This window comes from Nonomuraea harbinensis (assembly GCF_019396385.1).
In the GTDB taxonomy this organism is placed as follows: Bacteria; Actinomycetota; Actinomycetes; order Streptosporangiales; family Streptosporangiaceae; genus Nonomuraea; species Nonomuraea ferruginea.
Genome location: NZ_JAHKRN010000014.1, coordinates 56,642 through 112,964 on the forward strand (window position 1 = coordinate 56,642; position 56,323 = coordinate 112,964).

Consider the following 56,323-nt stretch of genomic DNA (forward strand, 5'->3'; position numbering starts at 1 on the left):
GATCTGACCGATGCCAGTTTGTCCAATACCGATGCACTTGACCCTTCTTGTCTCAATCAGATGGTGGCGCGCATCCTCGCGGCGGACGCCGATCCCGCGGAGCCCCTCTTCGGAGGCGACCCTCCCCGGCCTGGGGATGAGTCACTGTGAGACGCGGAAGACGGCGGGCGCGCCTCGCGGGCGAGGCGATCACCTGGATGTGCGCGCCATGCCGATGGGGTCCTCTATCGTTGCTGCAGTGTCCCTCCTCGCAAGGCGCTGACCATGGCCGCGAATAGCATCACGGCATTTAGCGAACTATGTCCGTTTCCTGGCATGCGTCCTTACCGGCCGGCCGAAGAGTTGCTGTTCACGGGGCGCGACCAGGAGTCGGCGCGCGTCTCCGAACTGTGGCGCACCAGAAACTTGACAATTCTGTACGGACCAGCAGGTATAGGAAAAACTTCACTTCTTCATGGTGGAGTTATGCCCTATTTGTGGAGACTCGGGGCGAATGTCCTGCCGGTGGGTCGAGTTTCGGGTGGGCCGATTTTCCCGGAGGCCGCGGTCCCGTCGCCCAACTCGCTGGTGCGCACCCTGCTTCGCACCTGGGTGCCCGAAACCTCCCTGCCACCGACCGGAATCCGGCGCATCCTGCGCCTCGCCGAACGCGGGCCGAAGCCCCTGCTCGTCGCCGTCGACCAGATCGAGGACATGTACCTCGGCGACCACGACGACGAGCGGCGCGAGCTCCTCGCCGCGCTGGCCGCCGCCCGCAACGTCCACCTGCTGCTGTGCGTCCGCGACGACCGGCTCGACGCGCTGCTCGACGAGGCCGGCGACGGCTTCCCCGACGTCGCCCTGTTCGGGCTCGGCGGGCTGACGCCCAGGGCGGCGGCCGAGGCGATCGGGCAGCCCGTGCGGGAGGCCACCGGCCGCGCCGTGCCCCCCGCCGTGGCCGAGGCTCTGGTGGAAGAGCTTCTGACCGTACGGATCGTCGACGACTCCGGGACCCAGCGCGCACGGGAGCGCGCCCCGGCCGTCAATCCGCTGCATCTGCAGGCCGTGTGCCGGTGGATGTGGCGGACCTGGCCGGAAGGTGAGAGTTCGCTGTCCGGCGACTGGCCGGTCAGCGTGGACGAGGCACTCCGGGACGCGCTGTGGACGGCCATCGGCGAGGTGGCGGCGGCCTTCGAGCGCGACCCGGTCCGCCTGTGCTCCTGGGCCGCCACGCGCTTCGTGGCGCCCAACGGCGAGGCGCAGGTCCAGCCGCAGGGCCCGGCCGAGACGGCCGGGCTGCCGAACGCGGTGCTCAGGGCGCTGAGCGGCCGCGGCGTCCTGCGGGTGCTGCGGGCCGGCGACGGGCCGGCCTACCAGGTGGCCGACCGGCGCCTGCTCGAACCCCTCGGGCAACTGGCCCATCGGGCCGGCTCGCTCACCCCTCCGGTCACCCGGCCCGCCGACCGGCTGCGGGCCGCCGCCGACGCCCTGGCGGACGGCGACCCGGCCAGGGCCGAGCGGCAGGCACGCCTGGCCGCCTCCGCGGCGGCCCATGACATCCGCGTGCAGATCGACGCGCACACCGTCCTGGGCAACATCGCCTTCGCCCGCCGCGACCTGGAGCAGGCCCAGGAGGCCTACCGGCGGGTGCTCGTCCTGCTGGAGACCCAGCAGGACGAGGCGGCCGTGGGGGTGATGCTCGCGGCCATCGGCCGGCTCTCGCTCGCGCGCGGCGACGTCGCGGCGGCTCAGGGGCTGCTGCGTGCCGCCGCCGGGCGGCTGCCGGCGGACCCGTTCATCAGGATCGAGCTGGCGCGGGCGCTGGCGGAGGCCGGCCAGCGGGCCGCGGCCGTCGCCATCCTGCGCTCGGTGATGACCGCGGCGGAGGACGACGAGGCGCGCATCCTGCACGGCCGCCTCATGGCCGAGATGAGCGGCCGCCCGGCCTGAAGCGGCGTCAGGCGACGCGGGGTCAGGCGAGGCGGGGCGAGGCCGCGAGGCCGCGTCAGGCGAGGCGACGGTCAGGAGAGGCGGCGTCAGGAGAGGCGGCGGATCAGCCTGCCGTCCGCCTCGCGCCGCCAGCCGGACGGCAGCCGTGCTCCGTCGGACGCCAGGGCGCCGGTGAGGTCCAGCCCGACGAGCTTCACCACGGTCAGGTCCACCCCGTCCAGCCGGGCGCCGGCGAGCCGGGCTCCCGAGAGGTTGGCGTCGGTGAGCCGGCACCCGGTCAGGTCCGCCCGGCACAGGGAGGCGTCGCTGGCGACGGCGTCACTGAGCACGGCCCCCGACATGACGGCCCCGTCGGCGCGGGCCCCGGGCAGCGCCGCCCGCGCCAGCACGGCGCCCGTCAGATCGGCGTCCTCCATGACCGCGCCGCTGAGGTCGGCCCCAGAGAGATCGGCGCCGGTCAGGTCGGCTCCCGACAGATCCGCGGCCGCCAGGCACGCCCCACGGGCGACGGCCTGCGCGCAACGGGCCCGGCGCAGGCGAGCGCCGCCCAGGTCGGCGTCCACGAGCTCGGCGTGCGGCAGCCCGGCGTCGGTGAGGTCGGCCGTACGCAGCGACGCGCGCGCCAGCTTCGCCCCGTCGAGGCGCGCTCCGCCGAGCCGGGCCCCGCCCAGGTCGGCTCCGGCCAGGTCCGCGCCCGCCAGGTCGGCTCGCCGGAGGTCGGCTCCGGTGAGGGTGACGCCGGTCAGATCGGCCCCCGCCAGGTTCGCGTCCGCGAGGTCCAGACGGTCGAGCCGCGCGCCGGACAGCTTCACAGGCCCCCTGTCGGCGTCGGCCTTCCTGCGCACCAGCACCGTCACCGCCGCCTGCAGATCCTGGGGCGGCTCGCCGGAACACGCCTGTGAGGCGCGCCGGACGAAGGCCGCCAGCGCCTCCATGACGGCCGGGTGGTCACGGGCGGAGTCCTGGGCGATGCGCTCCAGTGAGTGGATGCCACCGAGGCGGATGTCGACGGCGTCGCTGCCGAGCTGGTCGATCGCGCGCATGAACCGATCGGTCATCTGCGCGCTCTCGCTCTGTTCGAGCGTCCGCCTGGTGGTCTCCGTCTGCTCCCTGGCCTGGAGGGTGGCCAGCTCCAGGGTGCGCCGGTTGAGCTCGCTCTGCTGCCGGGCCAGGGTGAAGTTGCGCGCGGTGTAGACGAAGCCGCCGACGGCCAGGAGGCCGAGCACGACCTGGATGATCCGGCCCCTGGCCGCGTCTCTGGCCAGGCGTAACTCCTTGGCCCGGTCCGCCTCCGCGACACCCTGCACGTCATGCTCGGCGATCATGTCGGTGAGCGGCCAGAGCAGGAACACCGACACGGCGATGACGGCCGAGCACCCGAGCACGATCGCGATGCCACCCCATACGGCGCGCTTGCGATTGTCCACGATCTGTACGGTAGATGCTCGCCCCCGCGCAGCGCGGGAACAGGACGCCGCGGGTTCAGCCCAGGCGGGCCAGTTCCTCCGCGGTCAGCTCCAGCGTCGCGGCGGCGGCGGAGTCGCGGATGGACTCCGGACGGCTCGCGCCGGGGATCGGGATGACGACCGGGCTGCGGGCCAGTTCCCAGGCGAGGCAGACCCGCTGCGGGGAGACGCCGCGTGCCTCTCCGATCTCCGCGAAGGCGTCGCGCAGCTCGCCGGTGCGGCCGATGCCGCCGAGCGGCGACCAGGGCAGGAAGGCGAGGCCGAGCTCGGCGCACACGTCGATCTCCGGCTCGCTGGAGCGGAAGCGCGGCGAGTACTGGTTCTGCACGCTCACCAGGCGGTCGCCCAGGATGGCGTGGGCGAGCCTGATCTGCTCCGGGTTCGCGTTCGAGATCCCGGCCAGCTCGATCTTGCCGGCGTCGTGCAGGTCCTTCAGCGCGCCGATCGTGTCCTCGTACGGGACCTTCGGGTCGGGCCGGTGGTGCTGGTAGAGCCCGATGCTCTCCACGCCCAGGGCCTTCAGCGACCGGTCGCAGGCCCGCTTGAGGTACTCGGGGCGGCCGTCGACGTCCCAGCCGCCGCCGGGCGTGCGCACGTGGCCGCCCTTGGTCGCCACCAGCACGTCGCCGGCGTCGCCGGACCACAGCGACAGGGCGCGGGCGACCAGCCGCTCGTTGTGGCCGGGATCGTCGTGCGAGGGCGTGTAGGCGTCGGCCGTGTCGATCAGCGTCAGCCCGGCGTCCAGCGCGGCGAGCAGCGTGCGGACCGACTGGTCCTCGTCGGGCATGTGCCCGGCCACCGACATGGGCATCGCGCCGAGCCCGATGGCGCTCACCCGGCGGTTTCCGATGGTACGTGTCTGCATGGGACCAGCTTGTCGCCTGGAGCGCGCTCCAGGTCAACCGGGGGGTGGCCCCGGGTGGTGGCCTTCCGTGCGCGGGTGCGTACGGTACAGACATGTGCAAGCCGAGCCATGGCGAGACAGACCGGTCATGACCTTTCCCTCCTTCACCTCCACCGAGACCGAGCCGCGCGCCCGTGGCGCGGAGCTCGGCGCCCGCCTGCGCGGCGCCGTCGCCGCCAACCTCGCCGGCTACAATGCCCTGTTCGCCGCCGCCGGAGCCACCGACGAGCAGGTGCGCGCCTGGGGCGAGCGGGCGCTGGAGCGCGCCGCCGGCTGGGCGCCCCACCTGGCCGACGAGATCGGCGGCATCGCGGCCGGCGCGGGGCTGGAGCCGTGGCAGGTCGCCGTGGTCAACGCCCGCACCGAGATCCTGGCCGCGCTCGACGTGGCCGGCCGGGGGGAGTGCTCGACCTCGGTCGTGCTGCCCGGCGGCGGCCTGCCCCCGCGCACGGTGCAGACCTGGGACTGGCTCGGCCACCTGCGCGACGCGCCCGTGCTGTGGGCGTACGAGGCCCGCCCCGGGCACGGCGTGCGCACGTTCACCGAGGCGGGGGCGCTGGCCAAGATCGGGGTGAACACGGCGGGCCTGGGCGTCCACTTCAACATCCTGCGCCACGGCGCAGACGGGGCCGATCCCGGCGTGCCCGTCCACCTGATCGCCCGCCGCATCCTGGACGAGGCCGCCACCGTCGAGGAGGCCGCCGACCTCGCCCGCTCCGCCACGGTCTCGGCCTCGACCGTCATCACGGCCGTGACCGCGGGCAGGGCGGGGGCGATCGAGATCTCCCCGGCGGGCGTGGCCGTGGTGCCGCCCGGCCCCGGCGGGGTGCTGCTGCACTGCAACCACTTCCTCGACCCCGCGCTGGCGGAGGGGGAACGGCTCGGCGCCGAGGAGCCCGGCACGTACGCCCGTCTGCGTCATCTGCGCGACCACGCCGCGGAGCTGGGCGGGGAGGACGTCACCGGGCGGGCGCTGGCCATGCTGAGCCACGCGCCCGGCGGGGCGCCCGTGTGCGCCCACCCGGACCCGGCGCTGCCGCTCGGCGAGCGGTGGGAGACGCTCGCGACCATCGGGCTGGACGTGACCGCCGGGCGGCTGCTGGTGCACCAGGGCGGGCCCTGCCAGGTCACCGGGACGACCTGGCAGGTCTTCTGACGGTTGTCAGGCGAACGCGGCGATCCCGGTGAGGGCCTTGCCCAGCACCAGCGTGTGGATCTCCGAGGTGCCCTCGTAGGTCAGCACCGACTCCAGGTTCACCGAGTGCCTGATCACCGGGTACTCCAGGGTGACGCCGCTGGCGCCGAGCAGCGTGCGGCACTTCCTGGCGATGTCGATGGCCTCGCGGACGTTGTTCAGCTTGCCGGCGCTCACCTGCTCGGGGGTGAGCGTGCCGGCCTCCTTCAGCCGCCCGAGATGCACCGCGAGGAGCAGGCCCTTGCCCAGCTCCAGCGCCATGTCGGCGAGCTTCTCCTGGGTGAGCTGGAACGACGAGAGGGGCCTGGCGAACACCTCGCGCTCGGCCGCGTACGCGATCGCCGTCTCCAGGCAGTCGAGCGCCGCGCCCATCGAGCCGAAGATGATCCCGAACCGCGCCTCGTTCAGGCAGCCGAGCGGCCCGCGCAGCCCTCTGGCCTCGGGGAGCATCGCGTCGGCGGGCAGCCGGACGCCGTCGAGCACCAGCTCGCTGGTCACGCTGGCGCGCAGCGAGATCTTGTGCTTGACGTCGTTGACCGTGAAGCCGGGCGTGCCCGCCGGGACCAGGAAGCCGCGGATGCCGTCGTCCGTCTGGGCCCAGACGACCGCCACGTCGGCGACCGATCCGTTGGTGATCCACAGCTTGGTGCCGTTCAGCACCCAGTCGCCGCCGTCGCGCTTGGCGTTGGTGCGCATCCGCGCCGGGTCGGAGCCGAAGTCCGGCTCGGTGAGGCCGAAGCAGCCGATGAGCTCGCCGGCCGCCATGCCGGGCAGCCACCGCTGCCTCTGCTCCTCGCTGCCGTACTTCCAGATCGCGTACATGGCCAGCGAGCCCTGCACCGACACCAGGCTGCGCAACCCGGAGTCGGCTCCTTCCAGCTCCAGACAGGCCAGCCCGTACGAGACCGCGCCCATGCCCGCGCAGCCGTAGCCGTCGAGGTGCATGCCGAGGAGGCCGGTCCCGCCGAGCGTGCGGGCCAGCTCCCTGACGGGCAGCTCCCCGGCCTCGAACCAGTCCGCGACGTGCGGCCGGATCTCCCGGTCGCACACGCGCCTGACCGTGTTCCTGATCTCGCGCTCCTCCTCGGTCAGCAGCGTGTCGAGGGCGAACAGGGCGGTGGGGGAGATCATCCTTCGAGTCCTCCGTATTTTGGATCCAATATTGAAAATCCAATATGCCACAGTTAGGGTGCTTTGCCTATGGACGTTCTGAATCTCATCGGCGGCCGCTGGGTCGAAGGGGACGGCGCGGAGTTCGCCTCCGCCAACCCCGCCAGGCCCGCCGAAGTGGTGGCACGCGGGCGGTTCGCCTCGCCCGCCGAGGTGGAGCGGGCAGTGGCCGCCGCCCGCGAGGCCGCGCCCGGCTGGGCCGCCACCCCGCACCACGCCCGCGCCGCCGTGCTCACCGCCGCCGCCGGCCTCATCGACGACAGCGCCGACGCGTGGGGCGCCGAGCTGGCCCGCGAGGAGGGCAAGACGCTCCCCGAGGCCGTCGCCGAGGTACGGGGCGCGGCCCGCATCCTGCGCTACTACGCGGGCGAGGCCGACCGGGAGAGCGGCGAGGTCTACGCCTCCCCACGGCCGGGCGAGAACGTGCTCGTCGTCCGCAAGCCGATCGGCGTCGCCGGGATGATCACCCCGTTCAACTTCCCGATCGCCATCCCGGCCTGGAAGATCGCCCCCGCGCTCAGCTACGGCAACACCGTCGTGTGGAAGCCGTCCTCGCTGGTGCCGCTGCTGGCCTACCGGCTGGCGCGGGCGCTGACCGACGCCGGGCTGCCCGGCGGCGTGCTCAACCTCGTCCACGGCGAGGGCGACGCCGGCTCGGCCATCGTGGACCACCCCGGCGTGGACGCGGTGTCGTTCACCGGCTCCACCGCGGTCGGCCGCGCCGTCATCGCCCGCTGCGGCGAGCTGGGCAAGCCCGTGCAGACCGAGATGGGCCCCCTGGTCAGCTCGGCCGCCCGCGACCGGGTGACGGCCGGCGTGGCGCGCGCCGTGGCCGAGGGCGCCGAGCCGCTGGCCGGCGGCGAGCCGCTGGACCGCGACGGCTGGTTCACGCCGCCGACCGTGCTCGGCCTGCCGGGCACCGGGGTCGACTTCTGGCGCACCGAGCTGTTCGGGCCGGTCGTCGGCGCGGTGCGGGCGTCCGGCGCCGAGGAGGCGCTCGCGCTGGCCGATCTCAGCGACCACGGCCTGTCGGCCGCCGTCTTCACCAGGGACCTCGGCGTCGCGCTGTCGGCCGTCGACCGGCTGGAGGTCGGCGTCCTGCACGTCAACTCCGAGTCGGCGGGCACCTTCCCGCACGTGCCGTTCGGCGGGGCCAAGCAGAGCGGCTTCGGGCCCAAGGAGCAGGGCCGGGCGGCCAGGGAGTTCTACACCCGGACGGTGACGGTCTACCTGGGAGCGCCGGCGTGACCGCGCTGGACGGGCTGCTCGTCGCCGACTTCAGCCGGGTGCTGGCCGGGCCGTACGCCACCATGCTGCTCGCCGACCTCGGGGCCGAGGTAGTCAAGGTGGAACGGCCCGGCGCGGGCGACGACACCCGCCACTGGGGCCCGCCCTACGCCCCCGGCGGCGAGGCCACGTACTATCTCGCGGTCAACCGCAACAAGCGGTCGATCGCGCTCGACCTGCGCGACGAGGCGGACCTGGAGGTCGCGCGGGCGCTGGCCGCCCGCGCCGACGTGGTCGTGGACAACTTCAAGCCGGGCACCATGGAGCGGCTCGGCCTCGGCCACGAGACGCTGCGGGCGCTCAACCCCGGCCTGGTCTCCTGCTCGGTCACCGGGTTCGGGTCGGGCGAAGGGGCCGCGCTGCCCGGCTACGACCTGATCGCGCAGGCCGTCGGCGGGCTGATGAGCGTCACCGGCGAGCCCGGCGGCGAGGGCACGAAGGCGGGCGTGGCCGTGGTCGACGTGATCACCGGCCTGCACGCCGCGCTCGGCATCCTCGCGGCCCTGCGCCACCGCGACCGCACCGGCGAGGGCCAGCACGTCGAGGTCTCGCTGCTGTCCTCCGTGCTGTCGGCACTGGCCAACCACTCCTCCGCGTACGCCGCCGCCGGGGTCGTGCCGCGGGCCATGGGCAACCGGCATCCGAGCGTCGTCCCGTACGAGGTGTTCCAGGCCGCCGACCGGCCGATCGTCATCGCGGCCGGGAACGACCGGCAGTTCGTGGCGCTCTGTGAGGTGCTGGAGCGGCCCGACCTCGCCGGGGACGCCGGATACGCGACCAACGCCGGCCGGGTCGCCGCCCGCGACCGGCTCGTGGACGAGCTGAACAAGGCGCTCGCGGCGCGCACCGCCGACGAGTGGTTCGAGCTGCTGACCGCCGCCGGGGTGCCGTGCGGGCCGATCAACGACCTGGCCGCCGCGTTCGCCCTCGCCGGCGAACTCGGCCTGGAGCCCAAGGTGGAGATCGACGGCGTGGGCCAGGTCGCCAACCCCATCCGCCTCGGCGCCACCCCGCCCGCCTACCGCCTGCCGCCCCCGGCGCTCGGACAGGACGGGGATTGGGTTCGTGGGATATTGGGGGGATGAGTGCGGATGAGGCGCGGCGCAGGCCGCCGACGGCCCAGCAGTTCGTGCTGGGCGAGCTGCGCCGTGCCATCACCACCGGCCGCCTGCGCCCCGGCGCCCCGATCAGGCAGGACGCGCTGGCCGAGGAGCTCCAGGTCAGCCGCGTCCCGCTGCGCGAGGCGCTGAAGACGCTCCAGGGCGAGGGCCTGGTCCGTTACGAGGCCCACCGGGGCTACTCGGTCGAGACGCTCTCGCTCGACGACCTGCGCGAGGTCTACCGCATCCGCGAGCTGCTGGAGGAGGAGGCCGTGCGCCGCGCGGTGGCCCGGCTCGCCGACGCCGACCTCGACCGGCTGCGGGCCGCGCAGGACGACGTCGAGCGGGCCGCCGACGCGGGCGACGTGCTCGCCATGGCCACCGCCAACCGGCTCTTCCACATGACGCTGTTCGACTGCGCGGGCATGCCCCGGCTGTCCCGCCTGATCAGGACGTTGTGGGACACCACCGACGCCTACCGGTCGATGTACTACGGCGGCCCGGCCAACCGCGAGCGGGTCGTCAAGGAGCACCGCGCCACCCTCGACGCGCTCCGCCGCCGCGACGCCGACGAGGCCGTGGCCACCCTGACGGTCCACCGCGCGCACGCGGTCGCCGAGCTGGAGTCCCTGCTGTCCTGACCTGCGAAGGGACGCGCGCGCACCGTTCTTCGCTTACTGTGCATCTCGGACAGCTCGACACGGAGGATGACGTCGGTCAATGAGCACGCAGGCGCAGGAGCAACTCGGCCCGTACCGGGTGATCGAGAAGATCGGCGAGGGCGGCATGGGCGTCGTGCACCTCGGCCTCGACGGGGCGGGCCACAAGGTCGCGATCAAGGTGCTGCACCCGCACGTGGCCGCCGATCTCAAGGCCCGCGACCGGCTCTTCCGCGAGGTCGACGCGATGCGGCGGGTGCGCAGCCGGTACGTCGCCGAGGTGGTCGGGGCGGAGCTCACGAGCGGGCAGCCGTTCGTGGTGACCCGGTTCGTCCCCGGCCGCACGCTGGAGGAGACCGTGCTGACCCAGGGGCCGCTGGAGGCCCGCGAGGTCATCAGGCTCGCCCTCGGGCTGTGCCGGGCGCTGGTCGACATCCACGCGGCCGGCGTGATCCACCGCGACCTCAAACCGTCCAACGTCATGCTGTCCGGCGGCGAGCCGCTGGTCATCGACTTCGGCATCGCGCACCTGGTGGACGCGGTCCGGCTGACGCGGACGGGCATGTTCGTCGGCACGCCCGGCTACCTAGCCCCGGAGATCATCCGGGGCACGCAGATCACCCAGGCGGCCGACGTGCACGCGCTGGCCTCGACGGTGTTCTTCGCCGCCACGGGGCTGCCGCCGTTCGGGACGGGGACGTTCGAGGCGGTCTGCTACAACACGATGGAAGGGCGGGCGCAGCTCGACCAAGCCCCGGCCTGGCTGCGCGGCTGGCTGAGCCGGGCGCTGGAGATCGACCCGGTGGCCCGGCCCCGCGCGGGAGAGCTGCTGCGGATGGCCGAGGCGCTCGATCCGGCGGGCGGCGCGGACCGCACCCGAGTCATGGACCCCGCCTCCGCGTCGGGTCACTCCTCTGCGGCCTCCGCGGTCCCCGCCTCCACTGCCAGGCTCGCCTCTTCGTCGGGCCCCGCCTCCTCGTCCGGTCCTGCCTCCTCGTCTGGTCCTGGCTCCTCGTCCGGTCCTGCCTCTTCGTCTGGGCCCCTCTCCTCGTCCGGCCCCGCCGCCCGGGCGGGCATCGGTCCGTACGGGAAGACCGTGTCCGACCTGCTGCCGCCTGTCGAGTACGCGGCGAGCGCGCCGGAGGAGGGCGGCCCGCGGAAATGGCCGCGTCTCCGGTCTGCGGAGCGCCGCCCGTCCTCGCCGCCGCCCCCGTCTCAGCCGTTCGAGCTCCGGAAATTCCTGGCCGGCAGCGACTTCGTCGGCGTGCTCATCCTCGTGACGCTGGTGTCGATGACCGTCATCATGCCGGTCGCCGTGGGCCTGGCGATGGCGGCGCTCGCGCTGGCGCTGCGCGCCGGCGACCACTTCCTCGACGAGCACCGGCAGCCGCTGGTCAGGGCCGCGCTCGTGGCGCTCGGCCACACGCTCCTGGCGCTGGCGTTCGGCATGGCCGCCGCGGTGTTCCTGCACTGGGCCGGCCCGCTGAGCGCCGGCCACGTGGACTCCCTGGCCGCGGGCGCGTTCACGCTGGGCCTGTTCGTGCTGCCGGGCGCGGGCGCGGTGCGGCGGGCCGCCTCGCGGATCCTCGCCCGACTGCTGCCCGGTCACCGCGCGACCGTGATGTCGGCGGCCGTGATGGGACCGATCGCGCTGATCTCGCTGATCGCCCTCGTGATCCCGGGGTAGCGACCGCTGACCGGCCAGGTCAATGTGAGTCAAGCGCACATTTCTGTACACCCTCCGCTTTCCATATGCGTCTATATCCCGTTCAGTCCTGCTGTTCACGGGAGACGCATCGATGCACATCCGTTCCCTGGCCGGGGCCGTCACCGCCGTGGCCGCGATCCTGTCCGTGGGCGTCGCCGCACCGGCGACCGCCGCCGACCGGCCGTCAGGCCTGCCCAAGGGCGCCATCGCCACGAAGGTGGTCAAGATCGTCGACGGGGACACGATCGACGTCATGCGCAAGGGGAAGAAGATCCGGGTCCGGCTCCTGGAGGTCGACACCCCCGAACGGGGCCAGTGCTGGTTCCAGACGGCGACCGACCGGACCGCCGCGCTGCTGCCGCTCGGAAAGACCGCCTACCTCGTACGGGACAAGGACCCGAAGGACCGGTACGGCCGCTGGCTCTACTACGTGTGGAACGCCAAGGGCGTGCACGTCAACCGCAACCTGGTCCGCTACGGCTACGGCCGGGCGGTGCTGTACAAGCCGAACGACCGCTACATCAAGATCATGCGCACCGAGCAGCGCAAGGCCCAGAAGCAGCGGCTGCGCATCTGGTCGGGCAAGTGCGACAAGGGCGCCGCGCCCACGTCCACGCCGGCCCCGAAGGCCACCAAGACCCCGAAGCCGACGAAGACCCCGAAGCCCGGCACCGACCCGCGCTTCCGCACCTGCGGCGACGCGAACGCCGCCGGCTACGGCCCGTACCAGCGGGGCCGCGACCCCGAGTACGCCTGGTACCAGGACCGCGACGGCGACGGCCTCGTCTGCGAGCGCTGACCCGCGCGGGCGAGCCGACCCGGGGCCACCGGGTTCTGTCGGAGACGATCTCTACGGTGTGCGGCATGACGACACACCTCCCCGGCGACGGGGCGTGGCCCCGCGTGCGCAGGGCCATCACCACTGGCGACCCCGCCCTGGTCGCGGACGCCGTGCTGTCCCTCGACGAGGCCGGGCGCCGCGAGGTGGCCGACGGGCTGCCCGGCCACATCGGCGTCGCCAGGAAGGCGGTGACCGAACGCGACCGGCGCCGGGGCGTGTGGACCGACGGCGAGGAATGGATCGAGCCCATGCGGGTCGCCGGCGCGGGCGTGCTCGGCGGTGCGGCGGCTGTCGCGACCTGGCTCTACCGCCGCGACTTCACCCGCTGGCGGCGCCCGCTCGACTCGGGGCCGCTGCTGCGGGTGATCGCCGCGCGGCCGCCGCGCTGGCAGGCCGATCTCGCCGCGCGGCTGGCTCTGCGGCTGCGCGGGAGCCGCGCCCAGGCTCGCGACGACAGCGTGCCGCTGGCCCTGGAGCTGCTGCGCCGCTCCGGCGCCGTGCCGCCCGACCACGACCCCCTCACGGTCGCCTGGGTGTCCCAGCCGCCGGACCTGGAGCACGACCCGCTGGCCGGCCACCTGGTGCCCCGGTTGTTCGAGGCCGAGGGCGTGGGCCGGGCGCTGCGGGAGGACAACGTCGACCCGCCCTCCTGGGATTCCAGCCGCCGCACCTGGCTCGGCGCGCTGCGCGACGCGGTCGCGGCCGGCCGGCTCGACCCTGAACCGCTGGTCGACGGCTGCTTGAGCCGGTTCCTGCGCGGCGGTGACGCCACCGACCTGCGGTTCTTCGCCCGTCTGCACGAGATGTTGGCCCCTGAGCCGAGCGAGCGGCGCGTCCCCGACTACCTGCGGCTGCTGCCCGCCTCGCCGGGCGCGGTGGCGGAGCTGGCGCTGCGGCAGCTCCGCGGCGCCGGCGGGCTGCGCGGTGCGGATCTCGGCGAGGCGGTGGCGGCGCTGCTGTTCCGCCCCGAGGGCAAGTTCGTGCGCGCCGGGCTGACCCTGCTCGACCGGGCCGCCCGAGACGCGGCCGGCGACCTCGACGACCTCGCCCCCGCGCTCGCCTCGGCGTTCCTGTGCGAGTCGTACGAGGTGCGCGAGCGGGCGGTGCGCCTGGCCGTCAAGCACGCGGCGCGGTTCACGCCCGCCGGGGCCGAGACCGTGCGCGAGGCCGCGAGCGTGCTGCCCGCTGAGCTGGCGGCGCGGCTGCCGGAGGCGTACGGCGCGGTGGCGGCCGAGCCGGAGCCGGCCGACGACTTCGAGCCCGTGCCGCTGCCGCCGTTCGAGCCGCCGGCCCGTGAGCCGTTCCCGCCGCCGCTCGGCGACCTGACCGCCGCCTACGACAAGGTCGGCGACGGCATCGTCTTCGAACGGTGGCTCGACGGCTTCGTCCGCGACCCGTCCAAGCGGCCCCGCCCCGGCCGGGGCTGGATCTACGAGCGGCCCCACTGGTGCCACTTGGCCGAGTGGACCGAGGCGCTGCTGCGCGAGGCCGCCGACCCCGGGGCGGAACCCCCGGTGCGCCCTCGCGCCGGCCACGCCGCCGAGTGCGACACGGAGGCCGGCTTCGACCGGTTGCCGGCCCCGGGTCACGTCTCGGCACCCCACTACGCCATGCTGATGCGCTGCGCCGAGATCCACGCGGCGCTGAAGGCCGGCGCGTTGCCGCCGTATCTGCTGGCCACCCCCACCCTGACCTCCGGCCACCTCGACCCCGCCGAGCTGGTGGCGCGTGTCGAGGGGTACGAACGGGCCGGTGCCGAGGCCCTTCCCGCCGACCTGGGGCAGGCGCTCCTGCGGCTGCCGCGCGAGGTGGACCCGGAGGTGATCGACCGCGCCGGGAAGCTCACCTCGGAAGCGGGCGCGACGCTGGCGCGCCGGCTGGCCGCCCGCCCGGAGCCGGAGCTGCGCGTGGACTGGTCCCACGCCAACGGTGACTACACGCACGACCGGCAGCGGGGTGAGCACAGCCCGCGGCTGCGCCCGCGCATCCGGGTCGAGCCGACCGGGCTGGCGCTGGTCGACACGCTGCTGTCCGATCCGCGCCCCTGGACGTTCGAGGACCACGGCCGCTACATGGAGTCCTGGCGGCTGACGCTGCCCTCGGACCGGGAGGCGGTGGCCATGCACCTTCTGCCGCACCTGCTCAACGTCTGGGAGCGGCCCGGCTACTTCCACCGCTACGTGGCCGCGCTGTTCTCCCAGGACGGGCCGGTGGGCGAGGCGACCGCGCTGCTGATCGCCGCCCAGGTGGCCGAGCGTGGCCGGGACCTGCTGCTGAGCGCCGCCGCCGCCGGGCTTCTGCCCGCCGTGGAGTGCGGCCGGCAGCTCGGGCTGTGCCTGCGCAGGGACGTGGCCAGAATGAGCGACGTGCGCGCGATCCTGGAGGAGTGCGCCGAACGGGGTGCCCACCGGGAGGTGTGGCAGATCATGACCGGGCTGCTGGCGGTCTATCTGCCGGGGCCGGACGAGCGGCCGCACGCCTCACACACCCAGGCGCTCTCGTTCGCGATCGACGCCGCCCGCCGGGCGGGGGCGCGCGGCCCGCTCCCCGCCGCCGAGGAGGCGGCGGCGCGCAAGGGGGCGAGCCGCTTCGTACGGACCGCCCGCGCCCTGCACGCCCAACTCGGCGGATGATCGGCTCAGCCCCGGGCCTGGGCCGGGGGAGGCGAGGTGATCTGATCGGCTCAGCTCTGGGCCTGGGCCAGGGGGAGGCGTAGCACCAGGCGGGCGCCGCCGGGGTGGTCGGCGACGTAGAGGTCGCCGCCGTAGGCCTGGGCGATCTCGCGGCCGATCGCCAGGCCGAAGCCGGACCCGCGCGGGTCCTTCGCGCGCGCGTCGGCGCGGCGGTACATGCGGTGGAACACCTTCTCGCGATCCGCCGGCGGGATGCCGGGACCGTCGTCGATGACCTCCAGGAAGGCGGACGGCGGGTCGGCGGTCACGACGATCTCGATCTTGCTCGTGGTGTGCCGCTCGGCGTTGGCGACCAGGTTGGACAGGACTCTGGCCAGCCGGACCCGCGAGGCCCGGACCACCACGCCCGGGTCGAGCCGGGTGATCACCTCGCCGCTCGGCGGGTGCTCCTCCAGCTCCTGCACGACCAGCCGGCCCAGGTCGACGCGGTCGGTCGCGGGCGGCGTCGCCGTGTAGAGGCGGGCCAGGGCCAGCAGGTCGCCGACGATGGCGTCGAGCCGCTCGACGTCCCGGTGCAGCTTGCGCAGGGTCGGGTGCATGCCGGCGTCCGACTCGGTGAGCGCGACCTCCAGCTCGGTCATCAGCCCGGTGATCGGGTTGCGCAGGTCGTGGGTGGCGTCGAATAGGAACCGCTGCTGGTGCTCGATGGCCTCGTGCAGCGCCGACACGGTCTGCTGCTCCTGCCGGTACGCCTGTTTCAGCCGGGAGCTGAGCTCTACCAGGTCGCGGGCGCGGCGGTGGATGTGCGGCTCCTGCTCGTCGCCGTCGTGGCGGGCGTCCGGCGCGTCCCCGAGCAGGGGCGTGATGTCCTCCGCCCAGCACATGATCCAGCTCAGCCGCCTGCCCCGGTCGAACACCGGCACGTGCACCAGGTTCCAGTGGTGCTCCTCCAGCTCGCCGCGCCGCTCGGCCTCGACGTCGTGCCGGACCAGGGGGATGACGTCCATCTCTCCCGTGCTCGTCACCTGCTCCAGCGAGGTGCGCAGGGCTTCCACGAACCCCGGAGGGCTGGCGAACGCGGTCAGGATGGACCGCCCGAGGACCTCCTCCCGGGTGCGGCGGGTCGCCCTCAGGCAGGCGTCGTTGACGGCCACGATGACCAGATCCGGCGTCACCACCGTGCACGGCGTCGGAATCGCGTCGAACACCGCCGCGTAGTCGAGCTTGGCCCCCATCGCACATCCCCCTCGCCCCCTCCTACCCCGAAAAGGCCGTTGAGGTGCGAAAACGGGGCAACCATCACCAGCGGACCGGCACCCGCTCCAGCCCGCCGACGATCAGGCCCTCGCGGCGCTCCAGCTCCCCGGGCGGCACGGCCAGCGCCAGCGACGGCAGCCGCTCCAGCAGCACCTTGAGCACGGTCTGCAGCTCGACGCGGGCCAGCGCCTGGCCCAGGCAGGAGTGCGGGCCGACGCCGAAGGTGACGTGCGCGTTCGGCGCGCGGTCCAGCCGCAGCTCGCCGGCCCGCTCGAAGTGCCGCTCGTCGCGGTTGGCCGCGGCCAGGCTGCATACCACGGTGGTGCCCTTCGGCAGGGTCTCGCCCGCGACCTCGACCTCGTCGCTGAGGTAGCGCGGCATCCCGAAGCCAGGGTTGGCGTCGAAGCGCAGGACCTCCTCCACGGCCGGCGGGATCAGCGACGGGTCGGCCAGCAGCGCCTCCCAGCGGGAGCGGTCGGCCAGCAGCATCGACGCCATCTTGCCGATCATGTTGGCGGTGGTCTCGTGCCCGGCGACCAGCAGACCCTTGGCCGTGCTCAGCATGAGCCGCTCGGTCAGGCGGCCGTCCAGCCCTTCGACCATCGCGAGCAGCTCGCTGATCAGGTCGTCGCCCGGCCCGGCCCGCTTGGCCTCGACGAGGGCGACGAGATAGGCGTCGAACTCGGCCTGGGCGGCGTCGATCTCGGCGGCGCCGTACCGGGTCATGCTGAGCAGGGTGTCGGACCAGTACGAGAACCGGTCGCGGTCGGTGTCGGGCACGCCGAGCAGGTCGCAGATCGCCCAGACCGGCAGCGGGAACCCGACGCCCGAGACGAGGTCGGCCGGCTGCCCCCGCGCGGCCATCTCCTCGACCAGGTGCCCGGCCATGGCCTCGATCCTGGGCCGCATCGCGGTCACCCGCCTGGCGGTGAACGCCCGGCCGACGAGCTGCCGCCAGGCCCGGTGCTCGTCACCGGTCATGGAGCGGCCGAGCGAGCCGAACACGCCGCCGGACTCCTGGGCGGTGGCCCGGGCGGCGTCGGGGGCGTCGAGCTGCCGGGTGAAGCGCGGGTCGGACAGGACCTGCCTGACGTCGTCGTACCGGGTCAGCAGCAGCGCCCGGTCACCGCTCGCCAGCCTGATGGGCGCCACCGGGCAGCTCCGCCGCAGCTCGGCCCACTCCGGCGGCGGCTCCAGCGCGGTGGGATTGCGGAACGGGTAGGCGGGTGGCTCATTCACGTCGATCTCCCCCGGACGACGACTCACCACCCAGGGTCTACCCCGAACACGGGTCAGCCGACGCCCAGCAGGGCGTGGTGCGGCCGTCCGAGTCGGTGAGGGGAGCCGTGCCGGCGACCGCACTCTACAGATCACTGTGCCAACGTCAATAGTTTGTAGCCCTTTCTAGCCCTCCTCGACCTCGATCGCGGCCCCCGGGCACACGGCCGCGGCCTCGCGCACCGCGGCGTGCCGCTCCTCGCCCGGCTCGGAGTCCAGCAGGACGACGATGCCGTCCTCGTCACGCTGGTCGAACACCTCCGGCGCGAGCAGCACGCACTGACCGGCGCCGCAGCAGCTGTCCTCGTCGACGACGACCTTCATGGGATTCCCCTCTCGATTCTCGGATCACCAGCGGACCGGGACCGTGCGCAGGCCGCCGACGGCCAGCCCTTCCACCCGCTCCAGCTCCGCCGCGGGCACGGCCAGCTCCAGCGACGGCAGCTTGCGCAGCAGCACCTCCAGCACGACCTGCAGCTCGGTGCGGGCCAGCGCCTGGCCCAGGCAGGAGTGCGCGCCGGCGCCGAACGCCAGGTGCGGGTTCGGCGTGCGGCCCAGGTCCAGCTCACCGGCCGCGTCGAAGGCGCTCTCGTCGCGGTTGGCCGCCGCCATGCTGCACACCACGGTGGTGCCCTTGGGCAGGTGGACGCCGCTGACCTCGGTCTCGTCGCGCAGGTAGCGCGGCAGGCCGAAGCCGGAGTTGGCGTCCATCCGCAGCGTCTCCTCCACCGCGGTACGGATCAGCGACGGGTCGGCCAGCAGCCGCTCCCACCGCGTCCGGTCGTCCAGCAGCATGGCGACCATCTTGCCGATCATGTTGGCGGTGGTCTCGTGCCCGGCGACCAGCAGCCCCATCCCGGTGACCAGCACCTGGAGATCGGTCAGCCCGCCCTCCTCCGGGCCGCCCGCCGCGAGCAGCTCGCTCAGCACGTCGTCGCCCGGCTCGGCCCGCTTCGCCGCGAGATGGTCGGACATGTACTGGAAGAACTCGCCCTGGGCGGCGTCGATCTCGGCCTTGTCGTAACGGGTCAGGTTGAGCAGCGTGTCGGACCAGTACGCGAACCGCTCCCGGTCCTCCGCGGGCACGCCCAGGATGTCGCAGATCACGTACACCGGCAGCGGGAACCCCAGCGCGGCCCGCAGGTCGCCGGGCGCGCCGTGCTTCACCATGTCGTCGATGAGCTCCTCGGCCATCGCCGCCATCGACGGCCGCAGGGCGGCCATCCGCTTGGCGGTGAACCACCGGCCGACCAGGCGCCGCCAGTGCAGGTGCTCCTCGCCGCCGTCGGGGATGATCTGCGCCATCTCGCTGTTGAACAGCCCGCCGTCGTCGGTGGCCGACAGCCGGGCCGCGTCGGGCGCGGTGAGCAGGCGGGTGAAACGCGGGTCGGCGAGCACCTGCTTGACGTCCGCGTACCTGGTCAGCAACGTCGCCTGGTCGCCGCTGGGCAGCTTCACGTGGGCCACCGGGCACTCGCCGCGCAGCTCGGCCCACTCCGCGGGCGGCTCCAGCGCCGCCTCGCTGGGGATGGGGTAGCTCAGGTCCTGCTTCATTCGTCATCTCCTCCGTACGGATGATTCATCAGGACGAGCCGGTCGTCAGGCGAGCGCGCTCTGCCTCAGCAGACGCGCCTGCTTGGCCATGTTCCAGCCGAGCACTCCCGTGACCCGCCCGCCCTCGCGGTAGAGGGCGGCGAAGCGGCGCTCCGACGGGTCGCCTTCGGCGACGCTCAGCTCGGCCTCCGGCGACGGCAGCCCGTGCGTCTGGATCTTGACGTCGTACTGGTCGGTCCAGAAGTACGGGATCGGCACGTACGGGCGATCGGCGCCGAGCAGGTTGGCCGCGACGACCTGGGCCTGCTCGGTGGCGTTGGTCCGGTTCTCCAGCCGCAGCCTCCTGTGGAGGCCTTCGTGCCAGAAGGAGGCCACGTCGCCCACGGCGTAGACCCCGTCGGCGGCGCGGCAGCGCGCGTCGCACGCCACCCCGTCACCCAGCACCAGCCCACTGCCCTCCAGCCACCCGGTGGCCGGCCGGCACCCGACGGCCACCACGACCGCCTCGGCGGGCAGCAACTCGCCAGTCGTCAGCCGCACCCCCGAAACCCGCCCGCCGTCGCTCACGAACCCGGCGACCTCGGCGCCGAGCCGCAGGCGGACGCCGCGTTCGGCGTGCAGCCGGGTGAGCATGCCGCCGACCTCGGCGCCGACCTGCTCGCCGAGCAGGGTGTGCCCCATCCCGGCGAGGGTGACGTCCAGGCCCAGGCCGCGGGCGGTGGCGGCGACCTCGGCCCCCAGCACCCCTTCGCCCACGACCACCAGCCGAGGGCCTTCCGCCAGGTGCGCGCGCAGGGCGACGGCGTCGTCCATGCCACGCAGTACATGCACACCCGAGAGCCCGTCCTGGCCGGGCAGCCGGGCGGGGGCCAGGCCGGTGGCGATCACCACGGCGTCCGCGCGACGCACACGCCCGGACCCGTCGGTGACGGCCCGCGCCTCCGCGTCGAACGCGACGGCGGGCTCGCCCAGGATCAGCTCGGCGTCCAGCGCCTCCAGCTTCGCCACGTCACGCAGCTGGGCCCGGGACGGCTCCCACTCGCCGGCCAGGACCTGCTTCGACAGCGGCGGCCGGTCGTAGGGGAGCCGGGCCTCGGCGTCCAGCAGCGTCAGCCGCCCTCCGTAGCCGAGCCGCCGCAGGGCCTCCGCCGTGCTCAGCCCGGCGGCCGACGCGCCGACGATCAGGATGCTCCGGGGGGTGGTCACGGGACACACGTCCGCATATGGCGATCCTTCCGCTCGTCCTGCTTCGACGTTACCCTACACGTGTAGGAAATCGTGCACCTTGTAAAGTGATGGGCGTGGCAATACCCCTGAGCAGCGCCTCCGGCGACCGGCGCGTGCGCCGGACCCAGGCCGCCCTCGCCCGTGCCCTGATCCAGCTCGTCGCGGAGCGCGACCTGCCCCGCGTCACCGTCGCCGACGTGGCCGTGCGCGCCGGAGTGAGCCGCTCGACCTTCTACGACCATTACCGGGATGTGCACGAGCTGGCCGAGGCCGCCTGCACCGCGATGATCGACACCCTGATCGAGTCCCTGCCCAGCCCGCACCCCGGCACGGCCGACCCCGGGCCGGAGGCGATCCGGTCACTGGAGGAGTTCTTCACCAGCCTCGCCGAGCACGCCGGCCTCTACCGCGCCCTGCTCGGCCCGCAGGGCAGCGCCCGCGTCTGCGACCACATCCGCCGCCGCATCATCACGGCCATCCAGAGGCACCTCCACCCGCCCGCGCCACCGGGTGAAGACCGCACTCAAGACCGCGCCGAGCCGCGCGCCGACGGCTGGGCCGACGACCGCGTCGACGTCGCCGCCGCCTTCACCGCCGGGGCGCTCATCGGCGTGGCCACCGACTGGCTCCAGCGCGGCTGCCACCGCACCCCCGCCGACATGGCCGCCCTGACCTGGCCGCTGGTCGGCGCCCTCCAGCCGCTGTACGTCCCTGAGCGCGCCGATCAGGTGGAGTCGGGCCGGGCCCGCCACAGCAGGTAGACGAAGTACGGCGTGCCGATCAACGCCGTCACCAGTCCGGCCGGCACCTGCGCCGGCGCGATCACCGTACGGCCGAGCGTGTCGGCCAGGCTGACCAGCAGCGCGCCGAGCAGCGCGGCGACCGGCAGCACCCGGTTGTGGTGCGCCCCGACCAGGGCGCGCGCCGCGTGCGGGGCGACCAGCCCGACGAAGCCGACGACCCCCACCGCCGACACGGCCGTGGACGTGAGCAGCACCGCGCAGGCGAGCGCGGTCAGCCGCACCGGCTCCAGCGGCACGCCCAGGACCCGCGGCGTGTCCTCGTCCAGAGACAGCAGGTCGAGGTCCCGGCGCAGCCACGCCAGCAACGGCACCGTGACCACGAGCGCCAGCGCCACCGGGATGAGTTGCGCCGGTACGCGCCCGTACGTGGAGCCGGAAAGCCAGGTCAGCGCCTTGGCCGTGTTCCACGGGTCGGACAGCACGATGATCAGGACGATGATCGACGTGCACGCGTACTGCACGCCGACCCCGATCAGCACCAGCCGGTCCGAGCTCAGCCCGCCACGCCACGACAGCCCGTAGACCACGGTGAAGGCGATCAGCGCGCCCGCGCCCGCCGCCGCCGACATCGTCCAGATCCCGGCCATCGGCACCACGGTGAGCAGCGTGATCGCGCCGACCCCCGCCCCGGCCGTCACGCCCAGCACCCCGGGCTCGGCCAGCGGGTTGCGGCACACGGCCTGCACCGCGGCCCCCGCCACGGCCAGCGCGACCCCGGCCAGCGCGGCGGCCGCGACCCTGGGCCACCGCTGGTCGAGCACGAACGTCAGCGCCCGCCCGCTGCGCCCCTGCAGCCAGTTGACCACGTCGCCGGTCAGCAGCCACCGGTCACCACCGAGCAGCCCCAGCACCAGCGCCCCCACCAGGAGCACCACACCGGTCGCGACCACGGCCAGGAAGGCCCCCCGCGACCGCGACGCGCCCGTGCGCGCCTCCGGCGGACGCCGGGTCGGCCCCGCGTCACGGTAGCGACGCGCCAGCCAGATCATCACCGCCGCGCCGAACACGGTGGTCACCACGCCCGGCGGCACCTCCACTCCCGCCTGCGCGCCCAGCACGGCCCGCAGCGCGATGTCCGACCCCAGCACGACCAGCACGCCGACCAGCCCGGCCAGCGGCAGCATCGTCCGGCTCCTGTGCAGGCCGGGGATCGACCGGGGGAGCAGGCGCACGATCACCGGCGCGCACAGCCCGACGAACCCGATCGGCCCCGCGATCGTCACCGCCGCCGCCGCCAGCAGCACCGCCAGCATGGTCAGCCACAGCCGCAGCCGCGGCACGTTCACCCCGAGCACGGTGGCGGTGTCGTCGCCCAGGCCGAGGATGTCCAGCCGCGGCCCGGCCAGCACCGCCGCGACCAGCGCCACCGCGATCACCGGCCCGAGCTGCGTGACCGCGACCAGGTCGGTCTGGACGAGCGAGCCGCTGCCCCACGCGAACAGCCCGGTCGTCTCCTGCTCGAACAGGATCATGAGCAGGTTCGTCAGCGAGCTGAGCGCCAGCGCGGTGGCCGACCCGGCCAGGATCAGCCGCGTCGTCCCCGTACGCCCGCCCGACGACAGCGCCAGCACCAGCGCGGCGGCGGCCAGACCGCCGATCAGCGCCAGCACGCCGGAGACCGGCACCGGCAACGCCAGCCCGACCACGCTCCCCGCGACGACCGCCAGGTAGGCGCCCGCGCTGACGGCCAGCGTGTCCGGCGAGGCCATCGCGTTGCGCGCGATCGCCTGCAGCAGCGCGCCCGCCACGCCCAGCGCGACGCCCACGCAGACCCCGGCCAGCAGCCGCGGCAGCCGCGAGGCCAGCAGCACCCGGGCCGCCTCGTCGCTGCCGCCGAACGGCAGCGCCAGCAGGTCGAGCGCGCCGACCGCGGAGGTGCCCTGCGTCACGTGCACGGCGGCCACCAGGACGACGGCCGCCAAGGTCAGGAGAAAGACCCCGGCGGTGCCCAGCCGCCGCAGCGGCGTGTCGGGCACCGACGGGGTCAGGACTTCGGTGCTCAACCGGTGAACGCCTTGACCAGCGCGTCGGCGTACTGCTGGGCGGAGAGCGGCCCGCCGAACGTCCAGATGCCGTCGGGCATCCGGGTGACCTGCTGCTTCTCCACGAACGGCAGCGACTTCCAGATGGCGTTCTTGGCCAGGCCGTCGGCGAAGACGTCCTCGCCGTCGGAGGCGTTGTAGAAGAAGCGGGTCTCGGGGTCCTTGAGCACGGTCAGGCCCTCGACGTCGGTGGTGCCCAGGCCCCACTGCTTGTCGACCTCGCCCTTCCAGGCGTTCTCCAGCCCGAGCTGACCACCGATCTCGGACACCAGCGAGCCCTTGCCGAACAGGCGGATCGAGATCGAGCTGCCCTGCTTCCACCCGTCGGCCATCACGAACGGCTTGCCGGCGCCGCCCGCGGCCTCGATCTTCGCCTTGCCGCCGGCCAGCGCCGCGTCGAAGTCGCTCAGCAGCTTGGCGCCCTCCTCGGTCTTGCCGACCGCCGTCGCGATCATGGTGACGTCCTCGCGCATCCGCTCCAGGTTGCGCGTGGCGTCGCTGCCCTTGGCCACCAGCACCGGCACGAACTTCTCCAGCTGCGCGGCCAGCTCCACGTCGTCGGACTCCATGACGACCAGGTCGGGGTCGAGCGCGCTGATCGAGTCGACGCTGGGCTCCTGCCGCATGCCGACGTCCTGCACCGAGGGGTCGAGCTTGACGGCGGTGTCCCAGACGGCGAACCCCTTCACGTCGGCCGCGCCCACCGGCATGACGCCCAGACTGGCCAGGATCTCGGTCTCGGCCCACTCCAGGCTCACGACCCGGGTCGCCGGCTGATCGAGCTTGACCTCCTTGCCCCGGCTGTCGGTCACGGTCACGGGGGCCGCCGACGGCTCCGCGCTCGCCGACGCCGCCTGCTCGGGTACGGGTGCTTCGGTCGTGCCGCAGGCGGCGAGAAGGGCGATGGCCGCGATGGCCGTCAGGGCACTGCGCATGGTGGTTCCTGTCATGTCGTTGCGATGACGCTCTTGCTGTGCCGGCCGATCGGCCGGGTGGTCACGGTCCCGCTCACCGGGTCATGGCTGACCTCGATGCGGATCCCGTACGTGTCACTGAGCAGGTCCTCGGTGAGGACCTGCGCGGGCGGCCCGTCGGCGCGGACCCGCCCCTGGTGGAGCAGGACGACGTGGTCGGCGATCTCGGCGGCCTGGTTGAGGTCGTGCAGCACGACCCCGATCGCCACGCCGTGCTCGTCGGCCAGGTCGCGCATCAGCTCCAGCAGCTCCACCTGATAGCGGAGGTCGAGGAACGTGGTGGGCTCGTCCAGCAGCAGGACGCCGGTGTCCTGCGCCAGGCAGGTGGCGAGCCAGACGCGCTGCAGCTCGCCGCCGGACAGCTCGTCGACCGGCCGCTCGGCCATCGCCGTCACGCCGGTCAGCTCCATCGCCCGCGCCACAGCGGCGGCCCCGTCAGGATCCGCCGCCTTCCAGCGCTTCCGGTACGGGTGCCGCCCGTACCCGACGACGTCCGACACCCGCACCCCGCCGGGCGTGGGCCGGCTCTGCGCCAGCAGCGTCACCCGGCAGGCGAAGTCGCGCGCCGACAGCCCCAGCGCGTCGGCGCCGTCGCCGAGCGTCACCGCGCCGCTGTCGGGCCGGTGCAGCCGGGCGAGCGCGCGCAGCAGCGTGGACTTGCCGCTGCCGTTGGGGCCCACCAGCGCGGTCACGTGGCCAGGCCGCAGGGCGATCCGGCCGTCGTGCACCACGGTGGCGCCGTGATAGCTGAGGCACAGCTCCGCCCCGCGGAGAGAGATCTCCTCGGTCATGGGGATAAGGTTAGGCTAACCTTGCTGATCGCGCTACGGCGGGGCCGCCGGGAATCGAAAACGCCCCCCGGCAGGCCGGGGGGCGTCACTCTGACCTCGTTCAGAGGGTCACACGAGCCAGGAGCCGGTGCACGTGGCCGGGCTCCCCCCGAGGATGGACGCCTTCGCGCACGCCTTGTAGAGGCGGCCGGCGATGGCCCGGTGCGCGGGAGAGTAGGTCGTGTTCTTGATCCCCTTGCTCTGGCTGTCCCACTTCCCCGTCTTGGGGTTGTAGACCTGCAGGATGATGCGGTGGCTGTCCGCGTCGGAGTCCTTGGGCGCGCGGGCCCAGAGATAGCTGTACGACCCCCACTTGCCCGAGCGAAGCTGGATCGTGAAGCTGCCCCCGTTGCCGATACGGACCGACTTCGTCTTCAGGGTCCCCACCTTCGTCGCGTACTTCGGCGCCGATGAGCTCCAGTAGCTCGACGCCGACGCGGGCGTCGTGCTCAACAGGGTGACCCCCGCCACGGCCGCGGCCACGGTGATACGTGCCAGTCGCATGTTGCCCCTTCATGGTGTTCGACTCGCTGACGTCGAAGACCCTAGAGACCGGCGGTATAGAGGCAGTATGTCCACGCGTACCGGCCCGGCCGGATCTTCGCGGTGGCCCGCACGACCACCTTCCGCCCTTCGTGGGGTGTGACTACGACGCCAAGAGCAGATGCCTCACCATGACGCTGGAGAGCGGCATCATGGGGAAGTCGCGGCCCCGGTGTGGCCCGCCGGCAGCAAGCCGGTGATGCGGCAGGGGAAGCGCGGCGTCGAGGTGCCCCACGCCGGCACGATTCTTGAAGGCGAGCGTCTGTACGGGGACTCGTACGCTCCCCACACCACCGACGGCTTCGACCACCTCAACCTGCCCGATGAGTGCGTTCCGCCGAACCGCGGCTACCTCTTCATCACCCCGGACCAGCGGCTCCTGGAAGACCCCTAGGTCATCACGCCAAGACTCCGCTCCCTCTGAATCCGCTGCCGCCGTGGGATCGTCAGGCACAGTATGTTCACCCGTACGTGTCCGCACTTGGGGGGAGCGTCATGAAGAAGGCTCCGTTGATGGTCGCGCTCCTCGCCGTGTCGGCCTGCGGTGCGCAAGGTGTGCTCAGCCAGGCCGCCATCGACCAGGCCCTCGGCCAGGGCACCGATCCGGAGCTGATCTACGTCGTGGATCTGCCCGGGTACGAGCTGCAGGAGCAGTCCGTCGGCGCGGTGGGTGAGGAAGGGTTCGGGGGCTTCTATGTCTCACCGGACGGCAAGCAGGTGCAACTGCGCGTCGACCGTGGCGCCTTCGACGACGCGGTCTGCCGCGAGCGGCCCGTCACCGACGCCGAGCCGGTCGATGCTCCTGTGCGGTGCACGCCTGATGAGGTCGGTTGGTATCGGGAGGCGGCCGGGCGGCATGAGTACGTCGCCGTCAAGGGTGATGCCTTTCTCCTCCTGGCGGGGAAGGTCACCGACGTGAACCGGGAGACGCTGAAGACGGCGGTAGCCAGTGCCCGTCAGGCGGCCGTGACCGCGTCGCCCTCACCATGGCGTAGTCCGGTCGAGCGCGGGGACCTGCCGACCACCGGGGACGGGGCTCCGAACAACGAGGTTGGGCCGGGCGGGTGACCACGCGAGCGGGCCGCTCCTGAGAGATGAAGCGCCATGGCGAGAACGGGACCACGATCAACCCTCGCTCGCCCCACAAAGGCCTCGATGCGGCACCGTTATGGATCAGCCCTTTCTTCTATTTCGGCGCGCCAAATTGACGGCCAGCGAATGGTAGTCGGGGGAACCGCGCGAGGTGCCCGTTTCTTCCTCATTTGGAAGCCCGCGTGGGGCGATTGGCGGTAGCATCCCCACGCAGATTCGTTAGCAGAGTGGCGGTGACGTGGTGACTGAAACGGTCAACCTTCGCATGGATGGAGATTTCGCCGAACAAGAGCTTCGGTCGCTCTACGACTGGCTGATGAGGGATATCGAAGCTCTTGACTATATGGACGTGAGCCTGAAGTCGAAGGATCCAAAGCCTGGCGAGATGGGTGACGTACTCGACCTCATCGCCCTAGCTGTGACCAGCGGCTTGCAATGGCCGGCATTCATCGAGACACTATCGCGGTGGCGCGGTACGCGGCGTCACCTTCCAAAGGTCACGATTGAACGCGGAGGGACAACCGTCGTCGTGTCTGAGGCAGAGTCGGCGCTCATTGTCCAGATTCTCAAAGCGATGGAGGATCACGATTGAACCTCCCTGACCCTTTGACGTCGCGTGCTGTGTTGATTGGCACAAGCGAGTACACCCATCTCAGCCCTCTCCCTGCCGTCGCCAACAACCTCAAGATCTTGGGTGGGTTGCTCCAGCGCTCTGACCTGTGGGGCCTACCAGCAGAGCATTGCACAGTCGTCCATAACCCCGCGTCGGTAGAAGCGATGATGGACCCGCTGTACGACGCTGGAAAAGAGGCTAAGGACACTCTTATTGTGTACTTCGCTGGCCACGGGTTGATGCATTCTGTGGAGAGCGATCTCTACCTCACTCTGGTCGACTCGCACCGGGATCGTATGTACAGCGCGGTGGCCTACGACACCGTACGAAACGAGCTTCGGGCGAGTTTGGCGCGGCGTAAAATCATCATCCTCGACTGCTGCTACAGCGGACTTGCGCTTGGGTTGATGGGTGGCGAGGACCCTGTAGAACGGGTGGCTAACAGCACCCGCATCACGGGCTCGTACATGATGACAGCGACGACCGAGAACAAGACTGCGCTCGGTGGTCTGGACGACTATACGGCCTTTACTGGCGAGCTGATCCACCTCATACGCGAAGGGATCCCCGAGCAGCCAGAGTTTCTAGACCTGGACACGGTTTTCAAGCATGCGCAGGAGTCGCTGCGAGATAAGGGTCTGCCCGTACCACAAAAGCGGGAGACTAACTTTGCAGCTCACATTGCGCTGGTACGCAACCGTGCCCATAAGAATCAGAAGCGCCTCGTCCTCAAGGAGTTCTACGGCCCTATCGACGGCATCCACTCAGGTACCCTCTTCCATAACCGCCGTGCCCTACATGAAGCGGGTGTGCACCGGCCGCTGCAGGCGGGCATCTGTGGCACAGCTGAGCGGGGTGGCGCGGAGTCTATCGTGGTGTCAGGTGGATACAAGGATGACGAAGACTACGGGGATGTGATCATCTACACCGGTCATGGAGGGCGTGATCCTAATACCGGTGTGCAGGTCAAGGATCAGTCGGCCGACGATCCGGGTAACGCTGCCCTCATCAAGAGCATCATGACTGCCCTCCCAGTTAGGGTTATTCGTGGGTCTGGTGGCAGTCCGGAGTTCTCGCCGGCGGCCGGTTACAGCTACGACGGTCTCTTCACCGTCGCTGACTACTGGACCAAGCGCGGCACCGACGGGCCTACAGTGCTCCAGTTCCGGCTTGAACGGATAAATGACGGCTCTTCCCACAAGCCCTCAGCACGCCATCTGAGCCGCAAGCTTCCACCAGGGCGGCGGGAAGAGGTTGCCCCTGGTATCTACGCAGACCGGTTGCTGGCGACCGAACTCAAGCAGATGTACGACCATGCCTGTCAAGTGTGTGGCGTGGTGCTCGAAGTGCCAGGCGGCCTGCGGTTTGCCACCACGGTGCACATCCGAGGGCTAGAGCAACCTCACCTGGGGCCCGACGATAAGGCCAACCTGCTGTGCCTCTGCCCCAACCATCGAGACCTTTTCAAGTATGGGGCGATCACCATTGAAGATGACTTCAGCGTGATTGATCACACGGATGGCGAGCCGATCGGCAAGCTGACGCTGAAGCACGACATCGATCGTGATCACATTCAGTATCACCGTCAGCACCACACCCTCGGCCACCGGCGGCTCTGGGACGAACTGGACTAGCGCCGTAGCATCGCGCGGCAAGAGAAGCCGGCAGGATGTTGTGCACCGGCGGTTCTAGACGGTTTTAGACTGTTGCGAACGACTAATCGGACAGCGAGAGCAGACCGGTCCGCTCGGTGATGGCATGGATCTCGGAAAACGGTGGGGCGGCAAGTCCGTATCGACCTCGGGCCGGATCATGCTGCCTAGCGCGGGATGAGCCAAGTTGGCGGGCATCCGACGGCGTGCCGTAGTGCAGATCGTCGGAGTACCGATGTCCAGGTCGCGTGCTACGCCGATAGCTATGCGACCAACTCTGGGTATATCCAGCACTTGCGCATGGACGCAAGCGTGTCCCACACGCTCTCGCACGCCACTTCCTCGTCAAGTGACGGGAACCCATGACTCCGCATCGCCCCGACCCGGGCGCGCCCACCGCTGCCCATAACCGTGGCTGCAATCGCCCCAAATCACCGTATAATCGACCCAAGCTCTCAAGATCATCTCACGGTGCCCTCTGCCCGAGGGGCTTCTGACGGGGCCGGAGACCGAGAAGGGATCCGATGTATGGCGTACTGGTGGGTGAATCAGTCGCATTCGTATGGTCAGGAGTTAGAGGCCGAGATGCTCTGGGCGCCTACCCGAACCGAGAAAGGCCATCGCCAGTCGCACTGGGAAACCATGACGGAGGTGCGTCCAGGCGACACGGTGATCCACTATGCCTCCCAAGTGAGAGCGCTTAGCCTCACGACAACCGCCGCGATCCCGGCGCGACGCCCCAAAGAGATCCCAGGTCTCTGGGGCGTGGAAGGTAGACGCGTGCGGACCATCTACCGAGAGGCATCACGGGGAGTGCCGTTGGCAGATATTCCGCATGTCTGGCGCACTGACCACTCCCTGCGTGGGCCCTTCAATCGCAAGGGCGGCGTGAAGCAAGGTTATCTATTCCGGGTAGACGAAGTATTTTTTGAACGATTTATTGAACGTTTTGGGCATCGATTTTCGGACGCCCCGGTCGTGCTATCTGCAGAGGCGAAAGATAGTGCCCCAGACTTACTTCGACGCTTACTTGGTCGTGAGATCACAACCCTTAAAGGGGGCCGCAGCCGAATCATCGATATACGGCCTCCGTACGTTCTAGTGGCGACGGAACGCTCGCCGAAAGGTGAACAGATTTTGATCGCTGATGTAGAGGTTGCACTAGAAGATCTCCGTGCTAGAGGTCGCGTGCAGATTCACCCTACTGAGGTCGGAGACTACAGTGCCTTTATTGAAGCGCTCTTGCTTACTCTTCCAGGGGTTGAGGCGATAGATGGGACACCGCCTGTAATCGCTGTGCGCTTTCCTGCTGTTTCTGGTGCGTCGACGAGCTCCGGAGAAGCACTCACGTACGAGGGTGATCTGAATCGTCCGGTGACTGCAGCACAGCGCCGTGAACAATCCGCTCTGCGTCAGCTTTTGTTCGGTGCTGCTGACACTGCAGCGTGTGCTCTTTGTGGTAAAATCTATCCGATCCGCTTTCTCATCGCTGCGCATATTAAAATGCGGAGCCTGTGCAGTGACGAAGAACGCCGCGACTTGGCCAACATTGCCATGCCTGCATGTCAATTTGGTTGTGATGCCCTCTATGAAGCCGGCTATATCTCTGTCGACTCGAATGGCGTGATCGTATCATCCGCGGTAGAGGAAAATAGTGCGCTTTCTGAGCGTCTCAAGAGCCTGACTGGGCGCCTCTGCCTTTCGTTTTCAGATGATAGTCGTCGCTACTTTCAATGGCATTTATCTACTCGATTTCGTGACTGATGCTGGAAGTGACTCGTCGCGTTTCCCTAGAGCTCTCCCGCATTCCATAATCAGTGATTTGGAAGACCGCTTCGTGACTCGCGATCGACATGCCGGGTTCGAAGCTATCGCTCGGTAAGTTCGCTTCCCCTGTCAGAATCGAGTCCCACATCCGCTCCGCCTCACGTCGCGACCAGGGGCCGGCGTAGGCGACCCGTGGGGGAGTGGTCTGGTACGTCCGGCGGATCAGGTACATGCCGCCGGACGCGAGCAACTCATACACGATCGTGCGGCACGAGCAGGTGTAGCCCAGGACTCGCGAGCGAAACGGCTGTGGGCCTCTCCAGTCGAGTTCGACCGCCGGCCGAGCGCTGCGACCGGGTGGATGTGGGGCGAGCTGAGGGCAGGGCCAGTCGTAGATGTCGTTCATGTTGATCCAACCGAACGCGCGATTCGCTCAGCCGCGTCGTCGGTGCCTACGCGTACCGACTGCTTGCGGCCGTGGCCCCAGGCGTAGAACCAGACGCCTTCTCGCTCGATCACGGTGATCTTCAGGCGCCCGGTCGTTTGGGGGATCACGAGGGCGGGTTCTGTGTACGTGAGTAGCTCTATCAGCGACCCCATGTCCATCTGGCGCAGATTCCAGGCGAGCTGCACCAGGTAGAGGTACTGCTGTCGGCGGGCGGTCATCACGGCAATCCCCTTCTTGTACGAGGTGGGGAGGCAAGGGAACTAGCACTGCGTAACGGAGTGACTACGCAACATGATGCATGTGCTGCGATGCGAACGCAACATGTTGCATCCACATCGCTATGAAGAATCTCCGCTACGCTTTGGCGCATGCCTCTGCCGAGACAGGCGCCCACCGCTCGCCTGCGGCGTCTTGCGATGGAGCTGCGGCAGCTACGAGAGCGGATGGGCCTCTCGCGTGAGCAGGCAGCCGACGCCACCGAGATCAACCGCGCCACCCTCTACCGCATCGAGACCGCCCAAGCGAGACCTCAGGTGAGAACCCTGCGGGCGCTGCTCGACGCATATGGCGTTCCGGCCGCGCGCCAGGACGAGTTGGTGACGATACTCAAACTGGCCAAGGAGGAGAGCTGGCTGCATGCCGCCTCTGAAGGGTTGCCCGATCAGTACGCCACGTACATCGGATTCGAGAACGAGGCCAAAGGGCTGCTGAACTACGAGTCGTCATTCGTACCTGGTCTTCTCCAAACCGAGGCGTACGCACGCGTCGCGATCCCCGGCGGCGATCCCGAGCTGCCTCCGGATGAGGTTGAGAACAGGGTGGAGGCGCGCATGGCGCGTCAGGCGAGGCGTGACCCGTCCCTGGACCTTCGTGTGATCATCGACGAGGCTGTGCTGCGTCGCCAGGTCGGCGGTCCCAAAATTATGAGTGACCAGCTGCAACGGCTGATTCAGGAGAGCGAGCAGCCGCGTGTGACCTTGCAGGCGATCCCTTTCGAAGCAGGCATACATCCCGGAATGCATGGCTCGTTCGTCATCCTGCAGTTCGGTGAAGGCGTGCACGACGTGGTCTACATAGAGACGAGCGCGGCAGATCTCTTCTTGGAGAGAGACAAAGACCTGCGACGATATAGCCTGATATTTGAGCATCTGCAGTCTGCCGCGGTCAGCCCAACAGAAACTCGTGATCTGATGGCGCGCCTGCTCGCGGACATGAGGTGAGAGGAGGCGTAAGAAGATGGATCTTTCTCGTGCCGAATGGCGGACCAGCAGCTTCAGCGGTTCCAACGGCCAGTGCGTGCAGGTTGCCTTTCTCGACGGTGGCGACGTAGCGGTCCGCGACAGCAAGAATGCTGAGGGACCGGCGTTGATCTTCACGCCGGGGGAGTGGAGGGCCTTTGTGGACGGAGCCAAGGGCGGCGAGTTCGACCTGGCCTGACCTGTCGGCGCCGCTGCGAACTTCCTGACTACGGCCCCCATGTACACCGGTTCATGACGGGATGATCGGCGGCTGCGCCGATGCCGCGTTCGTCAACGCCCGGGCGGTGGCGTGGACGGCCCTGAACTGAGAGGCGTCCCAGATCATGTGCAGTCCGTGATGGTTATAGAGGGTGAGGCGCCCGTATCTCATCACGGGAAGCTGCCGGTTGTCCTTGAAGCGACGGTCGGGCCCTCCTTTGACGTTCACGTACTGCCAGGTCCGGTCCACGATCTCACCGTCGCGGGGGAGAGCGCCCTCCTCGATGACCCGCACCGCCTCGGCCGAGAGTTCCAACTGCTGGTAGGGGATGTCCGCGTAGTGCTTCCCCTCCCGGAGAAGCACCCGGTCGGGGAGGAAGTGGACGGATCTTTCGCCCGAGGTCAGCGTCGGAATGGCGACGTTGGTGACCAGGATTCTTGGTCCGTTCATGCTGGCCGCAGCCGCCCGGCGGCGGTGAAGGGTCGACGCGCCGGCATTCACCTTGTACTGGTACGGCGTCTGCACGGCACCGGATGCGGTGATCAGCCAGAAGCCTCCGACCTGTTGCAAGGCTCCGACGGCCTGTACGAGGTCGTCGAATCGTCGCGCCATGTCGTCGTTGACGTCGTACATGACGACGACCGACCGTCTGGCCCGGTCGCGCATCGCCAGCCAGACGATCGCCGGGACGCCGACGAGGATCAGGAGCAGGCCCCAACGTCCGAGGATGAGGCCGAGAACAAGGAGGGCGCCGAGGGCGAATGGCCAGAGCGGTCGTCGGCGGGCTGCGACCTGGATTTGGTTGACCAGATCGCTGCGGTTGCCGGCCACGAGTTCTTGGACTGATGCTCCGGTTACGTCCTCCATCACCACGGAACTGGACGGGGGGATGTAGGGCCGTGGGCGCGGCGGCGAATGAGGCGCGGGCTTGCCGATCGTGCTCTGGTAGTAGATTCCACCGCGGCCCATGTGCACGTAGTTGCCTCGCGGGCCGGTCCCCACTCTGAAACCGGGAACGCCTACCGAGACTCCCATGCCTGATGGGGACATGGTGAAACGGAACGGTCCAGCGCGCAGGCTCGTACGAGTGTAGAAGCCCATGGGCTGTCCTTATCGCTCGGGGGTGATTGGACTTATGCTGATTTATGCGGCTCAGCGCGTCACATTGCCGAACGCAGGATAGCCCAGTTCTAGGTGCCTATGTCTGGCTAGGTAAGGGAAATGGACCCCGTGAACCTTGAGAATGCGGAATGGCGCAAAGCGACTGCCAGCGGCGACAACGGGCAGTGCGTTGAAGTGGCGACCAACCTTCCTGGTGTCGTCGCCGTACGCGACAGCAAGAACCCCCACGGCCCTGCGCTGATCTTCACGCCGGGCGAATGGAGGGCGTTCGTGGGCGGTGTCCAGGACGGCGAGTTCGACCTGGCCTGACCTACGTCGGCTTCCGGACGCTCGACTGGGACCACTCCCGGAGGGGTACGCATGGCAGCCTGCTACCGGATGTCCGGTCGGGCTGCCTACGCGTCGAGGGCGCACTCAGCGGATGCTTCACCTTCGGTCCGGTCCACGGTCCGTCGAGACATCAGTGTCACCTCTGCCTGCTTGAATCGCATGATCGCCCGGGGTGAAGGGACAGGCATCATGGCGGAGCTCATCAAGCACGTGGTGGTTGATATCAGAAGCGGCTGGAATGGGCCGATGGTGGTCGACCCCGCCGTCCTCGCCGGCGAGGATCATGCTCCTTGGGATGAGGAGTGGTCGCCGTCCGGGTTGGATGGCTGGGCGCGAGTGGGACGCAATGCGGTGGTCTTCCACAAGCACGCGGACATAGACGCTTGCATCCGGCTCGAATTGTGGACTGACGAGCCTTCCATGACGCAACCGATGTGGGATCGCATGTGGGCCGGCGAGATCTACCTTCGGTCGGGGCAGCTCCAGATCCACGATTTTTATGAGGCATGGTCAAGGGGGGACGTGTTCGACCTGGGGCGGCGAGACGCCACCTGGTCCGTACGGATCCAGCACAGGAGACTGGAAAACGACGAGGAGCCGGACTTTCCGCGCGACATTTACCAGGTGGATGTCTTCAAGCTGCAGTTCTGGAAGCCTGAGGCTTGAGCGTCACAGGCCGATGTTGGCCTTGTCGCCCATGTACGACCCCGCCCCCGGCCATCCGGCCTGGGCCAACTCCACGAACCGCGAGCCGAACCCCAGCCCCGGCAGCTCGGCCAGCGGCACGAAACGCACGCCCCGGATCCGGTTGGTGTCGACGCCCTCGGTGACGATCCCCAGAGTGCCGCCCACACGGGTGACCTCGAACGTCATGTGGATGACGTGAAGGCCGCCGCCCGGAAAGTTGTCGCACACGTACAGCAGCCGGCCGGCCTCCACGTCCAGCCCGGTCTCCTCGCGCATCTCCCGTACCAGCGCGTCGGCCAGCGGCTCGCCCGCCTCGACCCGCCCGCCGGGCAGCGTCCAGGAACGGGCGTCGGTGTCTTGATCCAGCAGGAGGATCCGTTCGTCCTCGATGAGGATGCCGGTGACTCTTACGATGATCATCCGAGCACCCTAGCCGACGCCCGCCTGCCGACGAGCAGCAGCAGTCCGACGGCGGCCAGGATGCCGACGGCGATGGCCGGGACGAGTGCCCCGAAGCCCAGCCCGGCCGCCACCAGGCCGAACAGCGGCGGGCCGAGCAGTGATCCGAGGCTGCCCGCCTGGGCGACCACGCCGTTGCCGACGTCCGCGTGGTCGAGGCGCTCCAGCACCAGCGGCAGGGCGGCGAAGCCGAGGGCGCCCAGGAACCCGTTCTCGATGGAGACGATCGCCGCGCCCGCCAGCGCGGCTGAGGCCGAGCCGTGGTCGCCGAACAGGAGCCAGGCGGCCGGGAGGGTGAGCAACCCGGTCAGGGCCAGGATGCCGACCGGGATGCCCCGGCGGAGCAGCACGCCCACGGCCAGCCCGCCGATCGCGCTGAGCACGGAGATCACCGAGGTCAGGGCGCCCGCGGCGGCGGCCGAGTAGCCCTGCTGCTCGATGAGGAGCGTGGGCAGGAGGACGATCACCGGGAGGGTCACCAGGATGGCCAGGCAGAAGGCCGTGGCGAGCACCAGCGGCCACCACAGCGCCCCGGCCCGGGGGAGAGGGCCGGCCGCCTGCCGTCCGGACCCCCGCGGCAGGCGCGCCCAGAGGACCAGCGCCATCGCCAGCGTCAGACCGGCGACCAGCGCGATCCAGCCGCGCCAGCCCAGAGCGGAGGCCAGCGCGCCGCCCGCGAGCGTGCTCGCCCCGAGTCCCATCGGGACGAACGTGGCCCAGATCGACAGGGCCGTGCCCCGGTCGCGTCCGGTGGCCAGGCGGACGACCAGGGCAGGGCAGGTGATGATGATCAGGAGATAGCCGATGCCCTCGGCGACCCGGGCGGTCAGCAACCAGCCGAAATCGGGCGCGGCCACGCTCGCCGCGCTCGCCGCCGCGGTCAGGGCGAGGCCCGCGACCAGTGACCGCTCCGCGCCGATGCGGCGTACGAGGTAGCCGGCGGGCAGACCGGCGGCGGCGCCGACGCCGACGACGGCCGAGATCACCCAGCCCAGCTGCGACAGTGACAGCCCGAGCTCGGCCGCCACCTCCGGCCCGACCGGGGAGAACTTGCCGAAGCTCATCGCCGCGACGACCCCGCCGAGGTAGATGACGGCGATCGTCAGCCACGGGGTGCGTCGTGCGGACTCCCCGGCCGGCTCGGACGTGTCCGGCATCGAGGGAGAGTCCATCGGGCTCCTTGTGTCGTCGCGGGCACGTCTCCAGGCTCGATCATGGCTCTGCCGGTTGCCCGGTTCAACCCGTTTGTCTCCACCTGGATCTCCACCGTGCGGAGGTGTGGGCGCCACCGAATCGTCCGTACGGTTCCGTCCATGTACGGACGAGAGATGAAAAAGGTCATCGATCGGGTTCTCGACCTGAATGGGGGAAAAGTGGGCGGAAAGTCTATAGTCGCGTTGGTTGTCGTGGGCCTGATCGTCCTGGGGGGATTCCTCGCCTACCGGCTCCTGGTGTTCGAGCTCATCGCCAACCTGCGCCGTTAGCGTCGCCGTACCGAGGAGCTCCTGCATGATCGACGCCGTACGCCGGGTGGGACGCCCGTCCTGGCTGGGCCATCTGTCGCCCGGGTGGCGGGTGGAGCGGCTGATCGGCACGGTCATGATGGTGGCCGCCCCGCTCACCGCGCGGCCGGACGGGCTGAGTGGCCCGACTTGGGCGCTGGCGGGCATGAGCCTCGCCTGCTGGCTGGTGTTCGTTTTCCTGGAGCGCAGGGCGCCCGCGTTCGCCCTGGTCGTGGTGGGCGTGTCGGCCCTGGCCGCGGCGGCGGCCGTGGGGCCGAGCGCCGACGGAACCGCGATGATCATGGCGTGCGTGGGGCTGGCGGCGTTCTCCATGCACACGCGGCCCGGCCCGCTGGTGATCATCATGGTCACCAGCGCGGCGGTGGTGGCCGCCGTGCTCTCGGAGCGGTCGGCCGGCGACGCGCTGGGCAACGCCGCGGTGATGCTGGTCGTCGTCGTGCTGGGGCTGAGCCGGCGCCAGTACCGCGTACAGGCCGAGCACGCTCAGCAACTGCTGGAACAGACCCGGCGCGCGCAGGCCGGGCACGCCCGCGCCGCGGCGCTCGACGAGCGGACCAGGATCGCCAGGGAGCTGCATGACGTGCTCGCCCACTCCCTGGGCGCGCTGAGCGTGCAGCTGGAGCTGGCCGACGCGCTGCTGAGCGACAAGGGCGACCTGGAAAACGGGCTGGACCGGGTCCGCCGGGCCCGGAGACTGGCCACCGAGGGCCTGGCCGAGGCGCGCCACGTCGTGGCCGCGCTGCGCGACGACGTCCCGCCGCTGGCCGAGGCGATCGCGCAGCTCGTGGCGGCGCACGGCGACGACCACTCCGGGACGATCGGTTTCGAGGTCGGCGGGACGCCGCGCTCGCTGTCACCCGCGGCCGCCGTCTGCCTGCTGCGCACCGCGAGGGAGGCGCTCACCAACGCGGCCAAGCACGCGCCCGGCGCCCCGATCACGGTCAGGCTCGACTACCGGGACGACGCCGTCAGCCTGGTCGTACGGAACGGCCCGGCGGATGATCAGCCGGTGCCGCAGGGAGGATACGGTCTCGCGGGGATGCGTGAGCGGCTCGCCCTCGCGGGCGGGCGGCTCTCCGCCGGAGCGGTGGGGGAAGGTGGCTGGCAGGTGGTCGCGGAGGTGCCGGCGTGATCAGGGTCTTGGTCGTCGACGACCAGCAGATCGTACGAGAGGGTCTCGTGGCGCTGCTCGGGCTGCTCGACGACATCGAGGTGGTGGGCGCGGCGGGCGACGGCGAGGCGGCCCTGAGCCTGCTGGCCGAGATCCCGGCCGACGTCGTGCTGATGGATCTGCGGATGCCGGTGCTGGACGGGGTCGAGGCGACGCGGCGGATCGTCCGGCTGCATCCGGGGGTAGCGGTCCTGGTGCTGACCACGTACGCCGACGACGACTCGATCGTCTCGGCCCTGCGCGCCGGCGCCCGCGGCTACCTGACCAAGGACGCCGGGCGTGCCGAGATCGCGGCGGCCCTGCGTTCCACCGCCTCCGGGCAGTCCACCTTCGACGCCGCGGTGTCGCGGCGGCTGGTGACGGCGATGCTGGGCACCGTTCCGGCGGAGCGGTGGAACAACCCGCACGGGCTCACGCCTCGCGAGGTCGAGGTCCTGCGGCTGATCACGGAAGGGCTGAGCAACGCCGAGATCGCCGCGTCGCTGTTCATCGGCGAGACGACGGTGAAGACGCACATCAACAACGTCTTCACGAAGATCGGCGCCCGCAGCCGGACCGACGCGGTGCGCTACGCCCACCGTCACGGCCTGGCCGACGGCTGAGCTGCGCCGGTGGAGCCTTCCAGGAGCGCCGTGCCCAGGGGAGTGAGCGTGTGCAGGACCGCGGTGCCGTCGCGGCGGGTGTCGATCAGTCCCGCCTCTCGCAACACCGTCGCGTGACGGCTGGCCGCCGTGGGTGAGATCCGCAGCATGCGGGCGAGCTGCGTGGTCGTGGCGCTGTGGTCGAGCGCGTGCAGCACGGCCGAACGGTTCGCGCCCATCAGCGCGTCGAGGTCGGCGCGGCGCTCGGCCGCCGGCCGCCACCGGTGCCGTTGCTCGATCGGGTAGATCAGCACGGGTGGCAGCTCGGGGTCGGCCAGCGTCATGGGCGTCCGCTGGCAGAAGTACGACGGCACCAGCCGCAGGCCGCGCCCGCCGAGCACCAGATCCCGGTCGACGACGTACTCGGTCTCCAGGACGGGCGGCGTCCAGTTCATGAGCGGCGCGAACCCGGCGAACAGCCCTTCGACCCCTCCTCGGAGCAGGCCGCGGGCCCGGCAGGCGCGGTCGGCGGCGATGGCGGAGCCGGCGAGTTCCCTGAAGGGGGCGACGGCCGCCTCGTAGTAGTCGCGCAGTGCGACTCCCATCTCCTGGAGTGTGGGCCCGTTTCCCTGGGCGATGGGGCGTACCCACCCGGGCAGGGGCCGGTGGCGGGCGAGCAGGCGCAGCTCGGCGGCCAGTCGCCGGGTGGGGGTGCGGAGCAGTGCGGCCAGGCCGCTGTCCAGTCCGAGAAGTCCTTCGTACGGGGTGAGGAAGTCGGGGAAGTAGGGCCCGGCCGGAACCAGCACGTCGAGCAGGCGGGCTCCGCGCCGCATCCGGGAGGATCTGGCCGGGTCGGCGTGCAGCTCCTCGAACCAGGGCCGGAAGGCCGGCGATCGCACCCGGTCCCGGAAGCGGAACCGCGTGAGGATCATTTCCCACAGGGGGTCGGGTTCGTCGGCGAGAGTGACGCGCGTCAGGTCTTCAGCAGTGAAATGGATCCGCAGAGTCCCCATTCCGGCCCCGATGTTTGACAGCCCTTGTCATCCGGCACGACACCATGGTGAGAATCTCCAGTCAAGCAGTTTTGAGGCTTTTGTCGTTTTTGCGGTAGAGCGCAAAGGCTCTTTCGACCCTCATCCTCCGGGGTCACGATGGAGGGCGTCTTGATCCGTTGATCATCGCGACACGATGGAGGAATCGCCTGTGAAGATCGCCCGTCGTCTGTTAACCGCCGTGTCCGCGCTCGCCCTCGTCATGACCTCGCCCGGCGTCGCCGCCCCCGCTCACGCCGAGCCCGTCCAGGTCAAGCCCCTGTCCGTACGGAGCGTCGCGCCGATGGGCGCCGAGGCCGCGGCGCTGACGGCGAAGGCCCGCGGCGGCCAGGCCAGGTCGGCGCTGGCGGCCCGCCCAGACCGGCCCGCCAGGACGCAGGCCGCGCGGTCGTTCTACGAGCTCCAGCTCAACCTGTGCAACAGCGGCAAGGCGGGCTGCTACGCCGGCGGCCAGTCGATCTACGAGGGCGGCGACCTGATCTACTACCTCGCCCCCGACCTGGTGACGCTGAACGAGATCTGCTCCGTCGACCTGCCCAACTACCTCCAGCCGTCGCTCGCCGAGGCCTGGCCGAACGACTGGACCTACTCCGTCTTCTACCCGGCGCTCGACAAGCCGACGGGCAACCCGATCACCTGCACGAACGGCGGCACCTACGGCAACGCCGTCCTCGGCCGGGTCCCCGCCGCCCTGTGGCAGGGGGCCAACGGCTGGGTCGGCGAGTACACGACCCAGGACAGCGGCAACGAGGTGCGCACCTTCGCCTGCGCCTACGCGGTGGGCGACCACCTGTCCTGCGCCACCCACCTGAGCGCGAACAGCGAGCCGATCGCGCTGAACCAGTGTCAGGCCCTGATGTTCAGCGCCGTGCCCTACATCAGGTCGCAGGAGGGCATCTCCGGCAAGACGGTCGTCGGCGGTGACTTCAACCTGGAGTACGACACCTCCGACCCGGAGAACGCGCAGAACTGCGTCCCCAGCGGCAACACCCGCAAGGGCGACGGGGACGTGCAGCACGTCATCTTCAGCAACGACTTCACCTTCGTCAGCCGGAGCCTGTACGGGCTGACCTACACCGACCACGACGGCATGCTGATCCGCCTGACCAAGCCGTGACTCCGTCCCGGGTCTGACGGCGGATCCCAGGTGTGTCCTCTGAATGCCCGGCTGCTGTCCTGTCTGTGATCGGAGCGAGAGCGTTATTTTTCTCGCGACGGCCGTTGCTCATCGCAGGAAATTCAGCGCAAAATCGCAAGGCGGGAGAGGGAAGATGAGGAAAACGACCTGGGCTGCCGCGATCGCCCTGACGGCCGGTCTTCTGGCTGGTGGGGCGCCCTCGGCGGCGACGGCGGCCTCGCCGACGGACAACGGGGTTCACAACACCAGCACGATCGCCGTCGGCGCCGTCCAGACCTGGATAACGAACGCCTGTGTTTATCGGCAGGGTTGTTACGACGCCCTGATTCCGGCCGGGCGGTATTCGGGCTGGCGGTACACGGCCGCCGTCTACTTCGGGGACAACTACTGCCTGAGAGTCCGCGCCTGGCAAGCGGGAGGTGGTCTGGGGCCCGTGACGATCACCGGCGAGGGGCCCGCGTACTTCGTGTTCAACAGCGTCCACCCCGGCTTCGACGTGCGGGCGGTGCCGATCAACCACGCCGACTGCCACAGCGCGGCGGCGACCTCCAGCGGCGACGCGGGAGAAGTCGTCCAGGCCGGGCAGTGACATAACCGGGTGCGGGACCAGACGTCCGCGTCCGCTGCGAGATCATCACCGGCCGTGGCCGGGTGGCGAGCATGGACCGCCGCCCGGCCATGTGCTGGTGATTCCACGCGCCCACGTGGCCGGGACGCGTGCACTTCACGACGGTGGCCCCGCCGGGGCTCGAGTTCGTCTGGCAGTACCGCCCCGGAGACCTCGATGGAGAGGGCCGCAAGCGTCGCCGAAACTTTCTGCCTCGTTCTTGACAATTTTCGGCGGGATATCCAGACTGATTGCCCCAAGTGATCTCTCCTATCGGCGCGGTCATCGCCGGTCTACGAGGAAGAGAAGATGCCTGACAGCGACAGAGGGACAGACCCGCCGGCCCCCGCAGGCTCAGATGCTCCGATCTCGAGGATTAATCGCCATATTCCTCATCCGGCTCGGATCTATGACTACCTGCTCGGCGGCAAGGACAACTTCGACGCCGATCGCAAAGCCGCCGAGGCGCTCATTGAGTTGTCGCCGGGCACCCGCGAGGGCGTGCGCGCGCATCGTGCCTTCCTGGGCCGGGCGGTGCGGTATCTGGCGGACGAGGCCGGCATCACCCAGTTCCTGGACATCGGCACCGGGATCCCCACCCAGGACAACACCCACACGATCGCCCAGCGGGCCGTGCCCGCGGCCCGTGTGGCCTATGTGGACAATGACCCGATCGTTCTGGTGCACGGTCGGGCTCTGCTGACCGGTGACCCCGCGGGCATGACCGACATGATCGAGGCGGACCTGCGGCAGCCGGAGAAGATCTTGGACGATCCCACGGTCCGGCGCGTGATCGACTTCACCCGTCCCGTGGCCGTCATCCTGGCCGGGGTCATGCACTTCATCACCGACCAGGAAGATCCGTACGGGCTGGTCGAGCAGTTCAAGGCCGCGGTGCCCGGCGGCAGTCACCTGCTGCTGTCGCACATCACGCTCGACTTCGCCGACCAGGTGCGCCGCGAGGACTTCACCAAACCCTACGACAACAGCTCCGCCCCCATGGTGCCGCGCCGCCACGACGAGACGCTGCGGTTCTTCGCGGGCTGGGACCTGGTGGATCCGGGCCTCGTCGAGGTGGTGACGTGGCGGCCGGATCCCGTCGACGACCGGGAACCGATTCCCGGCGGCCATGCCTGGGCCTACGGCGGTGTCGCGATCAAGCCTGTGATCAGCCTTGCGCACGCTGAAGCGCACGGGCCCTGACATCAACGGGTGTTTCGGCATGGACGCGTTCGTTGGCTGGATCGGCTCGGGCGGCCTGAGAAGCTGTGACCCATTTCGCTCCTGACGGCCGAGCCGCATCACCTCGTAAACGCCTCTCGACGTTGCCTCGATCCTGGCGTACCGTGAGGAAAATTCTCAATAGGAGGGGCCGTGGTATACGAATTCTCGCTTCCGCCGGAGAAATACGGATACGACGGGTATACGCGGGAGGCGTGCCAGAAACGCACAGACGAAAAAATCGACGCCCACTACAACATCGCCACGTTCTTTTTCGTGCAGAGGCCAGGAGTCACCACGACCACCGCGAACCCCGGTCGCACGATCAGCAGCACGGGGATCGGCGTATACAGAACCGTGGGAACTTACGTTCAGCACCACGTCAGGGTCAACGAAAGCCACTCCGAATACCAGTTCATCAACCACGTCCTGCCGCCGGTCGACGACGGGGTGTTCCCCGCCCAGTGGGTCCTGTCCTGGGTCTACACCGAGCGTCCGGCCTGCCCGGACGCGTTCTGGGGAAACAAGTACGTGGCGCCGGGGTGCAAGACGCTGATCCAGCAGATGGAGAACCTGCAGCGCCAGCGGAGATGGGACGGAGAGACCAAAGAGGGTTACGCGCTGCGCGATGACCTGCGGGTCGAGATATTCTCCACGTTCACCGAAGGCTTTTCCGAGATCAACAGGGCGGTGGCTTTCAACCCGATCTGGCAGGACGTCCGTGACGATCTGGCCGAGAGGCTCGAGAAGCTCTATGAGGCCGACTATGACGCCGCCCACGACACCGAGGAGTTCGACCAGGAGTGGTATGACGCCATTCCCCGGCTGGCCCGTGAGCACGCGGAGAGAAGCCTGCCGTTGTTAGGTGACTATTTCCTCACCAAGAAGGACGGTGCGACCTTCCGAAAGGCCCTGAAAGAAGAGGCGGACCGGATCGTGGCCGAGTTCCACGAGAGCGACTCGGACGACACGATGGAAACCTGACGTGCCGCGGCACCCGCGCATGCGGCGGGCGTGACCTCGGCATCGTCAGTCCATGACCGGTACACGGCGATGCTCCGGGTACGTGCGTGGCATGAAAGCCATCAACGTGTGTTTCGGCATAGACGTGGACGCGGTCGCCGGCTGGATCGGCTCGTACGGGGGCCAGGAGTCCCCGAACGACATCCAGCGGGGTGTCTTCGCGGCCGAGGTGGGGACGCCGCGGCTGCTGCGGTTGTTCGCCCGGGAAGGCATCAGGACGAGCTGGTTCGTACCGGGGCATTCGGCGGAGTCGTTCCCGAGGCAGACGCACATGATCGTCGAAGCCGGGCATGACGTCGGCGCGCACGGCTACATGCACGAGAACCCGGTCGCGATGTCCGCCCAGCAGGAGGAGGACGTGCTGGCGCGCAGCGTCGAGCTGCTCGACAAGGAGTTCGGCGTCCGGCCGAGCGGGTACGTCGCGCCGTGGTGGGAGATGTCGGCGCGCACCATCGACCTGCTGCTCAAGTACGGGTTCAGCTACGACCATTCGCAGTCGTACCGGGACTTCCAGCCCTTCTACGCCCGCCGGGGCGAGGAGTGGACGCGGATCGACTACGACAAGGACGCCTCGACCTGGATGAAGCCGCTGGTCCACGGCGAGGAGGTGGATCTGGTCGAGTTCGCCGCGAACTGGTATCTGGACGACCTGCCGCCCATGATGTTCATCAAGAACTCGCCGAACAGCCACGGCTTCGTGAACCCGCGCGATCTCGAACAGCAGTGGCGCGACCAGTTCGACTGGGTCTACCGGGAGCTCGACTACGCGGTCTTCCCCATCACACTCCACCCGGACGTGAGCGGCCGGCCGCAGGTGCTGCTCATGCTGGAAAGGCTGATCCACCACATGCGCGGTCACAAGGGCGTGAAGTTCATGTCGTTCGCCGAGGCGGAGAAGGACTTCCGGGCCCGCTACCCGTTCAAGGAGCGGGCGCGGCCGGCCGACGTCCACTGAGCCGGGGCCATACTGGCAGGCATGAGCTGGACCCCTGAGCCGCCGGTGAACGCCCTCCGCGACGGCATCACCCACGGCTGAGCCGGGATGAGCCCATCGCCCGCGCGTCTGCGCGCCCGCATCGACGACGCCCCGATGTCCCGATCGCAGTGGTCGGCGATCGCCGTGTGCGTCCTGCTGAACGTCGTCGACGGGTTCGACGTGCTCGTCATGTCGTTCACCGCCGCGGCCGTCTCCGCCGAGTGGCGGCTGTCGGGGACCGAGCTGGGCCTGCTGCTGAGCGCCGGGCTGGTCGGGATGGCGCTGGGATCGCTGTTCCTCGCGCCGGTCGCCGACCGGACGGGGCGGCGGCCGCTGATCCTCGCCTGCCTGGCGGTGTCGTCGTCCGGGATGCTGCTGTCGGCCCTGGCCGGGAGCGCCGTCCAGCTCGGGCTGCTGCGGCTGGTCACCGGGGTCGGCATCGGCGGCGTCATCGCCGGCAGCAACGTCATCGCCGCCGAGTACGCCAACCGGCGCTGGCGCGGCCTGGCCGTCAGCCTGAACACCGCCGGTTACGCCGTCGGCGGCACGGTGGGCGGCGTCATCGCCGTGGTCCTGCAGAACGCGTCGGGGTGGCGGTCGGTGTTCGCCTTCGGCGGGGTCGCCACCGCGCTGCTCGTCGCCGCCGTTGTCCGGAGGCTTCCCGAGTCGCTCGACTTCCTGCTCACGCGGCGCTCGCCCGGCGCCCTCGACAGGCTCAACGCGCTGCTGGCCGCGATGCGGCAGCCGCCGCTGCGGTCGATGCCCGAGCCGGACGCGCCCGCCGGGCGAGCGCCCGGGCTGCGGCAGCTCCTGTCGCCCGCGCGGCGTCGTAACACGCTGCTCACCTGGGCCGGCTTCTTCACGAGCATGTCCGGCTTCTACTTCGTGGCGAGCTGGACGCCCAAGCTGCTGGTGGAGGCAGGGATGTCGGCCACCGAGGGCATCACCGGCGGGTCGCTGCTCAACCTCGGCGGCATCTTCGGGACGACGCTGCTCGGCCTGCTCGCGGCCCGGTTCGCGCTCCGGCGCGTGCTGCTCGGCTACGTGCTGGCCTCGGTCGCGCTGCTGGCCCTGTTCGTGCCCGCCATGTCGGTGTACGGACCGGCGCTCGCGCTCGGCGCGCTCATCGGGCTGTTCGTCACCGGGGCGGTGGCGGGCCTGTACGCGCTCACGCCCTCGATCTACCCGCCGGAGATGCGGGCCACCGGCGTCGGCTGGGGCATCGGCGTCGGCCGCGTCGGCGCGATCCTGTCGCCTCTGGTCGCCGGTCGGCTGCTGGACGCCGGGTGGGGGCCGGGCGGGCTCTACCTGCTGGCCGCGGCGGTGCTCGCCGCCGGCGGGCTGGCCGTGGGCGCCTTCCGCCTGGACGCGGGCTCGCCCGTACCCGTGAAGACGGAGGCGTGACCGCGGGTCAGGGCAGGCGGTCGGTGCGGTGGGCGGAGAGGCGGGCGGGGTCGGGCCAGCGCACGCCGTGCGCCCAGCCCGCCCGCTCGAACCAGCGGATCAGCCGCGCGCTGGGGTCGAGCTGGCCTTTGAGCACGCCGTGGCGGGCGCAGGCGGGCTCCGCGTGGTGCCAGTTGTGCCAGCCTTCGCCGAACGTCAGCAGCGCCACCCACCACACGTTGGACGAGCGGTCGCGGGTGCGGAACGGCCGGTCGCCGAAGGTGTGGGCGACCGAGTTGACCGACCAGGTGACGTGGTGGACGACCGCGTAACGGACGAGCCCGCCCCAGAAGAAGGCGGTCCAGGCGCCCGCCCACGACATCGACCACAGCCCTCCGGCGGCGGCGGGCAGCGCGAACGAGAGGGCCACGACGGCCGGGTAGGCGGCGTCGAAGCGCCGCACGTCCGGGTCGGCCAGCAGGTCGGGCACCCAGTGGCGGGTGCTGGAGCGGCGCCGGGCGGTGTAGAACCAGCCGACGTGCGCGTGCAGCATGCCGCGCAGCAGGCCCAGGCCGCTTTCGCCGTAGCGCCACGGGGAGTGCGGGTCGCCCTCGCGGTCGGCGTACTTGTGGTGCCTGCGGTGCTCGGCCGCCCACAGCGTGACCGGCCCTTCGACGGCCATGCCGCCCGCCAGCATGAGCGCGACCCTGAGCGCCCGGTTGCAGCGGAAGGCGCGGTGGGTGAACAGCCGGTGGTAGCCGACGGCGATGCCGAAGATGCTCACCGCGTACATCACGGCGGCGATGACCAGGTCGCGCGGGCCGATGCCCCAGCCCCAGGCGGCCGACACCGCGAGCGCGAGGAGCAGCACGGGCAGCACGACCAGGACGACCAGATAGGCGGTGCGGCGGCCCGTGGTGACCGCCACCGTCTCCGCCGCGCTCCGGCGTGGAATGGCTGACGTCAAGCTTCCTCCCTGTGGTGACCCCGGCTCCCCATTCAACGGCGGGGGTCCTGGAGTGCGGCTATGACCTGACAGTGACGACTCGATTACTTTCAGGAGGCAGAACAATGCGCTCCGTAGCCATGAAGAAACGCAGAGGGTCTCCCTAGATTGTGGTTGCACAACGTGATCATTGATGATCGCTCCGGAACCATGCGGAAAGGTCCACGGAATGGGTGCTGTCGGCCAGACGACCACGGGCGGCTATCTGGAGAGGTACGACGAGGCGCTCGCCAGCGCTCCGATGTCCGCGTTCGGGCTGGTCAGAGAGTGGATCCGGAGCGACTGGCGCGGCCTGTTCGCCGAGCTGCGCGAGCGGCGTCCCATCCTCGTCACGCCCGCCTTCACGGTCGTGACCCGCCACGCCGACGTCACCGAGGTGCTCTCCCGTGAGGAGATCTTCTCGGTCCGGGCCTTCGGCCCGCGGCTCGACGCCGCCCTGGGCGGGCCGTTCATGCTCGGCAGGGACGCCACCGCGATGAACTGGCGCGAGAAGGGCCTGATGCAGGTCATGCTCGACCCCGGCGACGTGGCCGGGGTGCGCGAGCTCGCCGGGAACCTCGCCGACGAGCTGCTCGACGCCGCCTCGCCCGGCGGGCGCGTCGAGACGGTCGGCGGGCTGTTCAGGCCCGTCGCCCTGGGGGTGTGCGCCCACTACTTCGGCTTCCCCGGCCCCGACCCGCAGACCCTGTCGCGGTGGACGCGCGCCGTCGTCACCGACGGCTTCGCCAACTTCCACGGCGATCCGGAGATCCAGGCCGCGTCCGTACGAGCCGGCACGGAGATGATCGCCTACCTGCGCGAGCGGCTCGCCGAATACCGGGCGGCGCCCGATCCGCCCGACGACGTCTTCGCCCGGCTCGTCCGCTCCTCGCACGTGCCCGACGACCGCATCCTGATCAACATGGCCGGGCTGCCGCTGGGCTTCGTGGAGAGCGCGCCAGGAGCCATGACGGAGGCGGTCGAGCAGCTGCTGATGCGTCCGGAGGTGCTGGCGGAGGCCGTCGAGGCGGCGGGGGACCCCGAACGGTTCGACCGTTACGTCTGGGAGGCGCTGCGGTTCAACCCGTTCTTCAAGCTGCTGCCGAGGCTGTGCGAGCGCGATCACGTGCTGGCGGCGGGCACGCCGCGCGCCACGCCGATCCCGGCGGGCACGTTCGTGCTCGCGGCGCCCGCCTCGGCCATGTTCGACGCCGACGTGGTGCCGGAGCCGGGCGAGTTCCGCCTCGACCGCCCGGCGCACCACCACCTGTTCTTCGGCCACGGCCACCACGCCTGCCTGGGCGTCCATCCGGCCAGGGTCGTCGTGAGCGAGACCGTACGGCGTCTGCTGCTGCGTCCCGGCGTCCGCCTGCTGCCCCCACCGGAAGGCGCTGTCGAGCGCGCCCTCGGCATCTTCCCCGACCGCTTCGTCGTCGGGCTCGGCACCGAGCGGCGGGAGGGCTGACGATGGCGGGCAGCACGACAGCGCGCGGCGTCGCCTCGGACGGGCTCGTCAACCGGCTCAGGTTCCTGGCCCTGACGAGCGGCCGGCCGTTCTGGGACCTTCTGCAGCGGGTCGATCCGGTGCGGCGCAGGGTCAACGCGACCCTGATCGACCAGGCGATCCGCGAGATGCCGCCGCGGCCGGAGCCGCTGAGCACCATGGCCGGCTACACCTCCTGGGCCTCGCTGACCGACCGCACCTACAGCGGGCGCCACCTGCCCCCGATCACCGTGGCCGACGACAGGCGGCCGACCCCCGAGCGGGCCGCCGAGCTGTTCACCCGCGGCGAGTCCATGATCCACTGCCCGCGCTCCACGGTGCTGTTCGCGTACTTCGCCCAATGGTTCACCGACGGCTTCCTGCGCGGCGACGTGAACATCCCGCGCGACCCGCGCAAGAACAGCTCCAACCACCACATCGACCTCAACCAGGTCTACGGCCTCGACGAGCGGGCGACCGCCGCGCTGCGCACCTTCGACGGCGGGCTGCTGAAGAGCCAGTTGCTCGACGGCGGGGAGTTCCCGCCCTTCCTGTGCGAGAACGGCAAGATCAAGCCCGAGTTCGCCCCGCTGCGCGTCATCCGCTTCGACGAGCTCAGCGACGAGCAGCGCGACACGCTCTTCGCCACCGGCAGCGACCGGGGCAACATCCAGCTCGGCTTCACCATGCTCACGGTGCTGTTCCTGCGCGAGCACAACCGGGTGGCCCGGCTGCTCGCCAAGAACCATCCGCGCTGGGACGACGAGCGGTTGTTCCAGACGGCCCGCAACATCCTCATCGTGCTGCTGATCAAGCTCGTGGTCGAGGAGTACATCAACCACATCACCCCCTACCACTTCCGGTTCACCCTGGACCCGAAGCTGTCGGCGCTGCTGGCGCACGCCCCCTGGCACCGGGAGAACTGGGCCTCGGTGGAGTTCAACCTCGTCTACCGCTGGCACAGCCTCATCCCGTCCCACCTGTCCGTGGGCGGGCACGACCTGCCCCTGGCCGAAACCATGGTCGGCGGCGCGCTGATCCCCGGCCCCGGGCTCGGCCGGCTCTTCGAGGACGCCTCCCGCCAGCGGGCCGGCCGCATCGGGCTGTTCAACACCGACCCGCTGCTGCGCGAGGTCGACGCGGCGAGCATCGCCGACTCGCGCGTGCTCGGCCTGGCCTCGTACAACGACTACCGGCGACACTGCCGCTTCCCCCGGGTGCGCCGGTTCGAGCACGTCTCCGGCGACGCGCGGGTCTCCGGCGCGCTGCGCGACCTCTACCGCGGCGTCGACGACCTCGACCTGTACGTGGGACTCTTCGCGGAGGAACCCGGGTCCCCGGACGCGATCCTGCCGCCGCTGCTCACCAAGATCATCGCCATCGACGCCTTCTCCCAGGCGCTCACCAACCCGCTGCTGGCGCCGCGCGTGTTCAACGCCGCCACCTTCTCCCCGACCGGCGTGCGGATCATCACGGCCACCCGCACCCTCGCCGACGTGGTACGCCGCAACACCCCCGAAGACCCGACGGCCCGCTTCGTCAGCATGACCCGGCAGGCCTTCACATGACCAGTCCCTCCGAGGCGTCCCCGGTCGGTCCGTCTGATTCAGCCGCCGCGTTGCTGCGTGCCGCTGCGCGTGAGGTGGTCGATGTCGCGGTCACCCTTCGGGAGGTAGCGGGTCACGCGACGGCCGCGCTCACCGACGGCGAGCTGCTGCGTGGCCTGCCGCGCGCTCCCGCCGAGGGCAGGTCCGCCTGTCGTGCGCTGCTGCGGGCCACCACCGGCCGCCGCGGTCTCGGGTACGCGCTCACCGGCGGTCCGCTGGTCACCCTGGCCGCCAAAGTGGGCGCCATGGCCGGGGCCGAGAACCTGGTCGTACGCGTGCTGGCCACGTCACTGCGGCTGCGCATCGCCGCCGTCGCGGTCGACCACCCCGAGCTGGCCGAAGACCCGATGATCGCCCGGCTCGTCGACGCGGCCGCGGCCGACCGCGACCTGGAAGCCGTCCGCGCCCTGCGCGCGCTGCTGAAGGACCGCGGCGCGGTGCGCGGGCTCAGCGGGCTCGCCCCCGTCTTCGGTGAGGTCCTCGCGCTGCGGGCGCTCCTGGACGAGAACCCGCTGAACGACGCCACCGCCTGGCTCATCGCGACCGGCCGGGGCCGCGCCACCGCCGACCCGATCACCGGCATCAGCAACCGGGCCATCGCCGTCCTCGACACCGGGGAGGGCGCCGCCCGCCGGACCGACCTGAGCGACGCCGAGTCCGCCCGGCTCGGCGACCGGGGATCGCTCCTCGGGTTCCTGGGCAACATCAGCGTCATCGGCTCCACCGGGCGGATCCTCGTCCAGAGCGTCCAGGGCCCTGACGGGGTGGTCCGGCACGTCGTCCAGGTGCCGGGCATGGCGGGGCTGCTCGACGGCGACTCGCCCCAGGACCTGCTCGGCGCGTTCAGCAGCGCCGTGCTCGACAGCAGCCCCTACAGCCGCGCGCTGGCCAGGGCCGTCGCCGACTACGGGCTGCCAGAGGGCGCCGAGGTGGCGCTCGTCGGGCACAGCGCCGGCGGTGCGGCGATCATGAACCTGGCGCAGGACTCCGGTTTCTGCGCCAGGTTCACCGTCACCCACGTCATCGCCGTCGGATCGCCCGTCGACTTCAAGCGGCCCGCCGACCCGCGCACCTGGGTGGCCAGCGTCACCAACCAGCACGACATCATCCCCACCCTCGACGGGCAGGGCGCGGGCAACTGCTTCGACCTGAACCCCGGCTGGTACGTGGTCGACTACTACGACTCCTCCCACCTGTTCCCGCTCTGCCACCGGCTGGAGCACTACATCGACAACCTCGCCCGCGACCTGCCCGAGGCCCGCGACCACATCGACGACCGGCTCGCGCCCTACCGGGGGCGGGTCGTGCGGTCCCAGGCGTACCAGCTGTTCGACCGCGCGCCCGATCCGGCGGGTTTCCCGTTCCTGACCGTGCCGACCTACTCGCTGGACGGGTCGGTCGAGCTGCCGATCAGGTGCCGTCGCGGCAGCGCGCTCACCGCGCTGTTCGCCGCCGACCGGGAGGCGGTGGCCGGGGTGCTGGAGGGGACCGGGTTCGGGCCCCTGCTCGTCGCGGGCCGCGCCCTGGTCGCCATGCACGCGGCCTGGAACCGGGACACCAGCTTCGGCGGCTACCGGGAGGCGCACCTCGGCGTCGTCGTGCCCGGCCCAGGGCGGTCGCCCTCGCTCTGGCCCGACCTGCTGCGGAGCGCGGGGCGGCGGCGTTCGGGCAGCCTGCTCGTCGGGTCGGCCGTGGACACCGAGGCTGTCCATGCCGTCGCGCCGCGGCTGTGGGGTGGTGAGACGCATCTGGAGCCCGTCGATGTGCGGCTCGCCGCAGGGCGGGCGCGGGTCAGCGTCGGCGACGCCTTCACCCTCTCCGGGAGGCTCGGCCCCTTCCTGCCCGTCGGCGACCGCGACCTGGTCGGCTACACGGCCGGGACCGGCGCCGGCACGCTGCGCTCATGCGTACGGGTCCGCGGCCCCGGACGCCTCCACCCCCTGCCCCTGCTGCGGCTGACGGCCGAACCGGGCTCGGCGCATCCCCTGGCCGAGCGGGTGCGCGCCCTCGGGCTCGACGGCGCCAGCCCTCTGTTGTCCCTGTCCTCGCCCGCCCGCCAAACCCTCAGAGACGCCGCCGTCCCCCTGCACCCCCGCGACCGCCCGCCTGTCGCCGGAGAAGTGTCGCCGTCCTGCTGGTGATCCGCTGATGGAGGAGAAATGCCGGTCGAACACGCCGCGCACGCCGAGGTGTTGCGCTCGGACGCCCGCGCGCTCGCCGCCTGCGCCGAGCGCCTGCGCGAGATCGGAGCGCGGCTGGACGCGGCCGGCGTCGCGCCGCCGTGGCTGCGGGCCTCGGTGAACGCCCATGTCGCCGCCTGTGTCGCCGCAGTGGCCGACCTCGACGAGGCCGCGACCCGCCTGCACCGCTACGCCGCCCGGTCCCGCCCTTGACCCCGGGCGGACCCGCGCTGGTCCCGTTCGGCCGGGGCGCGCAACGGCTGCGCGTCCCGTCGAGGGGCGGCTATGTCATGAAACGTCACGGGCTTGCGCGGCGCGGGCCGTCGGGGGTGGGTCAGTTCGCTTCGTGGACGGCGCGGGCGGCGCTGAGTCCTGATTCGAGTGCGCCTTCGATCCAGGCGTGCCAGAGCGAGCAGTGCTCGCCGGCGAAGTGGACGCGGCCCTCGGGGCCGATGATCGCGTCGTGCAGGGCCGTCTGCTGGTGGGGCTCGAAGAGGGCGAAGGCCCCGGCTGCGTACGGGTCGTTGTACCAGGCGTGGGAGACGCCGAACTCGAAGTGGTCGTAGATCTCCGGGTGGATCTTGGCGACGTCTTCGAGCGCCTGCTCGATGCGTTTCTGGGCGGGCATCGCGCCCCAGCGCAGCGCGTCCTGCCCCCAGGTGTAGGCCGCCAGCAGGACCGCCCGCTCGTCGCCGTCGGCGGGATGCGAGGGGTAGCAGATGCGCCGGATCGGCAGGTCGGTGACCGTGGTGCCGCCGACGATGCCGTCGGTCCGCTCCCAGAACGCCCGCCGCACCTGCAACAGGATCTTGGTGGAGGCGTTGTAGTTGAGCTCGCGGATGGCGCGCTGCTTGCGGCGGGAGAAGGCGGGCCTGGTCTCGACGTCACGCAGCACCGAGAACGGGATGGCGCAGATGGCGTGGTCGCCGGTGATCGATGTGCGGCCCGAGCCCGTACGGACGTGCAGGGTCACCGAGTGGTCGTCCTGCTCGATGGCCGTCACCTCGTGGCCGAACCGGATGTGGCGCCTCAGCTCGCGGTAGAACGCGACGGGCAGCCGGTCGGCGCCGCCCACGATCTCCTGCATGTCCTCGAACGCCCGCCCGACGATCTCGCGGAACTGCTCGATGACGGCCGCGTTGAGGTTGGACTCGCGGAAGCTCATCACGCCGTAGAGCTCGATCGCCCCCTCGGAGAACCCCCGCTCGCGCAGGAAGCCGCGGATGGAGTAGCGGTCGTACTCGGCGCAGATGCGGTCGAGCGCCTTCTCGCCCTCCAGCGCGTAAAGGTCGTGGATCTCCTGGGTGGCGGTGCGCCACAGATCCTCGTAGGTGCGGCCGCGCTCGTGCTCGGCCAGGCCGAAGTCGACGAGCTGCGGGTTGCGCCCGAGCTCGCCGATGGTCGTCCGGACACCCTGGATGTACGCGAGCGTCCGGGGGTTGTTCATGACGAAGGGGCGCAGGGGCAGCCCGAACCGTTCGCAGTAGGCGAGGGTGAGATCGTGCACGCGGGGTATGCGCATCGCCCCCGCTTCCGCGTACAGGCCGGGGGCGAAGTCGCGCAGGGTCAGCACCCGCCCGCCGACCCGCTGCTGGGCCTCCAGGACCACGGGCTCGTGGCCCTGGCGCATCAGCTCGTAGGCGGCGACCAGCCCGGCCATCCCGGCCCCGATGACCAGCACGCGCTTGCGCGGCCGGCCACCGGCGCCGAGCCCGCGCCCGGCCGTCGCGACCAGCTCGGCCGGGACGCGGAGATCGTGACGCGGGCGGGGCACGCCCGGCGGGTTCGCTTCCAGGGTGCCACGCCCTTCCCTGACGACTACACAAGGTAAGGAAGTGACTACCTGAGGTCAATACCTCTGTCAAGCCGGGGGCCCGGCTTGACAGTCGGCAGTGGTCAGGAAGACTCCGGCTTGCCGTGACGGTGCTCGTGCGGCCCGTCCATGTGGCGCCGGTCCTTCCCCTCGCGCTCGGACTTGGCGCGGACCGCGACGGCGGTAGCCGTCTCGCCGTCCACCTTCGCCAGGACGGAGACCTTCTGCCCGGTCTTCACCGTGTCGATGGTCGCGTCGCGGTTGATCCGGGTGTCGGCGTCGACCGCGTACTCCCTGGAGTAGCCGTCCTCGCTCTTGACGGTGAGCGAGTCCTGGTCGACGGCCGTGACCTCGCCGCGCTGGGTGGCGACGGTGACGTACTCGCCCTCGCCTTCCCGCACCACGAACTCGCCGTGAAGGTTGATCTTGGGACCGTCCCAGTGCCGGCGGTCCTCCTTCTTGGAAGGCTTGTCGGACGGGCCGGTCGACGGGGACTCGGTGGCCGTGGGGGCGGGGGCAGGGGTGCCCGACGGGGGTGTGGCCGCCGCGGTGGCGACGCCGGCGCCGGTGGCGACGACGAGCGCGGCGGTGGCGGCGAGCAGCAGGGTACGCGGGAAGCGGCGCTTGGACGGCTGGTTCCCCGCGGTTTCCGGCTCAGTTGTCATGTGAGGTTTCCTCCCCGATGTGCAGGTGTTACCCCAAGAGTGCATGTGGCTGCTTAAGGCTGAGTTAAGCGCTGCACCTGCCTTGACCTGCGCTTTAGGTTCGGCGGGCATGGCGGAGGACGGTCGCCCCGGCGAAGTAGGCGACGAGGGCCGGGGTCGACAGACCGGTGGGGCCGTGGTCGCCGGGGCCCGCCACGGCGGCGACGAGCAGACCGGCCAGCACGCCCGCCATCCCGGCGACGGCCGGCACGATCGGCGAGCTGTGCGGATCGGGCCGTGGACCGGCGCGCCGCTCGATCGGCCCGAACACCGCCACCAGGCCGGCCAGGATCAGGGACAGCGCGAGGAGCCAGGGCACCCGCAGGGCGAACCAGGACGAGGAGCCGGCCGGCGGGTCCGGCAGCACCCCCGTCGGATACAGCGCCACCACGCCGATCACCGCGGCCGTCATGTGCCACAGGAACACCGTCATGATCACGGAGTTGACCGCCACGACCGCCATCCAGGGGCGCGGACGGCGCAGCCACCGGTTGGCCGGATCACGCAGCCACAGGGCCAGGCCCGCCTGCGTGGCGGCCAGCGCCAGCAGCGCGAGGGTGGGCGGGGAGGTGTTCTGGATCTCCTCTCCAGGAATCCCCACCATGCTGATCGGATACGGCCCGGCCACCGTCATCACCACCAGGGCGGTGAACCCGCCCAGGGCGAGCGGCGGCCCGACGCGCCACCCGGACGGCAGGCGCCCGTCCTGCCAGGAGAATCCGAGCTGGTAGACGGCCAGCCAGGCGAGCAGGAAGCTGCCGTACGCCACGAAGCCGAGGACCGAGGTCATCCGCGCCACGTCACCCACACCGACGAGCACGGTCAGCAGGATCGGCACGGCGAGCCCGTACCTGCGGTGCAGGGCGTGCATCAACGGGGTGAGGACCACGACGGCCAGGTAGGCCACGAGAAACCAGAGCGGGATCGCCGCCATCCACACGCCGGTGCCGACCAGCTCCGCATCGACCCCCAGCGCCCGCGCGGCCAGGGCGCAGACCGCGAGCACGCCGAGGAACGCGGTGGTGGGCCGGACGAGCCGGTCCGTACGGCCCAGGATCCAGCTCACGGCGGTGCCGCCGCGCCCCCGGTGGGAGGTGATGGAGGCCGCCCCCGCGAACCCGCCGACCAGGAAGAAGACCGGCATCACCTGGAACAGCCAGGTCAGCCGGCGCGTCCACGGAACGACGTCCAGCACGCTGCCGCCCCGCAGGCCGCCGTCGTACGTCACGTACACGGCCAGCCAGTGACCTGTCACCACGGCGATGATCGCGACGGCGCGCAGCAGGTCGACCACTCGATCCCGATGCGCCGGGGTGTTCCCGGCCAGCTGCCGCAGCCGTCCCATAGGCAGGTGCTTACCCGGGCAGGCAGGGGCCGTCACACCGGCGCGCGGGGCTAGCGTGTGCGGCGAGACTCGGGCGACGACGAAGGATCCGCTGGGTCGGTCAACGGAGCCAGGGCGGCGTCGACGGCATCGGCGAGGCGCTGGGGATCCGCTTCGGCGCGGGCGACGATGTGGAGTCCCTGCATGAGCGCGAGAAGAAGCCGTGCCTGAGCTCCGCAGTCGATGCCGGGGCGGACCTCTCCGGACCGCTGCGCGGCCCGGAGGCCCTGCTCCAGTCCGGCCTCCAGCGAGCTGAAGGCACTGTGGACCAACCGGCCGGCGGCCTCGTCTCCGGGAAGCAGCTCGGCGGCGATGTTGCCGAGCATGCAGCCGCGTCCGGGGGTCGTCCGTGCGGCCTGGAGGACCTCAAGGAGGAGTGCGCGGATGCCCGGCAGGATGGTGGCCCCGGTCGCGATTTCTGTCGCCTGCTCCTGGGCCGCGCCCACGTAGTGGCCCAGCGCGCG

The 56,323-nt window shown here is 70.7% G+C and carries 54 protein-coding genes (2 of these 54 cut by a window edge); 32 read left to right on the forward strand and 22 right to left on the reverse strand.

The window, feature by feature from the left end; all coding sequences use genetic code 11:
• Both KME79_RS17005 and KME79_RS17010 read left to right on the forward strand, forming a co-directional pair.
• On the forward strand, positions 1 to 150 hold the 3' portion of the coding sequence (locus KME79_RS17005) for a hypothetical protein (protein WP_219545248.1). It extends 39 nt beyond the left edge of the window; the window shows 150 of its 189 coding nt (coding positions 40–189); the start codon falls outside the window, past its left edge; it ends in the stop codon at positions 148 to 150.
• A 165-nt stretch (positions 151 to 315) separates the two neighbouring features.
• Positions 316 to 1,929, forward strand: a complete 1,614-nt coding sequence (locus tag KME79_RS17010) for an nSTAND1 domain-containing NTPase (RefSeq protein ID WP_372452438.1) — start codon at positions 316 to 318, stop codon at positions 1,927 to 1,929.
• An 86-nt stretch (positions 1,930 to 2,015) separates the two neighbouring features.
• Here KME79_RS17010 and KME79_RS46980 read toward each other — a convergent pair whose 3' ends face one another.
• Both KME79_RS46980 and KME79_RS17020 read right to left on the reverse strand, forming a co-directional pair.
• Positions 2,016 to 3,356, reverse strand: coding sequence for a pentapeptide repeat-containing protein (locus KME79_RS46980; RefSeq protein WP_219545250.1), 1,341 nt, complete (start codon positions 3,354 to 3,356; stop codon positions 2,016 to 2,018).
• Positions 3,357 to 3,411: 55 nt separating this feature from the next.
• On the reverse strand, positions 3,412 to 4,260 hold the full coding sequence (locus tag KME79_RS17020) for an aldo/keto reductase (protein WP_219545251.1): 849 nt from the start codon (positions 4,258 to 4,260) through the stop codon (positions 3,412 to 3,414).
• A 127-nt stretch (positions 4,261 to 4,387) separates the two neighbouring features.
• Here KME79_RS17020 and KME79_RS17025 point away from each other — a divergent pair, with 127 nt between their 5' ends.
• Positions 4,388 to 5,455, forward strand: a complete 1,068-nt coding sequence (locus tag KME79_RS17025) for a C45 family autoproteolytic acyltransferase/hydrolase (protein ID WP_219545252.1) — start codon at positions 4,388 to 4,390, stop codon at positions 5,453 to 5,455.
• A gap of 6 nt (positions 5,456 to 5,461) precedes the next feature.
• On the opposite strand, the gene KME79_RS17030 is transcribed toward KME79_RS17025, so the two are convergent.
• The gene (locus KME79_RS17030; protein ID WP_219545253.1) at positions 5,462 to 6,625 is read right to left on the reverse strand and encodes an acyl-CoA dehydrogenase family protein; all 1,164 of its coding nucleotides are present in this window, start codon (positions 6,623 to 6,625) and stop codon (positions 5,462 to 5,464) included.
• A 69-nt stretch (positions 6,626 to 6,694) separates the two neighbouring features.
• Here KME79_RS17030 and KME79_RS17035 point away from each other — a divergent pair, with 69 nt between their 5' ends.
• The 6 genes from KME79_RS17035 to KME79_RS17060 all read left to right on the forward strand — a co-directional run bounded on the left by KME79_RS17035 (position 6,695) and on the right by KME79_RS17060 (position 14,892).
• Positions 6,695 to 7,912, forward strand: a complete 1,218-nt coding sequence (locus KME79_RS17035) for an aldehyde dehydrogenase family protein (RefSeq protein ID WP_219545254.1) — start codon at positions 6,695 to 6,697, stop codon at positions 7,910 to 7,912.
• The gene (locus KME79_RS17040; protein WP_219545255.1) at positions 7,909 to 9,036 is read left to right on the forward strand and encodes a CaiB/BaiF CoA transferase family protein; all 1,128 of its coding nucleotides are present in this window, start codon (positions 7,909 to 7,911) and stop codon (positions 9,034 to 9,036) included. Before KME79_RS17035 ends, KME79_RS17040 begins: the two co-directional genes overlap by 4 nt.
• On the forward strand, positions 9,033 to 9,692 hold the full coding sequence (locus KME79_RS46325; protein WP_219545256.1) for a GntR family transcriptional regulator: 660 nt from the start codon (positions 9,033 to 9,035) through the stop codon (positions 9,690 to 9,692). Before KME79_RS17040 ends, KME79_RS46325 begins: the two co-directional genes overlap by 4 nt.
• Positions 9,693 to 9,771: 79 nt before the next feature.
• Positions 9,772 to 11,397 carry a serine/threonine-protein kinase gene (locus KME79_RS17050; protein ID WP_219545257.1) on the forward strand — a complete coding sequence of 542 codons (1,626 nt, stop codon included), beginning with the start codon at positions 9,772 to 9,774 and terminating at the stop codon, positions 11,395 to 11,397.
• A gap of 112 nt (positions 11,398 to 11,509) precedes the next feature.
• Positions 11,510 to 12,217 (forward strand): thermonuclease family protein, encoded by a 708-nt coding sequence (locus KME79_RS17055; protein WP_219545334.1) that lies wholly within the window; start codon positions 11,510 to 11,512, stop codon positions 12,215 to 12,217.
• 65 nt (positions 12,218 to 12,282) lie between these two features.
• Positions 12,283 to 14,892, forward strand: coding sequence for a DUF7824 domain-containing protein (locus KME79_RS17060; protein ID WP_219545258.1), 2,610 nt, complete (start codon positions 12,283 to 12,285; stop codon positions 14,890 to 14,892).
• A gap of 50 nt (positions 14,893 to 14,942) precedes the next feature.
• Here the strand turns inward: KME79_RS17060 and KME79_RS17065 are convergent, their stop codons facing one another.
• From KME79_RS17065 to KME79_RS17085, 5 genes are all read right to left on the reverse strand, one after another.
• Positions 14,943 to 16,127, reverse strand: coding sequence for a PAS domain-containing sensor histidine kinase (locus tag KME79_RS17065; protein WP_219545259.1), 1,185 nt, complete (start codon positions 16,125 to 16,127; stop codon positions 14,943 to 14,945).
• Between the two features lie 64 nt (positions 16,128 to 16,191).
• Positions 16,192 to 17,394, reverse strand: coding sequence for a cytochrome P450 (locus tag KME79_RS17070; RefSeq protein ID WP_219545335.1), 1,203 nt, complete (start codon positions 17,392 to 17,394; stop codon positions 16,192 to 16,194).
• 159 nt (positions 17,395 to 17,553) lie between these two features.
• Positions 17,554 to 17,751 (reverse strand): ferredoxin, encoded by a 198-nt coding sequence (locus KME79_RS17075; RefSeq protein ID WP_148033191.1) that lies wholly within the window; start codon positions 17,749 to 17,751, stop codon positions 17,554 to 17,556.
• 24 nt (positions 17,752 to 17,775) lie between these two features.
• Positions 17,776 to 18,981, reverse strand: a complete 1,206-nt coding sequence (locus KME79_RS17080; RefSeq protein WP_219545260.1) for a cytochrome P450 — start codon at positions 18,979 to 18,981, stop codon at positions 17,776 to 17,778.
• Positions 18,982 to 19,026: 45 nt separating this feature from the next.
• On the reverse strand, positions 19,027 to 20,187 hold the full coding sequence (locus KME79_RS17085) for an NAD(P)/FAD-dependent oxidoreductase (RefSeq protein ID WP_219545261.1): 1,161 nt from the start codon (positions 20,185 to 20,187) through the stop codon (positions 19,027 to 19,029).
• 95 nt (positions 20,188 to 20,282) lie between these two features.
• Here KME79_RS17085 and KME79_RS17090 point away from each other — a divergent pair, with 95 nt between their 5' ends.
• A complete protein-coding gene (locus tag KME79_RS17090) occupies positions 20,283 to 20,969 on the forward strand; it encodes a TetR/AcrR family transcriptional regulator (protein WP_308248943.1) in 687 nt (228 codons plus the stop codon).
• Here the strand turns inward: KME79_RS17090 and KME79_RS17095 are convergent.
• The 4 genes from KME79_RS17095 to KME79_RS17110 form a co-directional block, all read right to left on the reverse strand.
• Positions 20,933 to 23,014 carry an iron ABC transporter permease gene (locus KME79_RS17095; RefSeq protein WP_219545263.1) on the reverse strand — a complete coding sequence of 694 codons (2,082 nt, stop codon included), beginning with the start codon at positions 23,012 to 23,014 and terminating at the stop codon, positions 20,933 to 20,935. The genes KME79_RS17090 and KME79_RS17095 overlap by 37 nt on opposite strands.
• The gene (locus KME79_RS17100; RefSeq protein ID WP_219545264.1) at positions 23,011 to 23,988 is read right to left on the reverse strand and encodes an ABC transporter substrate-binding protein; all 978 of its coding nucleotides are present in this window, start codon (positions 23,986 to 23,988) and stop codon (positions 23,011 to 23,013) included. Before KME79_RS17100 ends, KME79_RS17095 begins: the two co-directional genes overlap by 4 nt.
• 11 nt (positions 23,989 to 23,999) lie before the next feature.
• On the reverse strand, positions 24,000 to 24,818 hold the full coding sequence (locus KME79_RS17105) for an ABC transporter ATP-binding protein (RefSeq protein ID WP_219545265.1): 819 nt from the start codon (positions 24,816 to 24,818) through the stop codon (positions 24,000 to 24,002).
• 108 nt (positions 24,819 to 24,926) lie between these two features.
• Positions 24,927 to 25,361 carry a hypothetical protein gene (locus KME79_RS17110; protein WP_219545266.1) on the reverse strand — a complete coding sequence of 145 codons (435 nt, stop codon included), beginning with the start codon at positions 25,359 to 25,361 and terminating at the stop codon, positions 24,927 to 24,929.
• A 238-nt stretch (positions 25,362 to 25,599) separates the two neighbouring features.
• Here KME79_RS17110 and KME79_RS17115 point away from each other — a divergent pair, with 238 nt between their 5' ends.
• From KME79_RS17115 to KME79_RS17135, 5 genes are all read left to right on the forward strand, one after another.
• Positions 25,600 to 25,794, forward strand: coding sequence for a hypothetical protein (locus tag KME79_RS17115; RefSeq protein WP_219545267.1), 195 nt, complete (start codon positions 25,600 to 25,602; stop codon positions 25,792 to 25,794).
• Positions 25,795 to 25,895: 101 nt separating this feature from the next.
• Positions 25,896 to 26,468 (forward strand): hypothetical protein, encoded by a 573-nt coding sequence (locus KME79_RS17120; protein WP_219545268.1) that lies wholly within the window; start codon positions 25,896 to 25,898, stop codon positions 26,466 to 26,468.
• A 265-nt stretch (positions 26,469 to 26,733) separates the two neighbouring features.
• Positions 26,734 to 27,084 carry an effector-associated constant component EACC1 gene (locus tag KME79_RS17125; RefSeq protein WP_219545269.1) on the forward strand — a complete coding sequence of 117 codons (351 nt, stop codon included), beginning with the start codon at positions 26,734 to 26,736 and terminating at the stop codon, positions 27,082 to 27,084.
• A gap of 29 nt (positions 27,085 to 27,113) precedes the next feature.
• The gene (locus KME79_RS17130; protein ID WP_308248948.1) at positions 27,114 to 28,739 is read left to right on the forward strand and encodes a caspase, EACC1-associated type; all 1,626 of its coding nucleotides are present in this window, start codon (positions 27,114 to 27,116) and stop codon (positions 28,737 to 28,739) included.
• A 798-nt stretch (positions 28,740 to 29,537) separates the two neighbouring features.
• A complete protein-coding gene (locus tag KME79_RS17135; protein ID WP_219545271.1) occupies positions 29,538 to 30,521 on the forward strand; it encodes a hypothetical protein in 984 nt (327 codons plus the stop codon).
• 405 nt (positions 30,522 to 30,926) lie between these two features.
• On the opposite strand, the gene KME79_RS17140 is transcribed toward KME79_RS17135, so the two are convergent.
• Positions 30,927 to 31,193 (reverse strand): hypothetical protein, encoded by a 267-nt coding sequence (locus tag KME79_RS17140; protein WP_219545272.1) that lies wholly within the window; start codon positions 31,191 to 31,193, stop codon positions 30,927 to 30,929.
• Positions 31,194 to 31,340: 147 nt separating this feature from the next.
• On the opposite strand from KME79_RS17140, the gene KME79_RS17145 reads away from it, so the two are divergent.
• Positions 31,341 to 32,192 (forward strand): helix-turn-helix domain-containing protein, encoded by an 852-nt coding sequence (locus tag KME79_RS17145; protein ID WP_219545273.1) that lies wholly within the window; start codon positions 31,341 to 31,343, stop codon positions 32,190 to 32,192.
• Between the two features lie 16 nt (positions 32,193 to 32,208).
• Complete coding sequence (locus tag KME79_RS17150) at positions 32,209 to 32,409, forward strand: DUF397 domain-containing protein (protein WP_219545274.1); 201 nt, start codon at positions 32,209 to 32,211, stop codon at positions 32,407 to 32,409.
• A gap of 51 nt (positions 32,410 to 32,460) precedes the next feature.
• Here the strand turns inward: KME79_RS17150 and KME79_RS17155 are convergent, their stop codons facing one another.
• The gene (locus KME79_RS17155; protein ID WP_219545275.1) at positions 32,461 to 33,531 is read right to left on the reverse strand and encodes a DUF4236 domain-containing protein; all 1,071 of its coding nucleotides are present in this window, start codon (positions 33,529 to 33,531) and stop codon (positions 32,461 to 32,463) included.
• A gap of 120 nt (positions 33,532 to 33,651) precedes the next feature.
• Between KME79_RS17155 and KME79_RS17160 the strand changes: the two genes are divergently transcribed.
• Positions 33,652 to 33,861: a DUF397 domain-containing protein gene (locus KME79_RS17160; RefSeq protein WP_219545276.1), complete on the forward strand. Its 210-nt coding sequence runs from the start codon at positions 33,652 to 33,654 to the stop codon at positions 33,859 to 33,861.
• Positions 33,862 to 34,071: 210 nt separating this feature from the next.
• Positions 34,072 to 34,548 carry a hypothetical protein gene (locus tag KME79_RS17165; RefSeq protein WP_219545277.1) on the forward strand — a complete coding sequence of 159 codons (477 nt, stop codon included), beginning with the start codon at positions 34,072 to 34,074 and terminating at the stop codon, positions 34,546 to 34,548.
• Positions 34,549 to 34,551: 3 nt separating this feature from the next.
• On the opposite strand, the gene KME79_RS17170 is transcribed toward KME79_RS17165, so the two are convergent.
• Both KME79_RS17170 and KME79_RS17175 read right to left on the reverse strand, forming a co-directional pair.
• Entirely contained in the window at positions 34,552 to 34,989 is a 438-nt protein-coding gene (locus KME79_RS17170) for an NUDIX domain-containing protein (protein WP_219545278.1), read from the reverse strand.
• Positions 34,986 to 36,200 carry an MFS transporter gene (locus KME79_RS17175; RefSeq protein WP_219545279.1) on the reverse strand — a complete coding sequence of 405 codons (1,215 nt, stop codon included), beginning with the start codon at positions 36,198 to 36,200 and terminating at the stop codon, positions 34,986 to 34,988. The genes KME79_RS17170 and KME79_RS17175 overlap by 4 nt, the downstream gene beginning before the upstream one ends.
• A gap of 141 nt (positions 36,201 to 36,341) precedes the next feature.
• On the opposite strand from KME79_RS17175, the gene KME79_RS17180 reads away from it, so the two are divergent.
• From KME79_RS17180 to KME79_RS17190, 3 genes are read left to right on the forward strand one after another with little or no spacing between them, the layout of a single operon-like run.
• Positions 36,342 to 36,512: a hypothetical protein gene (locus KME79_RS17180; RefSeq protein WP_219545280.1), complete on the forward strand. Its 171-nt coding sequence runs from the start codon at positions 36,342 to 36,344 to the stop codon at positions 36,510 to 36,512.
• A gap of 25 nt (positions 36,513 to 36,537) precedes the next feature.
• Complete coding sequence (locus KME79_RS17185; RefSeq protein ID WP_219545281.1) at positions 36,538 to 37,683, forward strand: sensor histidine kinase; 1,146 nt, start codon at positions 36,538 to 36,540, stop codon at positions 37,681 to 37,683.
• Positions 37,680 to 38,324 carry a response regulator transcription factor gene (locus tag KME79_RS17190; protein WP_219545282.1) on the forward strand — a complete coding sequence of 215 codons (645 nt, stop codon included), beginning with the start codon at positions 37,680 to 37,682 and terminating at the stop codon, positions 38,322 to 38,324. Before KME79_RS17185 ends, KME79_RS17190 begins: the two co-directional genes overlap by 4 nt.
• On the opposite strand, the gene KME79_RS17195 is transcribed toward KME79_RS17190, so the two are convergent.
• Entirely contained in the window at positions 38,303 to 39,235 is a 933-nt protein-coding gene (locus tag KME79_RS17195; protein ID WP_219545283.1) for an ArsR/SmtB family transcription factor, read from the reverse strand. The genes KME79_RS17190 and KME79_RS17195 overlap by 22 nt on opposite strands.
• 301 nt (positions 39,236 to 39,536) lie before the next feature.
• On the opposite strand from KME79_RS17195, the gene KME79_RS17200 reads away from it, so the two are divergent.
• The 6 genes from KME79_RS17200 (at position 39,537) to KME79_RS17225 (ending at position 45,724) form a co-directional block, all read left to right on the forward strand.
• Positions 39,537 to 40,472: an endonuclease/exonuclease/phosphatase family protein gene (locus KME79_RS17200; RefSeq protein ID WP_219545284.1), complete on the forward strand. Its 936-nt coding sequence runs from the start codon at positions 39,537 to 39,539 to the stop codon at positions 40,470 to 40,472.
• 154 nt (positions 40,473 to 40,626) lie between these two features.
• Positions 40,627 to 41,082 (forward strand): hypothetical protein, encoded by a 456-nt coding sequence (locus tag KME79_RS17205; protein ID WP_219545285.1) that lies wholly within the window; start codon positions 40,627 to 40,629, stop codon positions 41,080 to 41,082.
• A 327-nt stretch (positions 41,083 to 41,409) separates the two neighbouring features.
• Entirely contained in the window at positions 41,410 to 42,303 is an 894-nt protein-coding gene (locus KME79_RS17210) for an SAM-dependent methyltransferase (RefSeq protein WP_219545286.1), read from the forward strand.
• Between the two features lie 171 nt (positions 42,304 to 42,474).
• Positions 42,475 to 43,305: a hypothetical protein gene (locus KME79_RS17215; RefSeq protein ID WP_219545287.1), complete on the forward strand. Its 831-nt coding sequence runs from the start codon at positions 42,475 to 42,477 to the stop codon at positions 43,303 to 43,305.
• Between the two features lie 91 nt (positions 43,306 to 43,396).
• Entirely contained in the window at positions 43,397 to 44,299 is a 903-nt protein-coding gene (locus tag KME79_RS17220) for a polysaccharide deacetylase family protein (protein WP_219545288.1), read from the forward strand.
• A gap of 87 nt (positions 44,300 to 44,386) precedes the next feature.
• On the forward strand, positions 44,387 to 45,724 hold the full coding sequence (locus tag KME79_RS17225; protein ID WP_148033164.1) for an MFS transporter: 1,338 nt from the start codon (positions 44,387 to 44,389) through the stop codon (positions 45,722 to 45,724).
• Between the two features lie 7 nt (positions 45,725 to 45,731).
• On the opposite strand, the gene KME79_RS17230 is transcribed toward KME79_RS17225, so the two are convergent.
• Entirely contained in the window at positions 45,732 to 46,670 is a 939-nt protein-coding gene (locus KME79_RS17230) for an acyl-CoA desaturase (protein WP_219545289.1), read from the reverse strand.
• A gap of 208 nt (positions 46,671 to 46,878) precedes the next feature.
• On the opposite strand from KME79_RS17230, the gene KME79_RS17235 reads away from it, so the two are divergent.
• Genes KME79_RS17235 through KME79_RS17250 form a run of 4 tightly spaced genes read left to right on the forward strand, consistent with a single transcriptional unit; the run spans position 46,879 to position 52,171 of the window.
• On the forward strand, positions 46,879 to 48,153 hold the full coding sequence (locus KME79_RS17235; protein ID WP_148033162.1) for a cytochrome P450: 1,275 nt from the start codon (positions 46,879 to 46,881) through the stop codon (positions 48,151 to 48,153).
• 2 nt (positions 48,154 to 48,155) lie between these two features.
• Positions 48,156 to 49,739 (forward strand): peroxidase family protein, encoded by a 1,584-nt coding sequence (locus KME79_RS17240; RefSeq protein ID WP_219545290.1) that lies wholly within the window; start codon positions 48,156 to 48,158, stop codon positions 49,737 to 49,739.
• Positions 49,736 to 51,919, forward strand: coding sequence for a lipase family protein (locus KME79_RS17245; RefSeq protein WP_219545291.1), 2,184 nt, complete (start codon positions 49,736 to 49,738; stop codon positions 51,917 to 51,919). Before KME79_RS17240 ends, KME79_RS17245 begins: the two co-directional genes overlap by 4 nt.
• An 18-nt stretch (positions 51,920 to 51,937) precedes the next feature.
• Complete coding sequence (locus KME79_RS17250) at positions 51,938 to 52,171, forward strand: hypothetical protein (RefSeq protein WP_219545292.1); 234 nt, start codon at positions 51,938 to 51,940, stop codon at positions 52,169 to 52,171.
• A gap of 121 nt (positions 52,172 to 52,292) precedes the next feature.
• Here the strand turns inward: KME79_RS17250 and KME79_RS17255 are convergent, their stop codons facing one another.
• From KME79_RS17255 to KME79_RS17270, 4 genes are all read right to left on the reverse strand, one after another.
• The gene (locus tag KME79_RS17255) at positions 52,293 to 53,732 is read right to left on the reverse strand and encodes a flavin monoamine oxidase family protein (RefSeq protein ID WP_308248944.1); all 1,440 of its coding nucleotides are present in this window, start codon (positions 53,730 to 53,732) and stop codon (positions 52,293 to 52,295) included.
• A gap of 122 nt (positions 53,733 to 53,854) precedes the next feature.
• Positions 53,855 to 54,436 (reverse strand): hypothetical protein, encoded by a 582-nt coding sequence (locus tag KME79_RS17260; RefSeq protein WP_219545293.1) that lies wholly within the window; start codon positions 54,434 to 54,436, stop codon positions 53,855 to 53,857.
• A gap of 94 nt (positions 54,437 to 54,530) precedes the next feature.
• On the reverse strand, positions 54,531 to 55,820 hold the full coding sequence (locus KME79_RS17265) for an acyltransferase family protein (protein ID WP_219545294.1): 1,290 nt from the start codon (positions 55,818 to 55,820) through the stop codon (positions 54,531 to 54,533).
• 50 nt (positions 55,821 to 55,870) lie between these two features.
• Positions 55,871 to 56,323: the 3' portion of a TetR/AcrR family transcriptional regulator gene (locus tag KME79_RS17270; protein WP_219545295.1), read on the reverse strand. It continues 177 nt past the right edge of the window; only the last 453 of its 630 coding nucleotides appear in the window; its start codon lies off the right edge, out of view; the stop codon is at positions 55,871 to 55,873.

Coding starts and splice junctions, on each gene's coding strand:
- KME79_RS17105 (WP_219545265.1), bottom strand. CDS start 24,818: ATGACCGAGGAGATCTCTCTCCGCGGGGCGGAGCTGTGCCTCAGCTAT.
- KME79_RS17055 (WP_219545334.1), top strand. CDS start 11,510: ATGCACATCCGTTCCCTGGCCGGGGCCGTCACCGCCGTGGCCGCGATC.
- KME79_RS17150 (WP_219545274.1), top strand. CDS start 32,209: ATGGATCTTTCTCGTGCCGAATGGCGGACCAGCAGCTTCAGCGGTTCC.
- KME79_RS17110 (WP_219545266.1), bottom strand. CDS start 25,361: ATGCGACTGGCACGTATCACCGTGGCCGCGGCCGTGGCGGGGGTCACC.
- KME79_RS17260 (WP_219545293.1), bottom strand. CDS start 54,436: ATGACAACTGAGCCGGAAACCGCGGGGAACCAGCCGTCCAAGCGCCGC.
- KME79_RS17145 (WP_219545273.1), top strand. CDS start 31,341: ATGCCTCTGCCGAGACAGGCGCCCACCGCTCGCCTGCGGCGTCTTGCG.
- KME79_RS17235 (WP_148033162.1), top strand. CDS start 46,879: ATGGGTGCTGTCGGCCAGACGACCACGGGCGGCTATCTGGAGAGGTAC.
- KME79_RS17240 (WP_219545290.1), top strand. CDS start 48,156: ATGGCGGGCAGCACGACAGCGCGCGGCGTCGCCTCGGACGGGCTCGTC.
- KME79_RS17165 (WP_219545277.1), top strand. CDS start 34,072: ATGGCGGAGCTCATCAAGCACGTGGTGGTTGATATCAGAAGCGGCTGG.
- KME79_RS17050 (WP_219545257.1), top strand. CDS start 9,772: ATGAGCACGCAGGCGCAGGAGCAACTCGGCCCGTACCGGGTGATCGAG.
- KME79_RS17265 (WP_219545294.1), bottom strand. CDS start 55,820: ATGGGACGGCTGCGGCAGCTGGCCGGGAACACCCCGGCGCATCGGGAT.
- KME79_RS17205 (WP_219545285.1), top strand. CDS start 40,627: ATGAGGAAAACGACCTGGGCTGCCGCGATCGCCCTGACGGCCGGTCTT.
- KME79_RS17060 (WP_219545258.1), top strand. CDS start 12,283: ATGACGACACACCTCCCCGGCGACGGGGCGTGGCCCCGCGTGCGCAGG.
- KME79_RS17245 (WP_219545291.1), top strand. CDS start 49,736: ATGACCAGTCCCTCCGAGGCGTCCCCGGTCGGTCCGTCTGATTCAGCC.
- KME79_RS17185 (WP_219545281.1), top strand. CDS start 36,538: ATGATCGACGCCGTACGCCGGGTGGGACGCCCGTCCTGGCTGGGCCAT.
- KME79_RS17065 (WP_219545259.1), bottom strand. CDS start 16,127: ATGGGGGCCAAGCTCGACTACGCGGCGGTGTTCGACGCGATTCCGACG.
- KME79_RS17120 (WP_219545268.1), top strand. CDS start 25,896: ATGAAGAAGGCTCCGTTGATGGTCGCGCTCCTCGCCGTGTCGGCCTGC.
- KME79_RS17170 (WP_219545278.1), bottom strand. CDS start 34,989: ATGATCATCGTAAGAGTCACCGGCATCCTCATCGAGGACGAACGGATC.
- KME79_RS17195 (WP_219545283.1), bottom strand. CDS start 39,235: ATGATCCTCACGCGGTTCCGCTTCCGGGACCGGGTGCGATCGCCGGCC.
- KME79_RS17160 (WP_219545276.1), top strand. CDS start 33,652: ATGGACCCCGTGAACCTTGAGAATGCGGAATGGCGCAAAGCGACTGCC.
- KME79_RS17155 (WP_219545275.1), bottom strand. CDS start 33,531: ATGGGCTTCTACACTCGTACGAGCCTGCGCGCTGGACCGTTCCGTTTC.
- KME79_RS17025 (WP_219545252.1), top strand. CDS start 4,388: ATGACCTTTCCCTCCTTCACCTCCACCGAGACCGAGCCGCGCGCCCGT.
- KME79_RS17080 (WP_219545260.1), bottom strand. CDS start 18,981: ATGAAGCAGGACCTGAGCTACCCCATCCCCAGCGAGGCGGCGCTGGAG.
- KME79_RS17225 (WP_148033164.1), top strand. CDS start 44,387: ATGAGCCCATCGCCCGCGCGTCTGCGCGCCCGCATCGACGACGCCCCG.
- KME79_RS17010 (WP_372452438.1), top strand. CDS start 316: ATGCGTCCTTACCGGCCGGCCGAAGAGTTGCTGTTCACGGGGCGCGAC.
- KME79_RS17250 (WP_219545292.1), top strand. CDS start 51,938: ATGCCGGTCGAACACGCCGCGCACGCCGAGGTGTTGCGCTCGGACGCC.
- KME79_RS17100 (WP_219545264.1), bottom strand. CDS start 23,988: ATGCGCAGTGCCCTGACGGCCATCGCGGCCATCGCCCTTCTCGCCGCC.
- KME79_RS17175 (WP_219545279.1), bottom strand. CDS start 36,200: ATGGACTCTCCCTCGATGCCGGACACGTCCGAGCCGGCCGGGGAGTCC.
- KME79_RS17180 (WP_219545280.1), top strand. CDS start 36,342: ATGTACGGACGAGAGATGAAAAAGGTCATCGATCGGGTTCTCGACCTG.
- KME79_RS46325 (WP_219545256.1), top strand. CDS start 9,033: ATGAGTGCGGATGAGGCGCGGCGCAGGCCGCCGACGGCCCAGCAGTTC.
- KME79_RS17220 (WP_219545288.1), top strand. CDS start 43,397: ATGAAAGCCATCAACGTGTGTTTCGGCATAGACGTGGACGCGGTCGCC.
- KME79_RS17210 (WP_219545286.1), top strand. CDS start 41,410: ATGCCTGACAGCGACAGAGGGACAGACCCGCCGGCCCCCGCAGGCTCA.
- KME79_RS17030 (WP_219545253.1), bottom strand. CDS start 6,625: ATGATCTCCCCCACCGCCCTGTTCGCCCTCGACACGCTGCTGACCGAG.
- KME79_RS17035 (WP_219545254.1), top strand. CDS start 6,695: ATGGACGTTCTGAATCTCATCGGCGGCCGCTGGGTCGAAGGGGACGGC.
- KME79_RS17115 (WP_219545267.1), top strand. CDS start 25,600: ATGCGGCAGGGGAAGCGCGGCGTCGAGGTGCCCCACGCCGGCACGATT.
- KME79_RS17020 (WP_219545251.1), bottom strand. CDS start 4,260: ATGCAGACACGTACCATCGGAAACCGCCGGGTGAGCGCCATCGGGCTC.
- KME79_RS17075 (WP_148033191.1), bottom strand. CDS start 17,751: ATGAAGGTCGTCGTCGACGAGGACAGCTGCTGCGGCGCCGGTCAGTGC.